Source organism: Flavobacterium ustbae (genome assembly GCF_003946915.1).
Lineage (GTDB): Bacteria > Bacteroidota > Bacteroidia > Flavobacteriales > Flavobacteriaceae > Flavobacterium > Flavobacterium ustbae.
Genome location: NZ_RPOC01000002.1, coordinates 1 through 57,671, shown reverse-complemented (window position 1 = coordinate 57,671; position 57,671 = coordinate 1). Strand labels below are relative to the sequence as shown.

The 57,671-nt window shown below is 33.0% G+C and carries 52 protein-coding genes (1 of these 52 running past the window's edge); 36 read left to right on the top strand and 16 right to left on the bottom strand.

Annotated features, from left to right (window positions below; translation table 11 throughout):
• Nucleotides 1-1,173, bottom strand: partial view of a glutamine synthetase III family protein gene (locus EG814_RS04130; protein WP_125719215.1) — the 5' portion only. It extends 1,017 nt beyond the left edge of the window; only the first 1,173 of its 2,190 coding nucleotides appear in the window; its start codon is at nt 1,171-1,173; its stop codon lies beyond the left edge, outside the window.
• Nucleotides 1,174-1,600: 427 nt separating this feature from the next.
• Here EG814_RS04130 and EG814_RS04125 point away from each other — a divergent pair, with 427 nt between their 5' ends.
• Both EG814_RS04125 and EG814_RS04120 read left to right on the top strand, forming a co-directional pair.
• The gene (locus EG814_RS04125; RefSeq protein ID WP_111424307.1) at nt 1,601-2,617 is read left to right on the top strand and encodes a glutamine synthetase beta-grasp domain-containing protein; all 1,017 of its coding nucleotides are present in this window, start codon (nt 1,601-1,603) and stop codon (nt 2,615-2,617) included.
• A 366-nt stretch (nt 2,618-2,983) separates the two neighbouring features.
• On the top strand, nt 2,984-3,958 hold the full coding sequence (locus EG814_RS04120; protein ID WP_125719213.1) for a TerC family protein: 975 nt from the start codon (nt 2,984-2,986) through the stop codon (nt 3,956-3,958).
• A 74-nt stretch (nt 3,959-4,032) separates the two neighbouring features.
• On the opposite strand, the gene EG814_RS04115 is transcribed toward EG814_RS04120, so the two are convergent.
• From EG814_RS04115 to EG814_RS04105, 3 genes are all read right to left on the bottom strand, one after another.
• Nucleotides 4,033-4,557: a hypothetical protein gene (locus EG814_RS04115; protein ID WP_125719211.1), complete on the bottom strand. Its 525-nt coding sequence runs from the start codon at nt 4,555-4,557 to the stop codon at nt 4,033-4,035.
• A gap of 91 nt (nt 4,558-4,648) precedes the next feature.
• The gene (locus EG814_RS04110) at nt 4,649-5,518 is read right to left on the bottom strand and encodes an alpha/beta hydrolase (RefSeq protein WP_125719209.1); all 870 of its coding nucleotides are present in this window, start codon (nt 5,516-5,518) and stop codon (nt 4,649-4,651) included.
• 371 nt (nt 5,519-5,889) lie between these two features.
• Nucleotides 5,890-6,762, bottom strand: coding sequence for an AraC family transcriptional regulator (locus EG814_RS04105; RefSeq protein ID WP_125719207.1), 873 nt, complete (start codon nt 6,760-6,762; stop codon nt 5,890-5,892).
• Nucleotides 6,763-7,212: 450 nt separating this feature from the next.
• On the opposite strand from EG814_RS04105, the gene EG814_RS04100 reads away from it, so the two are divergent.
• The 4 genes from EG814_RS04100 (at nt 7,213) to EG814_RS04085 (ending at nt 10,269) form a co-directional block, all read left to right on the top strand.
• Nucleotides 7,213-7,578: a T9SS type A sorting domain-containing protein gene (locus EG814_RS04100; protein WP_125719205.1), complete on the top strand. Its 366-nt coding sequence runs from the start codon at nt 7,213-7,215 to the stop codon at nt 7,576-7,578.
• Between the two features lie 460 nt (nt 7,579-8,038).
• On the top strand, nt 8,039-8,443 hold the full coding sequence (locus tag EG814_RS04095) for a secretion protein (protein WP_125719203.1): 405 nt from the start codon (nt 8,039-8,041) through the stop codon (nt 8,441-8,443).
• A gap of 675 nt (nt 8,444-9,118) precedes the next feature.
• Nucleotides 9,119-9,520 carry a T9SS type A sorting domain-containing protein gene (locus EG814_RS04090; protein WP_125719201.1) on the top strand — a complete coding sequence of 134 codons (402 nt, stop codon included), beginning with the start codon at nt 9,119-9,121 and terminating at the stop codon, nt 9,518-9,520.
• A gap of 362 nt (nt 9,521-9,882) precedes the next feature.
• Nucleotides 9,883-10,269, top strand: a complete 387-nt coding sequence (locus tag EG814_RS04085; RefSeq protein ID WP_125719199.1) for a secretion protein — start codon at nt 9,883-9,885, stop codon at nt 10,267-10,269.
• Nucleotides 10,270-10,319: 50 nt separating this feature from the next.
• Here the strand turns inward: EG814_RS04085 and EG814_RS04080 are convergent, their stop codons facing one another.
• Together EG814_RS04080 and EG814_RS04075 are read right to left on the bottom strand one after the other, a co-directional pair.
• Nucleotides 10,320-10,868 carry a Hint domain-containing protein gene (locus tag EG814_RS04080; protein WP_125719197.1) on the bottom strand — a complete coding sequence of 183 codons (549 nt, stop codon included), beginning with the start codon at nt 10,866-10,868 and terminating at the stop codon, nt 10,320-10,322.
• 101 nt (nt 10,869-10,969) lie between these two features.
• Complete coding sequence (locus tag EG814_RS04075; RefSeq protein ID WP_125719195.1) at nt 10,970-11,425, bottom strand: hypothetical protein; 456 nt, start codon at nt 11,423-11,425, stop codon at nt 10,970-10,972.
• A 364-nt stretch (nt 11,426-11,789) separates the two neighbouring features.
• On the opposite strand from EG814_RS04075, the gene EG814_RS04070 reads away from it, so the two are divergent.
• Complete coding sequence (locus EG814_RS04070) at nt 11,790-13,247, top strand: hypothetical protein (protein WP_125719193.1); 1,458 nt, start codon at nt 11,790-11,792, stop codon at nt 13,245-13,247.
• 131 nt (nt 13,248-13,378) lie between these two features.
• Here EG814_RS04070 and EG814_RS04065 read toward each other — a convergent pair whose 3' ends face one another.
• The gene (locus tag EG814_RS04065) at nt 13,379-16,819 is read right to left on the bottom strand and encodes a methylmalonyl-CoA mutase family protein (protein ID WP_125719192.1); all 3,441 of its coding nucleotides are present in this window, start codon (nt 16,817-16,819) and stop codon (nt 13,379-13,381) included.
• 290 nt (nt 16,820-17,109) lie between these two features.
• Between EG814_RS04065 and EG814_RS04060 the strand changes: the two genes are divergently transcribed.
• From EG814_RS04060 to purU, 4 genes are all read left to right on the top strand, one after another.
• A complete protein-coding gene (locus EG814_RS04060) occupies nt 17,110-18,678 on the top strand; it encodes a L,D-transpeptidase family protein (RefSeq protein ID WP_125719190.1) in 1,569 nt (522 codons plus the stop codon).
• Between the two features lie 278 nt (nt 18,679-18,956).
• Nucleotides 18,957-19,298: a hypothetical protein gene (locus tag EG814_RS04055; protein WP_125719188.1), complete on the top strand. Its 342-nt coding sequence runs from the start codon at nt 18,957-18,959 to the stop codon at nt 19,296-19,298.
• Between the two features lie 302 nt (nt 19,299-19,600).
• Nucleotides 19,601-20,320, top strand: coding sequence for a DUF4197 domain-containing protein (locus tag EG814_RS04050; protein ID WP_125719186.1), 720 nt, complete (start codon nt 19,601-19,603; stop codon nt 20,318-20,320).
• 95 nt (nt 20,321-20,415) lie between these two features.
• Nucleotides 20,416-21,270 (top strand): formyltetrahydrofolate deformylase, encoded by an 855-nt coding sequence (gene purU, locus EG814_RS04045; RefSeq protein ID WP_125719184.1) that lies wholly within the window; start codon nt 20,416-20,418, stop codon nt 21,268-21,270.
• A gap of 175 nt (nt 21,271-21,445) precedes the next feature.
• Here the strand turns inward: purU and EG814_RS04040 are convergent, their stop codons facing one another.
• From EG814_RS04040 to pyrF, 3 genes are all read right to left on the bottom strand, one after another.
• Nucleotides 21,446-22,939 carry a catalase gene (locus EG814_RS04040; protein WP_125719181.1) on the bottom strand — a complete coding sequence of 498 codons (1,494 nt, stop codon included), beginning with the start codon at nt 22,937-22,939 and terminating at the stop codon, nt 21,446-21,448.
• A gap of 904 nt (nt 22,940-23,843) precedes the next feature.
• Nucleotides 23,844-24,644, bottom strand: coding sequence for an ABC transporter substrate-binding protein (locus tag EG814_RS04035; RefSeq protein ID WP_125719179.1), 801 nt, complete (start codon nt 24,642-24,644; stop codon nt 23,844-23,846).
• A gap of 164 nt (nt 24,645-24,808) precedes the next feature.
• Nucleotides 24,809-25,636, bottom strand: a complete 828-nt coding sequence (gene pyrF, locus EG814_RS04030; RefSeq protein ID WP_125719177.1) for an orotidine-5'-phosphate decarboxylase — start codon at nt 25,634-25,636, stop codon at nt 24,809-24,811.
• Between the two features lie 296 nt (nt 25,637-25,932).
• Here pyrF and EG814_RS04025 point away from each other — a divergent pair, with 296 nt between their 5' ends.
• From EG814_RS04025 to EG814_RS03980, 10 genes are all read left to right on the top strand, one after another.
• Nucleotides 25,933-26,118, top strand: coding sequence for a CsbD family protein (locus tag EG814_RS04025; RefSeq protein WP_125719175.1), 186 nt, complete (start codon nt 25,933-25,935; stop codon nt 26,116-26,118).
• A gap of 157 nt (nt 26,119-26,275) precedes the next feature.
• Nucleotides 26,276-26,827: a helix-turn-helix domain-containing protein gene (locus EG814_RS04020; RefSeq protein WP_125719173.1), complete on the top strand. Its 552-nt coding sequence runs from the start codon at nt 26,276-26,278 to the stop codon at nt 26,825-26,827.
• Nucleotides 26,828-26,848: 21 nt separating this feature from the next.
• The gene (locus EG814_RS04015) at nt 26,849-27,298 is read left to right on the top strand and encodes a response regulator (RefSeq protein ID WP_125719171.1); all 450 of its coding nucleotides are present in this window, start codon (nt 26,849-26,851) and stop codon (nt 27,296-27,298) included.
• 10 nt (nt 27,299-27,308) lie between these two features.
• The gene (locus tag EG814_RS04010; protein ID WP_125719169.1) at nt 27,309-29,093 is read left to right on the top strand and encodes a sensor histidine kinase; all 1,785 of its coding nucleotides are present in this window, start codon (nt 27,309-27,311) and stop codon (nt 29,091-29,093) included.
• A 268-nt stretch (nt 29,094-29,361) separates the two neighbouring features.
• A complete protein-coding gene (locus EG814_RS04005) occupies nt 29,362-29,928 on the top strand; it encodes a DUF4142 domain-containing protein (RefSeq protein ID WP_125719167.1) in 567 nt (188 codons plus the stop codon).
• 41 nt (nt 29,929-29,969) lie between these two features.
• The gene (locus EG814_RS04000) at nt 29,970-30,617 is read left to right on the top strand and encodes a porin family protein (RefSeq protein WP_125719164.1); all 648 of its coding nucleotides are present in this window, start codon (nt 29,970-29,972) and stop codon (nt 30,615-30,617) included.
• A gap of 30 nt (nt 30,618-30,647) precedes the next feature.
• A complete protein-coding gene (locus EG814_RS03995) occupies nt 30,648-30,800 on the top strand; it encodes a lmo0937 family membrane protein (protein WP_125719162.1) in 153 nt (50 codons plus the stop codon).
• Between the two features lie 59 nt (nt 30,801-30,859).
• The gene (locus tag EG814_RS03990; protein ID WP_125719160.1) at nt 30,860-31,144 is read left to right on the top strand and encodes a YtxH domain-containing protein; all 285 of its coding nucleotides are present in this window, start codon (nt 30,860-30,862) and stop codon (nt 31,142-31,144) included.
• A gap of 48 nt (nt 31,145-31,192) precedes the next feature.
• The gene (locus tag EG814_RS03985) at nt 31,193-31,552 is read left to right on the top strand and encodes a hypothetical protein (RefSeq protein WP_125719158.1); all 360 of its coding nucleotides are present in this window, start codon (nt 31,193-31,195) and stop codon (nt 31,550-31,552) included.
• 31 nt (nt 31,553-31,583) lie between these two features.
• On the top strand, nt 31,584-31,961 hold the full coding sequence (locus EG814_RS03980) for a hypothetical protein (RefSeq protein WP_125719156.1): 378 nt from the start codon (nt 31,584-31,586) through the stop codon (nt 31,959-31,961).
• 346 nt (nt 31,962-32,307) lie between these two features.
• Here EG814_RS03980 and EG814_RS03975 read toward each other — a convergent pair whose 3' ends face one another.
• Together EG814_RS03975 and prfA are read right to left on the bottom strand one after the other, a co-directional pair.
• A complete protein-coding gene (locus EG814_RS03975; protein WP_125719154.1) occupies nt 32,308-33,639 on the bottom strand; it encodes a DUF5723 family protein in 1,332 nt (443 codons plus the stop codon).
• Between the two features lie 323 nt (nt 33,640-33,962).
• The gene (prfA, locus tag EG814_RS03970; protein WP_125719152.1) at nt 33,963-35,039 is read right to left on the bottom strand and encodes a peptide chain release factor 1; all 1,077 of its coding nucleotides are present in this window, start codon (nt 35,037-35,039) and stop codon (nt 33,963-33,965) included.
• 329 nt (nt 35,040-35,368) lie between these two features.
• Here prfA and EG814_RS03965 point away from each other — a divergent pair, with 329 nt between their 5' ends.
• The 4 genes from EG814_RS03965 to EG814_RS03950 all read left to right on the top strand — a co-directional run bounded on the left by EG814_RS03965 (nt 35,369) and on the right by EG814_RS03950 (nt 39,008).
• Nucleotides 35,369-35,908 carry a hypothetical protein gene (locus EG814_RS03965; protein ID WP_125719150.1) on the top strand — a complete coding sequence of 180 codons (540 nt, stop codon included), beginning with the start codon at nt 35,369-35,371 and terminating at the stop codon, nt 35,906-35,908.
• Between the two features lie 121 nt (nt 35,909-36,029).
• Nucleotides 36,030-36,590 carry a hypothetical protein gene (locus EG814_RS03960; RefSeq protein ID WP_235830903.1) on the top strand — a complete coding sequence of 187 codons (561 nt, stop codon included), beginning with the start codon at nt 36,030-36,032 and terminating at the stop codon, nt 36,588-36,590.
• 313 nt (nt 36,591-36,903) lie between these two features.
• Entirely contained in the window at nt 36,904-37,491 is a 588-nt protein-coding gene (locus tag EG814_RS03955; protein WP_125719148.1) for a hypothetical protein, read from the top strand.
• Nucleotides 37,492-38,027: 536 nt separating this feature from the next.
• On the top strand, nt 38,028-39,008 hold the full coding sequence (locus EG814_RS03950) for a toxin-antitoxin system YwqK family antitoxin (RefSeq protein WP_164515272.1): 981 nt from the start codon (nt 38,028-38,030) through the stop codon (nt 39,006-39,008).
• 77 nt (nt 39,009-39,085) lie between these two features.
• Here the strand turns inward: EG814_RS03950 and EG814_RS03945 are convergent, their stop codons facing one another.
• Both EG814_RS03945 and EG814_RS03940 read right to left on the bottom strand, forming a co-directional pair.
• Nucleotides 39,086-39,877 carry a DUF5995 family protein gene (locus EG814_RS03945; protein ID WP_125719144.1) on the bottom strand — a complete coding sequence of 264 codons (792 nt, stop codon included), beginning with the start codon at nt 39,875-39,877 and terminating at the stop codon, nt 39,086-39,088.
• A gap of 141 nt (nt 39,878-40,018) precedes the next feature.
• The gene (locus EG814_RS03940) at nt 40,019-40,396 is read right to left on the bottom strand and encodes a GreA/GreB family elongation factor (protein WP_125719140.1); all 378 of its coding nucleotides are present in this window, start codon (nt 40,394-40,396) and stop codon (nt 40,019-40,021) included.
• A gap of 467 nt (nt 40,397-40,863) precedes the next feature.
• Between EG814_RS03940 and EG814_RS03935 the strand changes: the two genes are divergently transcribed.
• The 6 genes from EG814_RS03935 (at nt 40,864) to EG814_RS03910 (ending at nt 46,408) form a co-directional block, all read left to right on the top strand.
• Entirely contained in the window at nt 40,864-41,421 is a 558-nt protein-coding gene (locus tag EG814_RS03935) for a dihydrofolate reductase family protein (protein WP_164515271.1), read from the top strand.
• A 63-nt stretch (nt 41,422-41,484) separates the two neighbouring features.
• Entirely contained in the window at nt 41,485-41,979 is a 495-nt protein-coding gene (locus EG814_RS03930) for an SRPBCC family protein (protein WP_125719136.1), read from the top strand.
• A gap of 4 nt (nt 41,980-41,983) precedes the next feature.
• A complete protein-coding gene (locus EG814_RS03925) occupies nt 41,984-42,457 on the top strand; it encodes a hypothetical protein (protein WP_125719134.1) in 474 nt (157 codons plus the stop codon).
• 192 nt (nt 42,458-42,649) lie between these two features.
• On the top strand, nt 42,650-44,959 hold the full coding sequence (locus EG814_RS03920) for a DNA topoisomerase 3 (RefSeq protein WP_125719132.1): 2,310 nt from the start codon (nt 42,650-42,652) through the stop codon (nt 44,957-44,959).
• A gap of 313 nt (nt 44,960-45,272) precedes the next feature.
• A complete protein-coding gene (locus tag EG814_RS03915; protein WP_125719130.1) occupies nt 45,273-45,749 on the top strand; it encodes a DUF6265 family protein in 477 nt (158 codons plus the stop codon).
• Nucleotides 45,750-45,907: 158 nt separating this feature from the next.
• The gene (locus tag EG814_RS03910) at nt 45,908-46,408 is read left to right on the top strand and encodes a DUF6265 family protein (RefSeq protein WP_125719128.1); all 501 of its coding nucleotides are present in this window, start codon (nt 45,908-45,910) and stop codon (nt 46,406-46,408) included.
• A gap of 395 nt (nt 46,409-46,803) precedes the next feature.
• Here EG814_RS03910 and EG814_RS03905 read toward each other — a convergent pair whose 3' ends face one another.
• The gene (locus EG814_RS03905) at nt 46,804-47,964 is read right to left on the bottom strand and encodes an MFS transporter (RefSeq protein ID WP_125719126.1); all 1,161 of its coding nucleotides are present in this window, start codon (nt 47,962-47,964) and stop codon (nt 46,804-46,806) included.
• Nucleotides 47,965-48,183: 219 nt separating this feature from the next.
• On the opposite strand from EG814_RS03905, the gene EG814_RS03900 reads away from it, so the two are divergent.
• The 4 genes from EG814_RS03900 to EG814_RS03885 all read left to right on the top strand — a co-directional run bounded on the left by EG814_RS03900 (nt 48,184) and on the right by EG814_RS03885 (nt 54,021).
• Nucleotides 48,184-50,505 carry a TonB-dependent receptor gene (locus tag EG814_RS03900; protein WP_125719124.1) on the top strand — a complete coding sequence of 774 codons (2,322 nt, stop codon included), beginning with the start codon at nt 48,184-48,186 and terminating at the stop codon, nt 50,503-50,505.
• A gap of 81 nt (nt 50,506-50,586) precedes the next feature.
• Complete coding sequence (locus EG814_RS03895; RefSeq protein WP_125719122.1) at nt 50,587-51,738, top strand: PepSY-associated TM helix domain-containing protein; 1,152 nt, start codon at nt 50,587-50,589, stop codon at nt 51,736-51,738.
• Nucleotides 51,739-51,838: 100 nt separating this feature from the next.
• Nucleotides 51,839-52,561: a DUF4198 domain-containing protein gene (locus EG814_RS03890; RefSeq protein ID WP_125719120.1), complete on the top strand. Its 723-nt coding sequence runs from the start codon at nt 51,839-51,841 to the stop codon at nt 52,559-52,561.
• 146 nt (nt 52,562-52,707) lie between these two features.
• Complete coding sequence (locus tag EG814_RS03885) at nt 52,708-54,021, top strand: APC family permease (protein WP_125719118.1); 1,314 nt, start codon at nt 52,708-52,710, stop codon at nt 54,019-54,021.
• Nucleotides 54,022-54,220: 199 nt separating this feature from the next.
• Here EG814_RS03885 and EG814_RS03880 read toward each other — a convergent pair whose 3' ends face one another.
• Nucleotides 54,221-56,854: a valine--tRNA ligase gene (locus tag EG814_RS03880; protein WP_125719116.1), complete on the bottom strand. Its 2,634-nt coding sequence runs from the start codon at nt 56,852-56,854 to the stop codon at nt 54,221-54,223.
• Between the two features lie 288 nt (nt 56,855-57,142).
• On the opposite strand from EG814_RS03880, the gene EG814_RS03875 reads away from it, so the two are divergent.
• The gene (locus EG814_RS03875; protein ID WP_125719114.1) at nt 57,143-57,523 is read left to right on the top strand and encodes a DUF1573 domain-containing protein; all 381 of its coding nucleotides are present in this window, start codon (nt 57,143-57,145) and stop codon (nt 57,521-57,523) included.
• Nucleotides 57,524-57,671: the final 148 nt, after the last annotated feature.

The following is a 57,671-nucleotide window of genomic DNA, read 5'->3' as shown; positions in this document are numbered from 1 at the left end:
TGCGATAGAAGCTCTTAATAAAGTTTCGTTATCGTTTACCGCTTTAATCGTATTAATAAAGAAAGTCAAAAACTGTAAATTGCTCATTGGCGTTTTGCTCGGACTCAATAAATTAACTCCTGTATCAGTCGCCAATGACCAGTTATTGTGTTTTCCAGATCCGTTTACGCCTTTAAATGGTTTTTCGTGAAATAACACTTTAAAATCATGGCGTTCTGCCACTCTTTGCATCACATCCATCAATAAAGAGTTATGATCAACGGCCAAATTCGTCTCTTCAAAAATCGGAGCCAATTCAAACTGATTTGGTGCCACCTCATTATGACGCGTTTTAACTGGAATACCCAACAACATACATTCCTGTTCCAAATCTCTCATATAAGTAAGAGCGCGCGTTGGGATCGATCCAAAATAATGATCGTCTAACTGCTGTCCTTTTGCAGAAGTATGTCCTAATAAAGTTCTTCCCGTCATCATTAAGTCAGGGCGAGAATTTGCTAAAGCTTTATCTATCAAGAAATATTCCTGCTCCCATCCTAAAGTAGCTGTTACCTTTTTTACGTTTTTGTCAAAATATTTACAAACTTCTGTAGCCGCTTCATCAATTGCAGATAATGCTCTTAATAAAGGTATTTTATTATCTAAAGCTTCTCCTGTGTAAGCGATAAATACGGTCGGAATACATAAAGTTGTACCATATATAAAAGCTGGAGAAGTTGGATCCCAAGCCGTATATCCTCTTGCTTCAAAAGTATTTCTGATTCCGCCATTTGGAAAACTCGATGCGTCTGGTTCTTGCTGTACCAATTGTGCTCCACCAAATTTCTCTACAGGATCGCTTCCGTCATACGAAGTTTCAAAAAAGGCATCATGTTTTTCTGCTGTTGTTCCCGTCAAAGGCTGAAACCAGTGTGTATAATGTGTAACTCCTTTGGCAAGAGCCCATTCTTTCATTCCCATGGCGATATAATCTGCCAGTTTTCTTTCAATCTTCGTTCCATGCTGAATAGCATCTCTTACTCCTCTAAAAGCATCTGAAGTTAAATACTGTTTCATTGCCTTTTCATTAAACACATTTGATCCGAAAAGATTAGACTTTCGGTCAATTTCTTCAAAATGCACTGGCTTTCTGTTAGAAGCTTGTTGTAAAGCTTGAAAACGTAATGTTGACATGGTATGTAAAGTTTAAATTCGTACTAATTTTCATTAAAAAATAAGAGGCAAATATAAACAATAATTAAGCCTGTTGTAAATATAAATTTTAGATTTTTAGTCAACGTTTTTTCAATAGAAGATGCCTTTTTTAAAGAATAATGAATTCAAAACAAAGAAATATAACAAAAATGTGCGGTAATATTGATTAAATAAACATTTTTTCATAATTCCTTAACTCAGAAACTCAAAAAAGTGCCGTAATTATTACGAATTTATTTTTTTAAGGTTACTAAAATTGCTTTTTTTGAAATATACCCCTATCAAAATTGCGCTTATCCAAAAAATTATACTTCGATAAACAAAATAGCCCCCTAATTTTTAGGACTAAAAAAATAAATCTATATTTGACCCAACGAAAAAAACAAAAAAATTAATTTATATTATTATGGCTAAAATTAAGTTAGAGTACATTTGGTTAGACGGATATGAACCAACTCAAAATCTTAGAAGTAAAACTAAAGTTGAAGAGCACGAAAACTTCAAAGGAACATTAGAAGAACTTGGAAATTGGTCATTTGATGGTTCATCAACAAGACAAGCTGAAGGTGGATCTTCTGACTGTTTATTAGTTCCTGTTGCAATTTATCCAGATCCAACTCGTATCAACGGATGGTTAGTAATGTGCGAAGTTATGTATGCTGACGGAACACCACACCCTTCTAACGGTAGAGCTACAATTGATGATGATAATGATGATTTTTGGTTTGGTTTCGAACAAGAGTATTTCATTATGGATACTAAAACTCAACTTCCACTTGGTTTCCCAGTTGGAGGATACCCTGCTCCACAAGGGATGTACTACTGTTCAGTAGGTGGAAAAAACACACACGGTAGAAAATTAGTTGAAGAGCATGCTGATTTATGTATCGCTGCTGGAATTAACTTTGAAGGAATCAACCAAGAGGTTGCTTGCGGACAATGGGAATTCCAATTATTCGCTAAAGGAGCTAAAAAAGCTGGAGACGAAATCTGGGTTGCTCGTTACCTATTAGACCGTTTAACTGAGAAATATGGTTACTATATCGAATATCACCCAAAACCTCTAGGAGATACTGACTGGAATGGTTCTGGAATGCACGCTAACTTCTCTAACACAGTTCTTAGAACATGTGGTTCTCAAGAAACTTACGAGAAAATCTGTGAGGCTTTCCGTCCTGTTACTAAAGAGCACATCGCGGTTTACGGAGCTTACAACGATCAGCGTTTAACTGGTAAACACGAAACTGCTTCTATCAACGATTTCTCTTATGGAGTTTCAGACAGAGGATGTTCTATCAGAATTCCTTTAATGACTGTTCAAAAAGGTTGGAAAGGTTGGTTAGAAGACAGAAGACCAGCTTCAAACGGAGACCCTTACAAAATTGCTGCTAGAATTATCAAAACTGTTAACTCAGCAATCTAATTCAAAGCTTAAGTATATTCTAAAGTGCCGGTATTTATTTACTGGCACTTTTTTTATGAGCTAAATCCTGATATTCTTAATGATTCCGAAATTTCAAGACAGGAATCTCGTAAAGATTAGAATTACACCTATAACTTATTTAAGTTCTTATTGCACTAATTCATAATTCATAATTCATAATTCATAATTCATAATTCATAATTTTATTACCATTAAGCATCAAATTCTAGAGACAATAATTTTAGTTATTGAGTTAAACCAGCAAACTAGAAAATAGTAGCTTTAAAACAACTTTTTCTCGTTGAATTAATTTTTGAAGTTTAACATCAAAAGCTATCTTTGTATATCATTTAAACAAAAAACATTATGATCGTCTGGACTCTCTTTTTACTTGCTGTCGTTTTTATTCTTGCTTTAGACTTAGGCGTCTTTAACAAAACACCACATATTATTAGTACTAAAGAAGCCAGCAAATGGACCCTTGTTTGGGTAACTTTATCATTCCTTTTTTCGGGAGTAATCTACTGGCTATACACTACAGATTATATCGCAAACCCCGACAATCTAAAACCAACGGTAGCTTCTATGAAGTTTATTACGGGTTATTTGATCGAGCTTTCGCTAAGTGTAGATAATATTTTTGTCATTGCTATTATTTTTGCTTCGTTCAAAATTCCGCAAAAATACCAGCACCGCGTACTATTCTGGGGAATTCTTGGAGCCATTGTTTTCCGCGGACTAATGATTTTCTTCGGTGTAATGCTAATCAATAAATTTAGCTGGACTACTTATGTATTTGGAATATTCCTGATTTTTACCGCGTTAAAAATGCTATTCTCTGGCGAAGAAGAAGATTTTCACCCAAAAGACTCTTTTATTTACAAAGCTCTAGGTAAAGTTATGCCGATTACAGCAGAAATGGATGGAGAAAAATTCTTTATTTCTACCAAAACTGCCAAAAAAGCAGCAACACCTTTATTTGTGGCGCTAATTGTGATTGAGGTTATGGATGTTCTTTTTGCTGTCGATAGCGTTCCTGCGATTTTAGCCATTACATCAGATCCGTTTTTAGTTTTCAGTTCAAATATTTTTGCTATTCTAGGATTGCGTTCTATGTATTTCTTCTTAGCAAATATGCTGGCAAAATTCAGTTATTTAGAATACAGTTTGGTAGCCATTTTAGCTTTTGTCGGATTAAAAATGCTACTTCACGATTTCTTCCACGTACCAGAATGGGCTTCTTTAGGATTTATCGCTTTATCTCTTTTAGTTGGAATTTTGGTTTCTCTTAAATTTGGAAAGGAAAAAATATTGACAGATTCTGATCTACATGAAGAATAATATTTAAAAAAATATATTGCATAAAAAAAGGAAATCGTGAAGATTTCCTTTTTTTTATATTGATTTATTAAACTTTATAAATTAATTGTTTTAACCTTACTGTCATCAATGTTATATTTTGCAATAACTGTATTGTAGTCCAAATAATTCTTAGCATTAACTGATTTATTACTAATTAGAGGATCGTTACCAGGAACAACTACAATACGAAACTTTTGATTAGTTCTTAAATTAGCTGGTACAGTATTTAATTCAAATCCATCTAGATAAAGTTCAAAATCCACTCGGCTAAAATTAAATTTATAAGTAAAAAATAAAGTTCCATCATCATAATAATGTGATTCTGGAATTGGACTCCAAACGGTACCTCCATTTGCCGTCCCTGTTGCTCTATAAGCCAAAGCTACATCGCCTGGAAAAAGCGTAAATCCAAAATTTATAACCTCTCCCTCTCCATTCGAAGCAAAGTTAACATTATTAACATCAATAACTTGAGCAACTAATTCTTCTCCCGGAGGTCCCGGAGGCCCTTCTGGTCCTTCACAACTCGAAAATGCAATTAAACCGATAACTGCAAATAAGGTAAGTATCTTTTTCATAATTATTTTTTTTTAAAGATTATATATATAAAGGTATTCCAAAAATTAAACCAAAAAAAGCGATTTGGCTTATTTTCAAATAAAAATATCTTTATTTTTTTGCAGTAAGCTGATTCTTAGCCAATATTTTACTAAAAAACAGTGCGTGATACGGAAGCGAATTTTCCCAATAATCCCAAGTATGCGCTCCTGGTCTTTCTGTGTAATCATGATCTACTTTAGAATAAACCAATCTTCTGTGCAATTCTCTGTTGGGTTCAATTAAAAAATCATCTACTCCGCAATCTATAATTAGTGGCAATTTATTCGCCTTAATTTTATCAATCATTCCCATTACCGCATTTTGTTCGTACAATTCGGTATTACCGCTTTTGTCTCCAAAAACAGGCTGCATTAATTTTACAACTTGAGCCGAAGAATCTCTGTTTAACATCGTTCCCATATCTACTGCACCACTCATACTTCCGGCAGCGCAAAATAAATCTGGATGTCTTGTCGATAAATACAAAGCGCCATGTCCACCCATAGAAAGACCTGTAATCACTCTTCCACTCCTATTTGCAATTGTCTTATATGTTTTATCTACTTTTTGCACCACTTCTTGCGTAATAAAAGTTTCAAACTGACTTTCTTTGTTTACGGGACTATCCAAATAAAAACTAAACGTCTCCCCTTCTGGCATTACAATAATCATATTGTATTGGTCTGCTAGATTATGAACCAATTTTTTGTTTGGAGTACTTTTAAGCCAATCACTAAAATGTCCGTAAGCGCCATGCAATAGATACATTACAGGAAAAGCCGATTTGCTTTTTGCATAAGAATTTGGTAAAACCACTGCAGCTTTATAGGTTTTCCCCATAGCGGTGCTGGCAACTTGTAAGGTGTCTACTTTTGCGGCGTATGTCATGGTAGTCAAACAAAGCATGATTGCAGACAATAGCATTTTAATTTTTTTCATTTTTTGATATTTTTTTCTGATTAGGGTTCTGTAAATATAACTTTTTTTCAGAATAAAATATATGAAAAATCCGACTTCCAGTTTTACTAAAAAAATAGCCACGAATTGCTTCGCCTATTCGCTATCGCTCGAGTCACGAATTTTAATTTGAAGAAATATTTTGCGTAATTTGACTATATGAATTACACTAATTCTTATTTAAATCTGCTCGATCTGCTAAATCTGCGAGAGCATTTAAAAATTATTCGCCCAGATTTTGGAGATTCTGCTGATAGAAAATCCAATTATATCATAAAAAAGATAGCCACGAATTCACGAATTTTTAATATTAATTCGTGAATTCGTGGCTAAAAAAAAACTCAGCTAAAAAACTAGCTAATTATAATCTTATGTTCGTGTCGGTATTGCGATGCGCTCTTACCTGTATATTGTTTGAACGATTTACTAAAGTGGCTGAAATTATTAAAACCGCTTTCAAAACAAACCTCATTTATACTCATTGGCTGTTCTGCCAAAAGCTTTGAAGCATGCACCAGACGATATTCGTTTACAAATTCGGTAAATGTTTTGTTCGAAATCTTTTTAAAATAACGGCAGAAAGAAGGCGTTGTCATACTTACCATACTCGAAACCTCATCTATAGAAATAGATTCCTGAAAATGATCTTTCACAAAATTGAAAACCACATTCATACGATCGTTATCCTGAGTCTGCAATTCCATCGAAAATCCGTCTGCATTTAATATGGTATATTCTTCAGCCGATTCCAATTCGTCTAAAACACTCAAAAGCGTTATAAGTCTTTGAAACGGCGGTTCGTTTTCCATCATTTCAATTTTCTTTCCGATACGTTTTTTTGTTTCACCACCAAAAGCAATTCCGCCTTTAGCCTGTTTCAAAATATTCTGCACCTTTTTCATTTCTGGCGCAACGAAAAAGTCGCTTCCCAAAAATTCAGGTTTTATATGAATTACAGTTTCGGTTGTATTTCCTGTCTGCTCATTTGTAAAACCGCAATGTGGCAAATTAGCTCCTATTAAAAGTAAACTACCATTGGTATAATAAGAAACATGGCTTCCTATTTGTCTTTTTCCTGCCCCGCCATTTATATAAACCAACTCAATTTCTGGATGATAGTGCCATAAATGAGCTTTGCTATTGGTCTTTTCGGCGTGTTTAGTATAGGTAAAAGAACTTCCGTATGAGTTAGTTATCACTTCAAGAGCTGGGGCAATAGTCTTCATGATAATTTCTTTAGAAAATAATAGCAAATTTAACAAAAACGCCTAAAATAATTTAAATTTTAACCTATAACGGTTTCGTAAATGCGAATTTTACATTAAAATAACGTTCTTAACATTGAAAAATCCATACAGAAATCCACTTTTTTTTAGGGTCTTATTTTTTTTCTTGACTTTTTTTCTATTTATCCTATTTAAAACCTGATTTTATACAAATATGTTAAAAATTGTAAGAAAAATAGAAATTTTATGAAGTATGCGGTTTTTGAAAAAATTTGAAGAAAAACAATCAAATTAACAAAAAGACAACATTAAAGTCAAATTTTAACATATAACGGTTTCGTAAATGAGAATATAGCATATAAATTGGAAAATATAGATGTTAAAATACCACACATGCTGCTATAACTTTGCATCAGAAAAATGAACGAAAAAAATTTAATACTATAGAATATGAAAAAGATTATGAAATTAAGTTTAGTATGTGCAGTACTTCTAACAGGAATGAGTACTTATGCAATTGATGGAAATGAAGCATTAAATCTTCATGTATTGAAAGGAAATGGCAAGGTAATTGCTTTTGGAATTAACCAATTACAAAAAGCTGTCATCAGTATATATGATACAAATGGTACTTTAATTTATACTGAAAACGCTTCTGGTAAAACTGGAATCTTAAGAACTTTCAGTTTAGAAGAATTTCCACAAGGAAAATACATTTTAGAAGTTGCTGATAGCTTCAAAAAAGTAAAATATGATATTACAGTAAATGCAGATAGTTCTACTTTGTCTTCAAAAGGAACAACTTCATTAAACTAAGAAAATATTAAGGTTAAGTGCAATTCTTCACGGCACTTAAAACTTTATACTCTAATAAGTATAAAAAGTGAGGTTAGATAGTTAGTAAGTTAAAAACTTTCAAAAGTTTTAAAAACAGCTCTTTGTGGTTACTGAGCTGTTTTTTTTTGCCCTAATGTTTCGCAGAGATGCACAGAGATTTCGCAGAGATTCGCTAAGATTTTATTTAAAAAAACTTTGTGAATCTCTGCGTTTTTTCTTTGTGTATCTCCGTGGTACAAAAACTCTATATTTTACCAAAACGTTAAATTAAAATTACCGTTTTAACCAAAACGCTGAAAATAATTCAAATTTTAACCTATAACGGTTTCGTAAATGAGAATATAGCATAGAAATAAGAAAATACAGTTGTGCTTTTTTACTTACAACGGAAGTAATTTAGCATCAGAGAATTAGAACTATTAATTTAAAACTAAATACCATGAGAAAGATTGTTAGATTGAGTTTAGTAGCAGCATTGCTTTTCGCAGGAATAAGCACATATGCAATTGATGGAAAAGCAGATTTTAATCTGCATGTAATTAAAGCTAATGGTAAATTGATCACTTTTGGTCTTAACCAAACACAAAAAGCCAACTTAGCAATTTATGACAAAGACGAAACTCTAATTTACTCTGAGAGCGCCTCTGGTAAAGATGGAATTTTAAGAACTTTTAGTCTAGAAGAATTTCCAGAAGGAACTTATTTCTTAGAAGTAGAAGACAATACAAAAAAAGCAAAATACGAAATTACAATAAAAGACGATTCTTCAGTTTTATCAAAAAACGCTGTGTCTTCTGTGTATAAAGCAGGTTTTGCTAAAAATTCAAGCGTGGCTGCACGCTAAAAAGTTATGCTTTCGTAAAGTATAAAAGTGAGGTTAGATAGTTAGTAAGTTTAAAAACTTTCAAAAGTTTTAAAAACAGCTCTTTGTGGTTATTGAGCTGTTTTTTTTTGCTTTTTTATGAAGGATTTGTTTCACACAGAGACACAAAGGTTTCGCATAGATTCGCAAAGATTTAATTTTAAAATTATGCATATATAAAGGCAAAGTTCGCAAAGCTTTATACATATAGCTTTGCGAACTTTTTTATTTTATAAAATTTACTCAAAAAACTTTGCGTTCTCTGCGATAAAACCCTTTCTAACTTTGCGGTTAAAACACACAATCCAAAAAAAAAATCCTTTACCACAGAGATACACAAAGATTTCGCAGAGATTCGCAAAGATTAATAAAAAAACTTTGCGAATCTCTGCATTTCTTTGAGAAACTCTGTGTAATATATATCATAGCATTTGTAAAGTAATTCTTAATCCATAGTAAAGTTAAAATTAAGAGAAACATTAAAAAATAATAACCGAATTAACAATAACAATAAATATAATTTAAAATTTAACCTATATCGGTTTCGTAAATGAGAATATAGCATAGAAATAAGAAAATACAGTTGCTTTTTTCGCTGCATTATATAACTAATTTAGCATCAGATAATTAGAACAATTAAATTTAAAACTAAGTACCATGAAAAAGATTGCAAAATTGAGTTTAGTAGCAGCGTTGCTTTTCACAGGAATAAGCACTTACGCAATTGATGGAAATGGAGAATTTACTCTTCATGTATTAAAAGCTAATGGAAAACTGATCACTTTCGCACTTAATAAAGTACCGAAAGCCAATTTAGCTATTTATGACAATGACGGAACTTTGATTTATTCTGAAAGCGCATCTGGTAAAGATGGAATTTTGAGAACTTTCAGTCTAGAAGAATTTCCAGAAGGAACTTATTTCTTAGAAGTAGAAGACAATGTAAAAAAAGCAAAATACGAGATTACAATAATTGATAATGCATCTTTGTCTAGAAATGCAGTATCTTCAGTTTACAAATCTGGTTTTGCTAAAAATTCAAGCGTTGCCGCACGCTAAGATTTTAGATCTAAAAAGGCACAATCAAGGTTAGAAAATTTTGAAATTACATTAAACAAAACAGCTCTCTGTCTTTATCGAGCTGTTTTTTTTTATTTGTATTTGTAATGAAAAATATATTAGGTTTTAATTTTAGAAAAGTATTCTTATAAATTAAATTAAGTGCATTTAAAACACTTAAAAAAACTCAAATTTCCAAAAACCGCAAGCTCAGTAATTACGTACATAGTTCAAACAAAATACAGAAATAATTACAATTCAACAACTTAAGCATTTAAAAATGCTAATTTATTGCCAAAAATTAAATTTGTATTTGTAGTTTTACGCGTTCCACATTTAGTAATTAACAATTTAAAAAAAACATGACAAAATTTACCCAAGCTGGTTTAGTTGCTGCCTTTTTTTTAGCGACTGTGTTTACCTATGCCTTAGACGGAAAAGGTGATTACATTTTAAATATCAAAACAGGAAACGGAAAAGTAGTTAGCTTTACTTTGGATACTGTAGAAAATGCATCTTTCTCTATCTACGACGAGAATCACAACTTACTTTATGCGGGAGAATCTGCAGCAGACAAGTTAGAGGTTTCAAAAACAATTAGTTTAGAAAGTTTTCCTGCAGGAACTTATGTTCTTGAAGTGAAAGCAAACGACAAAGTTGAGAAACACGAAATTAAAGTTGCTGCTAAAAAATTGAAGACTGTAAAGTTAGACCAAACTGTTAACCAGAGTCCATCTTTCCGTCGTTAATTTTTTGCCCCTAATTTTTGAAAAGCAGCTCGTACCAGGAGCTGCTTTTTTTATATCTCATTATTTATTTCTTTTAAATTATCTGGAAGAGAATCAAAATACATTTGAAAAATGAAATCACCAACTATAACTCCCTGCGCCAATAATAAATGATCATCAGGGCTTGTAAATTTAAGATCATTAACAGCTATGCCATTGATTATTCCATAATACTGCCCTAAAGAAACTAGCTTAACCTCAACAGAATTGCCATCTTTATCTACAAGATGTTGTCCGGGTATTAATTGTATACCTCTAGCGTATTTACCATTTTCAAGCAAAAAAGGCTGGTCCATAGTGCAGATCATTTCTTTATTATCTCCAAATACTAAATAAAGCGCATTATTAAACCCTTGAGTACCTCCACTAAAAGTAACTTTTCCCTCTGATGAAGATAATTGAAGTTTGCCTGATTCTAATTTTGCAGAAAATGCCAAAACGGAGTCTCCTTTATACAAATCACTGATAGCTTTTTCTCCAGAAGGAGTCGCGATTGCCGTATGACCCGCCATACATTTAAGAGATAAATCTTTTAATAATTGGTTAGAATCTAATTCCATAATTTTATGTTTTTAATTGCTAACCAAAAGTAAGCCATTAGAAACGCTCTATATAAAGTATAAATACCTGTTTTTAAACAGCTAGTAATCTTTTAAGACTATCAATTCTCAGATGTTATTTCTCTTCTCAAGCTTTCTCCTATTTTAACCAAATCCCAAAAAAGATCAGTTTCTGATGTGATCATTATTTTTTTAGATGTTACGAAAACCGAAGAATGGGCAAAAGCATAAATATAATCCAACACATCTATGAGTCTAAAATTCTGCCTATATTCTGGTCTAACCTCGTGACTGTATGCAAAACAAACATTCCCAAATTCTTTTTCCAAAAAAAGTAATCCTAACTGATTTTCGAACAGTTTTCTTATTTCATGATTTAATGTCGTTGTTTCTGAAATTTGTTTCTTCAAAAAAATATCGAGAGTAAAAGAAGATTCATTACTTTTTTGCCTTATTTTTTGAATGTAAAACTCCAGATGAGCATTATCAGAATACACAACTGTACTTTTGTTGCTCTGTAAAGCTTCTATTTTATTAAGATATTGTTCTATAATCATCTTGATATTCTTTAGCTGTATAAAGTTAAAAAGTAAAGTTTAATAGAACTTGATTAGATATTTAAACCTCTCAGAAATGAGAGGTTTTCTATTTTTTTAAGATAATATTTCCACAATCTTGTCACTTCGACGGAGGAGAAATCTCCGCGAGAAATTCTACAAAGATTGACGACATTCTGTACGGAGCTACTTGTGGAGATTTCTCCTTACGTCGAAATGACAAACTTTATGAAATTTATTGCTGGCGCGAGCGTCGCGCTCGTGCATAAAATGAAAGTTTTTTAATACACAAAAAATAGTTGTCTTTTTAAAAAACAAACTATATTTGAAAATTCATATTCACCTAAAAATTATAATATAAAAAATGGAGTTAAGGCAATTTAGCAATCTAATTTTTAAACTTTCAGGTCTATTTATAATCTATGGTTTGCTCTTCAAATATACAATAGAAGCTGTGTTTGACATCAATAAAAATAGCATAACTTCTGGTCTTTCTGGCGGATATTCTTTAAATTGGAATGTTGCCTTTATTTGCATTTTATGCTTTGTAATTTTAATTAAAAACTCAAATTTTTTGACTTCCCTTTTTTATCTAAAAAATTACATTGTTGAACTAAATGAGATAAATCAGTATCGAATTTTAAAAATTATTTTTATAACATTTATTTTTTTTCAATTTCTTATTTATTTCCTCACTCCAAGAGACATAAGCTTTTGGAGCGCAATATTCTCCAATAGACCAATTATACTTCTTGTTTTAATTTTATTTCACAGGAACATCATAAAATTTATTATTAGACAAATTAATTCTTATTCTGAAATACACTCGAATTATATTTTTGTTTTTTCAATGATTTCAATTCTTTTATATTTTTATTTTTTCTGGGATTATGGGTTTGTTTCAATAAATCCTTTTGAATTTACTTTCCGTATTATCATCTTACTTTTTACTTTGAGCTCTCCATTAGTTTTTAGATTGTTAGTAGAAAAAGATATATCAATTAATAGTAATCATTTTGTATTCATCTTATTTTTATGGACTTTATTTCTTTATAATTTACAAGAATTTTTATTTAAATTCCCTCATTATGAAAAAGATAACATGTATCTCATTAAAGATTTATCACTTCATGTGATACTTCCTGTATTCCTTTTAACTCTTAATTCATTCTTTGCGAAAATTAAAAACATTTCAATCTTACAATTTGCATTTACTATAATTGGAACTTTATCTATTTTCTGTTTCATTTTAAAATATTTGCATGGATATCAATATGCAACTAACTTGTATTTAATATGTGGCATTATATCAATTTTCTTATCTACAAGAACTCGTATACTAGATAAAAAACTGGAAAAATTACAGTTTAAAAATAAATTAAAGCCAATAGAACCATCTTTACAAAATAGTTCTTCATTTCTATTTATAGCACTAATATTTCTTACTGTTTCAAGGCATTTTATTATACTTTTTGATTATGACACAAATTTTACTGCTAATGATTTAGCATCTTGTAGCATTGCGATAATCCAATTAGTTATTATTCTAATAATCGTATCAAAAAAGAATTTAAAATTAGATAATGCCGATAGTTTTATAAATACATCGCTGACATTCTTTTTAATATTAATATTCTGCAATAATCCCTTGTGGTTTCTTAGTCGTTTACTTTTTTATAGAAATGCAGCCTTTTTTAATATTACCAATAATGATATTGTTTATTTTATAGTTTTGTTATTGGCAATACTATTTTCATCTTATTTAACCAAATTGATAAAAATTGTTTTACCAAAAAGTTACATTACAAATTTTTCTAACTAGTATTTCAAATTGCTAGCTAAGCTAATAGAAAATAAAGCTAAGAAAACACAAACAAAAAACCTCCCATTTACATGAGAGGTTTTTTCATATTGATTAAACGTCCGCTAATTTCGGACAGTTGAAATGTACTTCTACATATTCCTTCTATACTGCCCGCCAACTTCAAACAACGCCGAAGTAATCTGCCCTAACGAACAAACCTTTGTAGCTTCCATTAAATAATCGAATAAGTTTTCGTTTTTAATGGCGGCTTCTTGTAATTGGTTTAAATGCTCGTTTACTTTTGCTTCGTGGAAATTATGCAGGTTATCCAGCATCGTAATCTGGTATTGTTTTTCTTCTTCTGTAGCACGAATTACCTCAGCCGGAATTACCGTTGGCGAACCTTTTGAACTCAAGAAAGTATTTACGCCCACAATAGGGAAATCACCGTTGTGTTTTAAGGTTTCGTAATACAAACTTTCTTCCTGAATTTTAGAACGTTGGTACATCGTTTCCATTGCACCGAGAACTCCGCCTCTTTCTGTGATTCTGTCGAATTCTTGTAATACAGCTTCTTCAACCAAATCAGTTAATTCTTCGATGATGAACGAACCTTGAATTGGATTTTCATTTTTGGCTAAACCTAATTCTTTATTAATAATTAGCTGAATTGCCATTGCTCTTCTAACTGATTCTTCTGTTGGAGTTGTTATCGCTTCGTCGTAAGCATTCGTGTGCAATGAATTACAGTTGTCGTAAATCGCATACAAAGCTTGCAAAGTGGTTCTAATATCGTTAAAATCAATTTCCTGCGCGTGTAACGAACGTCCAGAAGTCTGAATATGGTATTTCAGCATTTGAGCTCTTTCGTTGGCTCCGTATTTCAATTTCATGGCTTTTGCCCAGATTTTACGTGCCACACGACCAATAACCGAATATTCAGGATCTACTCCGTTTGAGAAGAAAAACGATAAGTTTGGTCCAAAATCGTTGATGTTCATTCCGCGGCTCAAATAATATTCCACGTATGTGAAACCATTTGAAAGCGTAAATGCCAATTGCGTAATTGGGTTCGCTCCCGCCTCGGCAATATGATATCCAGAAATCGAAACCGAATAGAAATTACGAACATTCTTCGTAATAAAATATTCCTGAACGTCTCCCATTAATCGAAGTGCAAATTCGGTTGAGAAAATACAAGTATTCTGTGCCTGATCTTCTTTTAAAATATCGGCTTGAACCGTTCCGCGAACTTGAGATAACGTTTTTACTTTTATTTCGTTATAAACGTCCAAAGGTAAAACCTGATCTCCCGTTACACCCAAAAGCATTAATCCTAAACCATTGTTTCCAGCAGGAAGATCGCCTTGATATTTCGGTCTTTCGATTCCTTTGGCTGCATATAATTTGGCAATTTTAGCTTCAACTTCTTTTTCTAAACCATTTTCTTTGATGTAAATCTCACATTGCTGATCGATTGCGGCATTCATAAAGAAACCTAAAAGCATTGGTGCAGGTCCATTTATCGTCATACTTACAGACGTTAAAGCATGAACCAAATCGAAACCTGAATATAATTTTTTAGCATCGTCCAAACAGCAGATTGATACTCCAGCATTTCCAATTTTTCCGTAAATGTCTGGACGCAAATCTGGATCGTTTCCGTATAAAGTTACACTGTCAAAAGCAGTAGAAAGACGTTTGGCTGGCATTCCTGCACTTACATAATGAAAACGTTTATTGGTTCTTTCTGGTCCGCCCTCTCCCGCAAACATTCTCGACGGATCTTCGCCTTCACGTTTAAACGGATATAATCCCGAAGCAAACGGAAATTCTCCAGGAACATTTTCTTGTAAATTCCAACGCAGAATATCTCCCCAACCTTCATATTTTGGTAAGGCAATTTTTGGAATTTGCAAATGCGATAAACTTTCAGAATGTGTCGCAATCTTAATTTCTTTATCGCGAACTTTAAAACTGTAAACCGGATTTTTATATTTGTTGACTTTTTCGTCCCAATTCAGGATAATTTCCCAATTGTACGGATCTAAATCCATTTTTACTTTATCAAACTGATTGAGTAAAAGGTTTAAAAAGATTCTGTTTTCGTCGTGTTCCTGAAATCCTCCAGAGAGAACAGTCGAATCGTCGATTCCTGCTTTTGTAATCTGTGGCACTTTACCAGAAACCGATTCTATGGTTTTGAAAATTCCGTATAATTTCTGCGCTACTTTTTGCTGAGCAATTGATGTTTCGTCATAATTTCTATTATTCTCAGCAATTTCAGAAAGATAACGTGTTCTTCCGGGCGGAATCACAAATATCTTTTCGCTCATTTCTTTCGTGATTTCAAATGTCGATTTCAAATCAGAATCGGTTTTTTCTGCCACTTTATCCATGATCGCTTTATAAAGCGTGTTCATTCCCGGATCGTTAAACTGAGAAGCAATTGTTCCAAAAACGGGCATTTCATCAGGATTTTTATCCCAAAGATTATGATTTCTCTGATATTGCTTTTTAACATCGCGTAAAGCATCAAGCGCGCCACGTTTGTCAAATTTATTTAGCGCTACTAGATCGGCAAAATCCAGCATATCGATTTTCTCCAATTGCGTTGCAGCTCCAAATTCTGGCGTCATTACATAAAGTGAAACATCTGAATGATCCATAATTTCGGTATCAGATTGTCCGATTCCAGAAGTTTCCAGAATAATCAAATCGTATTTTGCGGCTTTTAAAACCTGAATCGCTTCGGCTACATATTTAGATAAAGCCAAATTTGACTGACGCGTAGCCAACGAACGCATATAAACTCTCGGATTATTAATGGCATTCATACGAATTCTGTCTCCTAAAAGCGCTCCTCCCGTTTTTCTTTTCGAAGGATCAACAGAAACCAATCCGATTGTTTTTTCTGGAAAATCTATCAAGAAACGACGAACCAATTCATCAACCAAAGAGGATTTTCCTGCTCCACCCGTTCCTGTAATTCCTAAAACTGGAATTTTAGACGTAGTGTTATTTTCGTGAATTTTATCAAAAACTGGTTTTGCAATTTCAGGGAAATTTTCGGCCGCAGAAATTAAACGCGCAATGGCAGTTGGCACTTTATTTTCGATATGATCGATTTCTCCGTTCAATCGATCTCCAATCGGGAAATCGGCACGTTGTACCAAATCATTAATCATTCCTTGCAAGCCTAAAGAACGACCATCGTCTGGAGAATAAATTCTCGTAATACCATATTCATGCAATTCTTCGATTTCGCTAGGAAGAATTACTCCGCCTCCGCCTCCGAAGATTTTAATGTGCCCTGCTCCTTTTTCGCGAAGCAAATCATACATATATTTAAAGTATTCATTATGCCCGCCTTGGTAAGAAGTCATTGCAATAGCATTGGCATCTTCCTGAATGGCGGTATTCACTACCTCCTCAACACTTCTGTCGTGACCTAAGTGAATTACTTCTACACCCGTAGATTGGATGATACGGCGCATAATATTGATGGCAGCATCATGTCCGTCAAAAAGCGAAGCAGCAGTAACAATTCTTACTTTATTTTTAGGAATATATGGTATTTGTTGTTCCATTTTATGAATATGATAATTTTAAGCGACCAATGTACAAAATATTTTAATATTCGTTTAAGACTATAGCTTTATGTTAACAAAAATAAATCGATTTCGTAGGCTTCGGGGCTAACAATTCTGCTAACTAACTGATATACTTAAAGAAAGCTTAAAGACATGGCAATTTCGCAACATTTAAATAAAATATGAAAACGTCTTCTGAGTACTTGTAATGTAATTTAGCATTGTAGAAAAGCCCCAAATTTTTACCAAAAACTTACGTAAAAAGTAATAACGTAAAAATTAAAAAAATGAGAACATTTTATTCATTCACCGTAATTTTAAGTTTGAGTTTTTTTGTATTTTCTTTTAACAAAATTGAAAACAAGAATTATACACATAAAGCTTCAAATAATTTAACCGTTTACCACAATAATTCAGATGATGTAAACGAAGTTTCAAATGATTTCTTTAAAAGATATAAGGATTTGAAAAAATACAAATCTGATGTAATGTCGTTGTACAAAAACAGAGATTTAGGAACAATCTGGTTTGACGAGGACGAAATCAGCGAATTTGGTTCTGCTTTGTATGAAAAAGCAAAAAAAACAAATGATTTAATAATTCCGTATCAAAAAGAAATTGACCAATTATTTAGTTCATCATCAGATCAAAGTACACTTTCTCAAACAGATGCAGATATGCTTTTGAGTTCTTTGTATGTGGTTTATACTAAAAAAAATAATGCTGATAAGAAAAGATTAGCTTATGATGTAATGCTGAAAGATTTTTTAAATTACAGCACATTAGAAGAAACAGCAACAGCTGATGCAGCTGATGCAAAAGTAGAATACGATCAATATTACAAATTGCAAGACGTTCTAAAAAAATATAAAAAATTAGAAAGATCTAGCAAATGGAAACCAATTGTTCCAGCAGAATCTCCATACAAAGAGTTACGTCCAGATGCAGTTTCTAGTACGATTGCACAAGTTAGAACGCGTTTGTATTTATTAGGAGATTTGAAAACCGATTCTAAAAGCGACGTTTACGATCGTGAATTGATGGATGCCGTAATGAAATATAAAGTTCGTAATGGTTTTAAACCCAATTACATTTTAGCAGAAGAGCATATTAATGAAATGAATATTCCACTAGAAGACAGGGTTGCCACTTTAAAACTGAACATGGAAAGATGTCGTGAAATTGGTGCCAAAATTGCTGCTAGCGATGAGTATGTTTTAGTAAATGTACCTTCATACGAAATGATTTATGTAAAAAATGGAAAAGTTCAATTGACATCGCCAGTATTTGTTGGAGCGCCTTTAACCAAAACAACCATTTTTAATGGAGAAATTGACAGAATCGTTTTTAGTCCGTATTGGACAGTACCACAAAGTATTGTACAAAATGAATTGAAATCTAAAATTGCTGCAGATCCAAATTATCTTGCTGAGAAAAACATGGAAATGGTAAACGGTCAAGTAAGACAAAAACCAGGACCTGACAATTCTTTAGGATTAGTAAAATTTATGTTTCCAAATTCTGATGACATTTACATGCACGATACGCCTTCTAAAACTTTATTCGATTTTGAAAAAAGAACATTCAGCCACGGATGTATCAATGTGAAAATGGCTAAAGAATTAGCTGTTGCAATGTTGGCAGATTATCCGGAGTGGACACAATCAAAAATTGATAAAGCAATGGCTGGTAAAGTAGAAAACAGTTTTAAGCTGACTAAAAAAGTACCAATTTACATTACTTATTTTACTTCGTTAGTAAATGAAAATGGAGAAATTGGCTTCTTTCAAGATGTTTATGAAAGAGATGCAGAATTAAATAATTTATCTACATCGCAAGCTGTTTCTTCAAATTAATAGCAAACTTTTACTTATAAACTATAAACGTTATTAAATGCAGAATTGCATTTAATAACGTTTTTTTTATTTTACTGCGAACCTTATCTATCCTATAAATAATTAAGTTTTATAAAAAAAGACCAAACTCGTAATCTATTTATTACAAATACAGAGAATTAATTCAAAAATAACATAACTTATTAGTTTTTAGACTTTTAGAGGTCAAAAAAGAAAGCAAACCGACGGACATTTGCATCATAATAGTACCACTGATTTTTTAATTAAAATTAATTCTCATGAAAACAGAAAATATCGAAGGATTAACACTTTTTGAAATAAACTTATTAATTCAGCAAGGCGGAAAATTTGTAATGTTTCCAAATCTAATGACAAAAATAAAAAGTTACACTATTTATTTTGTTCGTCCTGAAGAAAAAACATTTAAGTACGCGTTAAAACATTTCTTAAAAAACATTAAGGTCGGCTGGCGTTCAATTCCGTTAAGACCATTTTATGTTTCAAAATCTTTATTCTATTTAGCGATTGGAGGTAAAGATTATACTCACAATATATTGGCTGATTTAAAGCAGATTAATCCAATTTACAATCCCAATTTATATTGCTTGCAATACGTATAGCCGCCTTTTTTGTCCCTAAAAATCTTAGTTATATTAGTTTGTAAAAAGTAAGCAGAAACTAAGAGCGTAATCAGGAAATCCTACATCTTGAAGTAAAAACGCTTTTAAATTATCTGTTCGTCTTGATACAAAATCGAAAATCGTCTTATAAAAAATTATAAGGCGATTTTTTTTATAAATAATTCACAACAAACAATAAAGCGTTATTGTTAATTATAAAACAAATTTATATCGCTGCCTTAATAAATTTGTGGCGTTATTTTTGAATAAGTAGTATTTTTGAAACTTAAATAAAACCCATAATGAAAAAGATTTTACTATTAGCCGTTACATTTTCGCTTACATCTTGCGCAGAGGTACAACAGACTTTAAATCAATACCCACAAATATCTTCTCAGATTCCAGGTATTGGAGGTGTTGATATCGCTTCTGGACTAAAAGAAGCGCTTAATAAAGGAATTACAGAGCAAGTAAGTAAATTAACTGCTGTAGATGGCTTTTATAAAAATCAAGCTGTAAAAATTTTGATGCCTGAAGAATTGCAACAAGTTGATGCAGCGTTGCGTAAAGTGGGCTTAAGCTCTCTTGCAGATGAAGGAATTAAAATGCTGAATCGCGCTGCTGAAGATGCTGTAAAAGAAGCTACTCCTATCTTTGTTTCGGCTGTAAAAAATATGACTTTTACAGATGCTAAAAACATTCTTTTAGGAAACGACAATGCCGCTACCAATTATTTGCAAAACAGTACCACAACTGCTTTGTACGGAAAATTTAACCCCGTGATAAAAAACTCTTTTGCCAAAGTAGGTGCCGATGCTGTTTGGTCAAAGATTATAACAAAATATAACACTATTCCATTAGTAAAAAAAGTAAACCCAGATTTGACTGACTATACAACTAATCAGGCTTTGTCTGGAGTTTTTAAAATGATTGCTGTTGAAGAAAAAGATATCCGAAATGATATTTCTGCTAGAACAACGCCTTTATTGCAAAAGGTATTTGCTCTACAGGATAAGAAGTAATTTTTAAGCTGCTAAGTTTCTAAGAGCCTAAGTTTCTAAGAAAAACTTTGAGTCTTAGTGCCTTTGTGGCAAACAAAACTAAAAAACCAACCAAAATGCAAAAAATAACCATCCTAATTCACTGTAAAGACCAAAAAGGAATCATCGCATCAGTGACAACATTTATTGCTAAAGTTGAAGGAAATATTACTTACATTGACCAACACGTTGATGTTGAACAAAATGTTTTTTTCATGAGATTGGAATGCGAGTTTGCAAATTCTCAAATTACTATTGAAAGCTTTAAAGAAGATTTTGATAAAACTCTTGCTTCCAAATTCAATATGTCCTGGGACGCTTACAATCAAGAACAGAAACCTAAAATGGCTTTATTTGTTTCTAAATACGACCATTGTTTATTTGACATTTTAGGACGATACAGTGCTGACGAATTAGGAGTCGAAATCCCTGTTATCATTAGCAACCATAATGATTTGCGATCTATTGCCGAGCGATTTGATATTCCGTTTCATTATGTGCCTTTTACAAAAGACAATAAAGAAGAAGGCGAAGCTAGACAAATTGAACTTTTGAAAAGATATCAAATCAATTTTATTGTTTTGGCGCGTTATATGCAGATTGTTACTCCCAAATTAATTTCGCTTTACGAAAATAAAATCATCAATATTCATCATTCGTTTTTACCTGCTTTTCCGGGAGCAAAACCATATCATTCTGCTTTTAAGCGTGGTGTAAAAATTATCGGCGCAACGAGTCATTATGTAACAGAAGAATTAGACGAAGGTCCGATTATTGAACAAGATATCGCAAGGGTTTCTCATATTCACTCTGTAGAAGATTTTATCATGAAAGGCCGTGATCTAGAACGAATAGTTTTAGCAAGAGCAATTAAACTCCACGCCGAAAGAAAAACTATGGTGTATAGTAATAAGACGGTGGTTTTTTCTTAAACTAAGTAACAAAGGTTCAAAGTGACAGAGAGACAAAGGTTATTGACTGACTTTAAATCTCTTTTTAAAATATAAAACCCGATAAGTTTTTACAAACTTATCGGGTTTACTTTTATAATTCAGTCTAAACTTTGAACCTTTGTTACTCTGTCACTTTGAATCTTTTAAAAAAAATTTATCGAGCAACAATCGCCAGTCTTGGATCATCAAAAGCGTTGACTTCATCCATTGTCATTCCTAGAGCGTTTGCTACACCTTCTCCGTATGCTGGATCGGCTTTATAGCAGTTTCTGATGTGGCGAACCTGAATAAATTTCTGTGCTCCACCAACTTGTCCAGCTGTATTTTTAAACAACAATTGTTTTTTCTCAGGAGTTAATAAATTGAATAATAAACCTGGCTGAGTGAAATAATCGCTATCGTCTTCTCTAAAATTATGTGCATAAGCATCTCCATAAATTGCTAATGGCGGTTCTTTTAATTCTGGCGTATCTTGCCATTCTCCAAAACTATTTGGCTCGTAATGTTTACGGCCTCCATTATTTCCGTCAACACGCATACCTCCATCTCTATGGAATGTATTGTAAGGACATCTTGAAGCATTTACTGGAATTTGATAATTGTTTACGCCTAAACGGTAACGGTGTGCGTCACCATAAGAAAACAAACGTCCTTGCAGCATTTTATCTGGAGAGAAACCAATTCCAGGCGGCACGTGCGCTGGGTTAAAAGCAGCTTGCTCTACTTCTGCAAAATAATTTTCTGGATTTTTATTCAATTCGAATTCTCCAACTGGAATTAGTGGAAAATCTCCTTTTAACCAAACCTTAGTTAAGTCAAATGGATGGAAACGATATGTTTTTGCCTGCTCTTCAGACATGATCTGTACAAACATTTTCCATTTTGGAAAGTTTCCTTCTTCAATAGCATCAAATAAATCTCTTTGATGGCTTTCTCTGTCTCGTCCTACTAATAAAGCCGCTTCTTCGTCAGACAAGTTCTCAATTCCTTGTTGCGAAACTAAATGGAATTTTACCCAATGTCTTTCATTTTGCGCATTAATAAAACTAAAGGTATGGCTTCCAAATCCATGCATTTCTCTATACGATCTCGGAATACCTCTATCACTCATTACGATTGTAACTTGGTGCAAAGCTTCTGGTAATAAAGTCCAAAAATCCCAATTGTTATCAGCACTTCTTAAATTGGTTTTTGGATCACGTTTTACAGCATGGTTCAAGTCAGGAAATTTCATTGGGTCACGGAAAAAGAAAACTGGCGTATTATTACCTACCAAGTCCCAATTTCCTTCGTTTGTGTAAAATTTCATGGCAAAACCACGTATGTCTCTTTCGGCATCAGCAGCACCTCTTTCTCCTGCAACGGTCGAAAATCGCACAAACATTTCTGTCTTTTTACCAATTTCAGAAAATAAGTCTGCTTTTGAATATTTGGTAATGTCGTGTGTAACAGTAAAAGTTCCGTAAGCACCAGAACCTTTGGCGTGCATTCTTCTTTCCGGAATTACTTCTCGGTCAAAATGCGCCATCTTTTCTAAAAACCAAAAATCTTGTAATAAGACGGGACCGCGAGGGCCTGCTGTTTGAATGTTTTGATTGTCTGGAACGGGAGTTCCTGTTGCGGTTGTTAATTTTTTGTTTGATTCCATTTTGCTGATTTTTAATGTTTTATCAAATATACAAACTTATTCTTAGCATATTCATAAACAAAATTGATTGTTATTATATTTTAATAATCAAAAATTATTTTATAGTGCACAAAGCTCAAAACAGCGATTAGACAAATCTTAACTTATGACCAACAAAGTAATAACAAAACCTTAACAGCATAAGATTGATATATGTCGGACATTTGTAATGTAATAAACTGGTTATTTATTATTTTGGTTTTGGTTAGTTAAATGATGCCGGCGTCTTCGAGATGCCGGCATTCTTTTTTTATATAAATCCTTTCAGAATATATTTAAATTCCAAATGAAAAATTCCAAATTCCAATGTTGGATTTTGGAATTTTAAAATATTGGAATTTTTTCCCAATATACATTAACTTATTTCCAACAAAGTAATAACAACACCTTAACAGCATAATGTTGATTTATGTCGGACATTTGTACTGTAATAAACTGGTTATTTATTATTTTGGTTTTGGTTAGTTAAATAATGCCGACGTCTTCGAGATGCCGGCATTCTTTATTTATATAAATCCTTTCAGGATATATTTAAATTCCAAATGAAAAATTCCAAATTCCAATGTTGGATTTTGGAATTTTAAAATATTGGAATTTTTTCCCAATATACATTAACTTATTTCCAACAAAGTAATAACAACACCTTAACAGCATAATGTTGATTTATGTCGGACATTTGTATTGTAATAAACTGGTTATTTATTATTTTGGTTTTGGTTAGTTAAATAATGCCGACGTCTTCGAGATGCCGGCATTCTTTTTTATCTGAAATTCCAATAATTTTAAATCAAATTCCAATAAATAAATTCCAAATTCCAATTTTTACTGTGCGGAAAATTGGAATTTGGAATTTATTTATTGGAATTTATTTTTTCAAACGTTCGTGGAGTAATTTAAAATATGTAAAAGCCTTTAAAAGTCTGCTTCCATGCCAAGAGAACATTTCTCCGTCTACGAAAATGGTTTTAGCATGATGTGTAAATCTGCCTATTTCAAAAGCATCTTCTTCTGTGAAAGGGTAAGGTTCAGACGAAAGAAAAACAATATCAGGATCGCCTTCAAGACGCATTTTCTTTAACTCGATTTCAGGATAACGGCCTTTGTCTTCGTAAATATTTTTAAAATGATTCAGTTTTAGCAATTCATTTATATAGGTATCGTTTCCTGCAACCATATAAGGATTTTTCCAAATAAAATAAGCGGCTTTCTTTTGCTTTATATTTTCGATATAATTTTTGAAATCGCTCAAGGCGAAAGCCAATTTGCTATTCCATTTTTGCGCTTCAGTTCTGCAATTGAATAATTGCCCAAAATCTGAAATCATTTGGAAATTATCTTCTATTGTCACAATGTTTGTTACCCAAACTGGACAAATTTCGCTTAACTGATTTACGATTTCTTCTGTATTTTCTTCTTTATTGCAAATAATAATATCTGGTTCAAGAAGCTTTATTTTCTCAAAATGAATCTTCTTTGTCCCGCCAACAATCTTTTTGGTTGATTTAAAGTGAAACGGATGAACACAGAACTTCGTTATTCCGATAATTTTTGCTTCGAGACCTAAATCATATAATAATTCTGTCTGCGAAGGAACTAACGAAATAATGCGTTTTGGAGCATTTTCAAAGGAATGAATAGTTCCTAATTGATCTGCGAATTGTTTCATTTATTTTGTTTCATGTTTCATGTTTCAAGTTTTTGGGATCAATTTAACCGCAAAGTTCGCAAAGATTTTTCGCAGGGGTACGCAAAGAAAAATACTTTGCGTTCGTAGCGTAAACCTTTGCGAACTTTGCGGTTAAATTACGTTCAAAGTAAGAACTTGAAACGTTAAACCTGAAACTTCAAACTAATAATCTCTTCCATTTCTTGCTGCACTTTCAAAGCTTCTTCTCTAGCCTTTTCAGCAAAATCAGTTCCTTTAGAAGCATAGATAATGGCTCTTGCCGAATTTACCAAAAGCCCAACCTTATCGTTCATTCCGTATTTGCAAACTTCAGATAAACTTCCGCCTTGAGCGCCAATTCCAGGAACGAGTAAGAAACTGTCTGGAACAATTTTTCTAATTTCTGTAAAATATTCTGCTTTTGTTGCTCCGACTACGTACATTAAGTTTTCACTGTTTTTCCACGTTTTAGATGTCTCTAAAACTTGTTTGTACAATTCTTGTCCGTTTGTGTTTAAAGTCTGAAAATCGAAAGCGCCTTCATTTGAAGTCAATGCCAACATTATTGTATGTTTATTTTCGAAAGCCAAAAAAGGCTCTACAGAATCTTTTCCCATATAAGGAGCAACTGTAACACTATCAAAATTCAAATCTTCAAAAAAAGCTTTGGCATACATGCTAGAAGTATTTCCGATATCACCACGTTTGGCATCTGCAATCGTAAAAATATTAGGATAATTTTCGTTGATATAATTGATTGTTTTCTGCAAAGACATCCATCCTTTTATACCGTAAGCTTCAAAAAAAGCTGTATTTGGCTTGTAACCAACTGTTAGATCGTGTGTAGCATCAATAATAGCTTTATTAAATTCAAAAATCGGGTCTTCGGTTTCTAATAAATGCTGCGGAATTTTTGCCAAATCAGGATCTAAGCCAACGCATAAAAATGATTTTTTTTGAAGAATTTGTTCGTGTAGTTGTTGTGTTGTCATATTGTGTTTTGCTTGTGCGGCAAAATTACAAATAATATTATTTAGTTTCACGTTTGCGGTTAGCTGCTTAGTGCTTAGCTGTTAGTCCTTAGCTTTTTTTATTCTCTAATCCTTAGAATTTGATATTTAGCATTAAAAGCTAGTTATAATATTAAAAGCTCAACTAAATACTAACAGCTAAGCACTAATCACTACCGAAAAAATGAAAATTATGAAACAGTCTTAAAAATAAATGTAACAAAAACCTTGGCGAGAATGCGCAATTTTACAATACAAATAAATTAAAAAGAGATATCATGAATTCGACAGAAATAAAAGGAAACTGGAATGAGTTAAAAGGGAAATTAAAGCAAAAATATGCTGAATTGACAGATGATGATTTGATGTTTGCTGAAGGAAAAGAAGACGAAATGTATGGAAAGCTTCAGCAAAAATTAGGAAAAACTAAAGAAGAGTTTCATCAAATCCTGTCAGATTTGTAAATCCTTGCAACTCAATCAGGGAAATACCGTCTAGTAAAACTATTAGACGGTATTTTTTTGAAAAAATTATTTTAAAATCACATTTACTTGTAATTCTATATCATTTAAAAGCTAAAACACCAAATAAAATAAGTATCTTTAACCAAATTTCTATATAATGAAACTATTTATAAAGTTCGACATTAACACCATTTGCTCTCTTTATTTAAAACAAAACCTGGAACAAAACAATATAAATTTTTCTACTCTAGGATTTGGCGAAATTGAGATTGAAGACAATCTTGATGCCGAAGCACTGGAGAAGTTAAAAACAAATTTGGCTCCTTGTGGTTTTGAAGTAGTTGAAAATCAAAAAAGTGTATTAGTCCAAAAAATAAAAGACGCGATTATCGAGCTTGTATTTATGGATGATAGTAATAATTACAAAAGTTCTGTATTTTTGGCTGAGAAGCTCAACCACAGTTACGGATATTTATCTAATGTTTTCTCTGAAGTAACGTATTCTTCTATAGAAAATTTTATTATTTTGCAGAAAATTGAAAGAGCAAAACAGCTGATTATTATCAACGAAATGAGTTTGACCGAAATTGCTTTTTTACTAAATTACTCGAGTGTAGCACATTTGAGTACGCAGTTTAAAAACACAACCGGAATTACGCCGTCTGCTTTTCAGAGAATTATTAAGAAACGAAGAGAGAATTTAAAATAAAACCTAAATACCGCGATCAAAATGCAAAAAAACGCATTACACATTTTATTGGCTGATGATGATGAAGATGACCGTCTTTTCTTTAAAGATGCTTTTGAAGAAATAAAAATACAAACAAATGTAAATTTTGTTCATGACGGAATGCAATTAATGGATCATCTAATGAACCCAGACAATAAACTTCCAGATATTTTGTTTCTAGATTTGAACATGCCTAAAAAAACAGGGAAAGAATGTCTTATTGAAATCAAAAAAACGGATCATTTAAAAGATATAATTATTGCTATTTACTCTACATCTTCTTCTGAAGAGGATATTGAAGATACTTTTATTCAAGGTGCAAATATTTACATCAAAAAGCCTAGCGATTTCAATACATTGAAAAAAATAATAAATGAAGTCGTGACTGTCAACTGGCATTATCATACCTCTGGACTTAACCGTGATAATTTCTTGCTGCGACTAAAATAAGAGCATACCAATGAAATGGATACCAAATTTTAATTCTTCAAACTCTTTGAGAGTTATTTTTGTAATCGCAGTTTTCATTCTGTTATTTCTCTCATCAATTGCTTACAAACACAACCAGGACTTGAATGAATCGAGCAAACTGGTTATGCATACTTACGAAATCAACATTCAGCTCGAACGATTAATGTCGGCTATAAAAGATGCAGAAACGGGCCAGCGAGGATATATTATTACTCGTAATGCCCGTTTTTTAACTCCCTACATCTACTCGAGAGATAAGGTAAATACATCTTTTATTAACTTAAAAAAGTTAACCGCCGATAATCCGCAGCAACAGAAAAACCTTCATAGACTTTTCAAACTCATTACACAGCGTTTCGTTTCTTTTGAAAACTGTTTAAAATACAGCGATCCAAAAACTTACGACAAGAGAAAACTCGACAACCATATGTTTGGCGGAAGAATCTTGATGGAAAATATCCGTTTTAAGGTTGATGAAATGAACGACATCGAAAAAGAATTCTTGAAGAAAAGACTCAAAATTTATGATTCTGAAATCTCTCTGAGTCCGCTGTTTTCTATTTCTTTATTTCTAGTCGCTTTGAGTTTTATCTTATTGGCTTACCGCCAAATTAGCCGTGATTTTGAGCGCTTAAAAGTATTCAACAAAAAACTCTTAATTTCAAGCGGTTTAATTTCTGAATCTGAAAATATTGGAAAATTTAGCACATGGCAATGGGATTTAGATTCTGATAAAATAGATTTTTCAGACAATCAATTCCAATTATTAGGTCTTGAACCAAGATCTTTTGCTCCAAATAAGGCAACACTTATTAAATATGTTCATCCAGATGATAAAGAAGCTGTAGCCAAAGCAATAGACGGAATTTTAGACAAAAAACATCTTCCGTTTGTGTATTATAAAATTATACGTCCCGATTTTGAAGTGCGTTACTTTAAAACAACAGGAAAATTAGTAACGGACCAACAGGGAAGCAAAATTTTACTTGGAATTAATTTTGACATAACAGACGAACATCTTCTTAATATCGAACTTCAGGAACGAAATAAAGAACTGGAAAAAAGCAATAAAGAACTTGCCTCTTTTAACCACGTAGCAAGTCATGATTTGCAGGAACCACTTAGAAAAATACAGACTTTTATTTCTAGAGTTTCGGATGCTGACAAAGAGGTAATGTCTGAAAGTGGTAAAAATTATATCACTAAAATAGAAAGTTCTGCAAAAAGAATGCGCGTTCTAATAGACGATCTTCTTTTGTTTTCTAGAACGAATACTACCAAGAAAGAATTTATTAAAGTAAATCTAAATGAACTTCTGAATAATGCAGAATCTGAACTGGCAGAAATAATTGAAGAAAAGAAAGCTATTATTTCGGCTCCAAAACTTCCTAAACTTTCTGTAATTCCTTATCAGATTGAGCAGCTTTTTATCAATTTAATCGGAAACTCATTAAAATACAGTCAGCCTGGTCTTAGACCTGAAATTTCTATTTCTAGCGAAAAAGTCAGTGCTTCGGATTATCCTGAAATTTTGGAACAGTCGGTAAAGAAATTTCATAAAATTACTTTTTCAGATAACGGTATGGGATTTGACCCGCAGTTTAAAGAAACTATTTTTATTCTTTTTCAGCGTCTTCATTCCAAAACAGATTATCCTGGAACTGGAATTGGTTTAGCGATCTGTAAAAAGATTGTTGAGAATCATAAAGGTCATATTACAGCCGACAGTATTTTAGGTAAAGGATCTGTATTTACCGTCTTTCTTCCCGATTAAAAAAATTAATTCCAAACCTATATTAGGATTGGAATTATTATAAGAATAAAAACCTTTCCAAATTATACCCATAAAAAAAGAAATTATAGTAAAACTGTAATTTCTTTTTTTTGCTTCAACCAAAAAAACCTCTAAAGCATTGATTTTAAAAGGACAAAACCGAAATATAAGCGTATTATGGGAATTATATAACGTTTCATTTTTATGCTGTAAAGGAAAATCTTTCATTCGTTAGCATCTTTGTAATGTAATACTTTATGAAGTAATAATGAAAGTAATTCATGCCACGAAGACTGTTTGTTTTAAAGTCTTTTTTTCATTCTTTTTAGTTGTTTGCATCACATCATGCAGAAAAGTTAATCCGATTGAAAAAACTTTGAAAAATCAGGCTTTTGCAAAAAATGAAAGAGAAGAAACAGAAGTCTTTTTTTTTATTTCGTCGGCGAATATTAGCAAATCTATTATTTCAAAAAGTCAAATTGCACAACAAAAAAGTTCAGATATAATTGTTCAGGAATTAAGCAAAAGAATTGAAGTTCAAGAAAATCAATTGTTAGAAGAACTTAACAAAATGGCCACATCTAAGCTCATTGTCATTACCGAAATTAATGCCACTCATAAACGAGACCTGTACAACCTTATTGATGCAAGTGGCAGTGAATTTAATACAATCTATTTGGATGCCATGACAGAAGCGATAAATGACCAGATTGAACTGCTCCAGACTATTTCTAGAGAAACAAACGACAAGAAAATTTTAGAATTCGTTCTTAGATTTTTGCCAGAACAATATAAACTCTTACGAGAGACTGAAAGAATAAAGAAACAAAATTAATAAAAGCCTATTTATCTAATCTATTAACTAAATTAATTATTATGAAATTACAAGCCAATTTTTTATGCGCCTTAACACTTTTTTTATCAGCATCATTTGGAGTGCTGCACGCTCAGGACAATAATGTAAATACCGAATTCGGGGTAAAAGGGGGATACAACATGTCTAACCTAATCGACAGCGGTGATGATGTAAACGACAACAATATTTTATCTGGTTTTAATGCCGGTTTTTATGCCACACTTCCTGTTTCAGATTTTGTAGCCATTCAGCCAGAGCTTTTGTTTACAACAAAGGGAGCTAAACTAGAATATAATGCGGGTCCTTTTGAAGGTGATGCTAAATTCAGACTTAATTATATTGAACTTCCATTACTTGTTAGAGTAAATATCACAAAGAACTTTAATGTTCATGCTGGGGGTTATGCTTCTTACTTAGTAAGTTCAAAAGTAACTGGAGATGGATCATTTGAAATCAATGAAGAAATTGACAGAGACGATTTAAACAAGTTTGATGCAGGTATTGCTGCAGGTGTTGGAGTTGATTTTGATCCAATCAGTATCGGAGTTCGTTACAATTATGGTTTAACAACCGTTGGTAAAGAAAGAACTGTACTAGGAGAAACTTATACTTTTCCTGACGTTAGAAACAGCAACTTGACTTTATACATGTCGTATAAGTTAAACTAAAAAAATATTAACCACTAAAATAAAAAAACCATGTCAAATTTATTATACACCGTCGCAGTGATTCTCGTGATACTTTGGGCCCTTGGGTTCTTTGTTTACAGTTTCGGAAGCATTATCCATATTCTATTGGTAATCGCCATCATTGCAGTTTTACTTCGACTAATTAAAGGTCGAGAAATTTAAAAATTACAATTATTAAATCAACAAATTATTAATATTAATCCATTTAAAAATTATTTATTATGAAAACTAGTAGCACAATTTTAGGAATTTTAGGAGCCGCAGCGGCGGGAGCATTCATAGGTGTTTTATTTGCACCAGACAAAGGATCAAACACAAGAAAAAAAATTAAAGATAAATCAAAAGATTACGGGGATAACTTGAAAACGAAATTTGATGGTGTCGTAAATAAAATCACTTCAAACGGTAAAGATATTATCGAAGAAGGAAAATCTAAACTTAACCAAGTGAAAGATGATTTTAATACAATCAAAGATGACGTTAAAACAGTAAAATCAAACTATTAATACGTTTATATTAATTAGTGAAATTTTCAAACCATAAAACCCTATATCATGGAACCAAATGCAACAACAAACGAGGACTTAAATCTTTATGAAAAAGCTGAAAACTATGCTAAAACAAGTTTAGAATTATTAAAACTAAAAACAGTATGTTCAGTGGCTGATGGTGCAGCATCATTGGCATCTAAGATAGCGATCGGAATTGTTGTTGCATTTTTTACTTTGTTCTTGAATATTGGGATTAGCTTATGGATTGGAAAAGAACTTGGAGAGTATTACTACGGCTTTTTTATCATGGCGCTATTTTATCTTATTGTAGTGGTTGTTGTGGTAAAATCACATCATAAATTGATTAAAACTCCGATTGGAAATACTATCATTTCGAGTATTCTAAAAGAAACTAAAAAATAAGATTTAATTTATTAATACCAATAAAAAGACTATGGAGGCTATTTACAATATTGATCAATTAAATCGAAAAATTGAGGAATTAGAAATTCGCCAGGATGCAGAATGGTGCCAAATAAAAGACCATATTGATGACATTAAGGAAAATCTAAAACCGATAAACCTAATTCGAAATACGGTTGAAGAAATTAACGAAACTGTTGGTTTTAAAAGCCATTTGGCGCAATCGGTAATTAGTATCGGAATTGGCTATATCGCCAAAAGATTTATCGTCGGAAAAGGGGACTCAATGTTCAAGGGCATCTTAGGCTCAGTCATTCAGCTTATCGTAACGAATCTGGTTTCGAAACCTCATAGTGAATCTTCTGAAGAAAACGAAGAATCATCACAATATGAACCATCTAGAGAGTAATTTGTTAACTTAATTTATATATTATGGAAAAGTTTAGCGAAATAATGATAAAAAATGGTGTATACGTTTACTCTAATCTATATAAATGTTTTGAATATACGAGAGTATTTCTAGGTGTCTAATTTTCATCATACGTTTTTGGGGAAACGATTGATGAAAATTCACCTAATCACTATATATTTTTTTAAGCTTCTAAGATACTGAGGCGCTAAGGTTCTAAGTTTTTTTATTGATTCTTCGAATCTTACTCTTACTATCTTAAAAAAAGAGCATCTACAAAGTAGATGCTCTTTTTTTTAAATAAGCTTGACAGCTTAGAAGCTTAGCGCCTCAGTACCTTAGATGCTTATCTATAATCCTGATAAATCGGCAACTTCAGACCTGCGTAAATATTGCAAGCTTTTGATGTATTGGAAAACAAATTAGAGAAAAGAGTTCCAGAACCGATAAATAACGGACCTGCTCTAAAGCCTGCTCCCACTGTTGTTCCGCTGTATTGCATGTGCGTTACAGGAACATAGAAACTAAATTGTCTTGTTTCGTATCTTGGTGTAAAAGTTACCGAATTCGCAATTGCAGTTCCGTTTATTTTTTTGGCATCTACCAAACTGAAATCACCGCTTAGATTTAAGTAAAATCTCTGATTGATGTTCCAATCAAAATTGGTATGCAAAGCCGTCGGAAGATTGGCTTTTAACCCTTTTCTAGAAGATACTTTAGTATAATTTGCATCAAAAAACTCAAAAATATCTTCGGCATCTTCAATATCTTCTTGTGTCACCCTTCCATTTACATTATAAGTATTCTCGACAATATTGTTGTAGTTTATTTTCCCAATATCTGTTACCGATGCTGCTGCCTTAAACTTATAGCGGTTTCCTTGGCAAGTATGGCAGTTGGTACGATACTCGTAAGTAAAGCCTAGATCCAGTCCTACTCCAGCCGAAGTTGCGTCAAACGTTGGATCATCGCCATTTTCATAATCATAACTTGCAGCTGTTCTTATTGTTCCTGTTGAATAATATTCGCTTAGCGTAGGGTCAGCGTCATTTTTGTTGAAAGCCACGCTTAAATCATTTCCGTTAATATAGCCGTTAACTCCAGCCATTAGATATTTTAGAGTAAGACCACCTTTAACAAAATGATCGTCGCGATCGAACAAAACCGTTGCATAACTCGCTCCAATTTCAGCCCAAGAATTTGTAACCGCATTCGGATTTCCGCCTGAAATTAAAAAACTTTCCGAAACATCGATATCTTTGTTCACCTCATCAATAAGCTGTCCATTTATACCAATCATGTTGGTAACACTTCGTACACGTGTAAAAAGCGCCACACTGTGTAAAGGAGTAATATTGAACATTACAGAAGGCCCCATAATATCGATATTAAAATTTCCTCTATTGTTCGATTTAAAATTTTTGCTAGCTTCGGTATCCAAATCGTAACCTCCGTCTAGAACATTAGCAAAATTAATTCCGTACAAATCATTCTGTCCTGTTCCACTTGCAGAAGCAAACGTTACATCGGCTCTGTATTTAGAATCCACGATATTGGAAGGATTAAATAATGCAGATTGAATTCCGGCATAGTTATCATCTCTAAATCCGAAATACGATTGCGATCGCGCATAAAAAAAGCTTCCAAAGAAGCAAAATAAAAGTAAAGTTCTCTTCATAACTAAAAATTGATTGGTTGGTTTATTTTAGAGTTTCTGAAGCGCTAATATACTATCCCAAAACTTTGTGAATGCATTTTTTAAGTTATTTTTTTAAGTTTTCTTTAACATTTTAAAATTCTTAAGAAAAAACTTTCCTTACAGAATAGTAAGTTCCTAAGATTCTTATAGCAAAGTTTTGGAACTATTTTTTCTCAAGGCACCAAGATAAAATCCCAAGATTTTGAAAATAAAAAAGCCGAACAAATGTTCGGCTTTATATCACAATCTAAGAAAACTTAGAACCTTAGTATCTTAGTACCTCAGCACCTAAGAAGTTTACGTTAGTAAACTTCCGAAGCTTCCTTCAATTTCTCCATATTATTAACCAACTGAAGCTCAGCAACGATTTTCTGAATATCACCATTCATGATATTTCCTAAATCGTAAAGTGTAAGACCAACTCTATGATCGGTTACACGACCTTGCGCATAGTTGTACGTACGAATTTTAGCCGAACGGTCTCCAGAACTAACCTGAGAACTACGTTTTTTAGCATCTTCTTCCTGCTTTTTGGCCAATTCCATTTCGTATAAACGAGAACGTAATACCATTAAAGCTTTATCTTTATTCTTGTGCTGCGATTTCTCGTCCTGACATTGCGCCACCAATCCTGTTGGAATGTGCGTTAAACGTACAGCCGATTTCGTTGTATTTACCGACTGCCCTCCAGGACCAGACGAACAGAAGAAATCGACACGAACATCGTTCATATCAACCTGAACATCAAACTCCTCCGCTTCTGGCAACACCATAACCGTAGCAGCCGACGTATGCACACGACCTTGAGTTTCTGTTTGAGGAACACGCTGCACACGGTGAACACCCGCTTCAAACTTCAAAGTTCCGTAAACATCCTCTCCAGTAACTTCAAAAATAACCTCTTTGAAACCACCCGAAGTACCCTCGTTCATATCTACAACAGAGGTTCTCCACCCCATGCTTTCGCAATATTTAGTATACATTCTGAATAAGTCACCTGCAAAAATACTCGCTTCATCTCCACCCGTTCCGGCACGAATCTCCACCATCACGTTTTTAGCATCTTCAGGATCTTTAGGAATCAGCATAAATTTGATTTCATCCTCCAATTCTGGCAAACGATCTTTAGCTTCATCCAACTGCATTTTAGCCATTTCCACCATTTCAGCATCACTACCGTCAGCAATAATTTCGTTAGCCTCATCGATATTTGCCAAAACAATAATGTATTCTTCTCTCTTTTCAACCAAAGCCTTAATACTTTTATATTCTTGGTTGAGCTGCTTATAACGCTTCTGATCTGAAATAACATCCGGCTGAATAATCAAATCCGAAATCTCATCAAAACGCTGCTTTACATATTGAAGTCTATCTAACATTTTCTTTTCCTTTATTTGGACTGCAAAATTACAAAATATTTATCGAAAATTCTAGAATTGATTTTTTGTGTTTTTGGAGGGGGAAATTTAGTGGAATTTGGGTTGTTTTTAGGAGCTTTTTCCTGTCCCGATAGCTATCGGGACTATATCTTTTTAGGCACAAGTCTTGGTTTTAATTAAGAAATTTTCGTTTGCCTAAAAAGGATGCCGCTTCTATCAGGGCTAGGGTTTTGGTTTTCATAAGATGGTTTACGGTTTTCCGTAATGTAATTAGACTTTAAGTAATTAGTTTTGAAAAACATACTAAAACAACAATCACAACTTTACACATGAAAAAACTATTTGCTCTATTCTTATTACTTTTTGCAATAACACAAAATCATTCTCAACCTAATAATTCTGTAGCACGCCAATTTATTGAGAACGCAGAAATCTTGCAATTAAATAAGGATTGGAATATAAAAGCCGAATTTACGACTGGATTAAAAGAAGTGTTGGTCTTCTTTCCTGTTGAGGCAATTGATTTAAAATCAAACACAAAAATTAAAGCATTGCAAGTGGAAATGGCATTAGCCGAAAATTATTTTAAATCCTCTTGGATTGATTTGAATGAAGTTAATGAATTTATATTATTTATCGAACAATATGTTATTCCAAATCTTAAAGATAAAACTGAAAAGAACCAATCAACCACTTATATATTTAATTCTAAAGAAATAACATTTAGTTTTCATATTCAAAAAACCTCTCGAAGAATATCAATATATCTTAAAGATAATGGTCTTACAGATTATAGACATTATTTCTGGACAGAAACACAAGTGAGCAAAATTCCTGAATTGCTTATGATGCTGAAGGCAATTAAATAAATCATTTCGTTTTCAGAATAATCAGGTGTTTTTACGCGATAATATTTTTAAATTAAAAACGATGTTTGTTAGTAATTTAATTATCAATCAGTATCCAATATTTAACATTAAAATTCAGCAAATGGGAAAAATAAAATTACTAAATCTTTTAAAAATATTGCCTCTAATATTCTTTACCTTTCTATTTGTTGAATGCAAAAAGCCCGATAATTATGACACTCAAGAATACTCACTTGGTAATTTTGAAGAAGATGGCTATCCTGATGGAACTTATTGTGCAGAAATTGATTACTATTATTCAGAAACTGGTACAAGTTCAACATATACCTTACTTGTTGAAATTGAAAACAATGAATTAACTGTAATTCATTGGCCAAATGAAGGTTGGCTCGATGATTCACATTTTACTCCACCAGATATTTCAAATGGTGAAGCTTCATTTACTAGCGATGAAGGCGTTGACTATACAATTAGAATTATTGGAAATGAAGAAAACTGTTCGACAAGTTCATCTGCAACAACTGAAGATGAACTAATTCAGCAAAAAGAAAATGAAGAAGAGGAATACAGAAAAAGAGAGGACGAAGAAGCTGAATATCAAAAAAAACAATTGGAGGAAGAGGAGGAGAAAAGAAAACAAGAGGAAGAGGAAAGTAAGCAAGAAGAAGAAAATATTGAATAGAAAAACCTATACTTTAAAACAATTAATTTATGCGTTATAAAGGTTTTTTTTTAATACTCTTTGTTATCCCGATTATCTTATCAACTAATAAAATTTTTGCTGGGCGTTGTAGCGGTTCAAGTAGCTGCCATGCTTGTACAACTTGCAGCTCATGTAAATATTGTAATAGCGGAGGAAGTTGTCGGGTATGCAGTGGAGGTGGCGGTCTTGGAAAGTTAATATTATATGGTGGTGGAGCTCTTATAATATATTCATTATTTGATAAAAAATCTCAAAAATAAATTTTAAATCCTAAACTCTAGATTCAAAAATTATGAAAATTGAAAAAATCATTGGAATATGCACTTCCATCATTCTCTTATTTATTTTATTCCACTTATCTCTATCTTTCACAGATTTTGATCTTGACACAAATGTTGCAACAATATATATTGAAATAATTAATGCATTGATAATTATCATACTTACAATCCAAGTTTACCATTACAACAAAAAAAAAGATGAATTGGATTTCAAAACAAAAACTCCATTAATATCAATTAGCCAAGAAGAATACAGTTCTGAATATATAATTCAAAATATAGGAGGAGGCCCAGCTCTAAATGTTAGAATTTTAAGTGATTTAGATACAGAAAACAAATTTTGGAAAAAAAACCTTATTGGATATGATTTATTCGGGAATAATTCTTTCAAATTAGACTATGAAAACAAAGAACAATATTTAATTACTTACAATGACATATATGGTGATTTGTATTATTCATATATGAAAAATAACCATCTTCAATTTGGTAGCTTAACATCCTCTAATGAAAAGAAAGTATCGAATAAAATTCAAAAAATGTTGACATATGAGAAACAAGTAGAAGATTTTTCAAGTAGACATACACCTTCTGTCTAACTTACAAAATTAACGCCAGCTTTCCGCTGCGCGAACGTCTCCGACTTCGCGCCCGTTCCAATATTCTACAAAATAAATTAAATACAAGAATGGATTATCTTTGTGGGTACGAAGTCGGGAGACTTCGCACAGCGACGAAATTGTGGGTACGAAGTCGGGAGACTTCGCACAGCGACGAAACCCGAGCTCCCGTTAGCGCGGATTTGCAATCCGTACCCACAACAGTATAACACAATATAAAATCATCACATACAAAAGCTACAAATAAACAGTGTAGCTTTTTTTATATCCAAAACTCAAACCCCCAGCTCCACGAAGTGTTCTCACAACCGCTGCGCGAATGTCTCCGACTTCGCGCAATTTATTTGTTCTTGAAAAATTCTACACTTCAAAAAAGTCTCTGACTTTTACATTTCACATCTAATTTATATGTGTTCATTTTTAAAAATTACCTAAAAAAACGTGAATTCAAAATTAGAAGAATATCATATATTCGTAACGACATTATGTTTATTTCAAAACCTCAATACAATCTTATGCCAAAAAGACTTTTACTATTCATTTCAATTTTAATCTACGGTTGCAATGCCGATATAAATGATAAAGACAAAAGAAATGAGAATTGGGTATATTGGGTTGATTCCGAAACGGGTAAAACTTCTTGGATTCCGCTTTCAGACGAAACTACAGTTAAAGACGGCAACTACACTTCTTTTTATTCTACAGGATCAATTTACGAAAAAGGAAAACTGAAGAATGGCAAAAATATAGATACAATTTATTGGTATGATCAAAACGAGAAACTGATACATCTTACTTTCGTTAAATCAAACGTTTTTACTCAATACTACATATATAACGGACCTTACATTTCCTATTTTCAAAATGGAAATGTTTTTGAAAAAGGAATAATAGAAAATCACAAATTCAAAGATGATTGGACAAGATATTATCTCAACGGTCAAATTGAATGGTCAACAAATCTCAAAAACGGCACAGGCACAAAGCTTTGGTACTTTGAAGATGGGCAAATATCTCATTCAACCGATTATGTCAATGGCAAAATAGATGGTTTAAACAAGAGTTGGCATAGTAATGGCCAAATTAAAGAAATCTCCAATTGGAAAAACGGAGTACAAAATGGTTTATACGAATCTTTTTTTGTAGATGGCAAACCAGAATCTAAAACAAATTGGATTAACGACAAAATCGATGGTAAAAGCGAATGGTGGTACGCAAATGGACAGCAAAAAAATATAATATTTTATAAATCTGATCTTATGGACGGAAATATTAAACAATGGTATTCTAATGGAAAATTGCAAGGAGAAGCAAATTATATTTTAGGAAAAAGAAACGGAAAATCAACCCGGTATCATGAAAATGGAAATATTCTAGCAGAAGGTTTTTTCAAAAATCACGAAGAAAATGGTGAATTTACATGGTATGATAAGAATGGAAAAATTACAAACAAATTAGTTTATAGTAATGGAATTGTTATTGATACTCTTCAATAATCCCTTTTCTTGCTTAAATATAAATCCGCGCGACGCTCGCGCCAGCAGAAGTAAACAATTTAAGGTTAACGATAAATTCACGCCGCCACACACTCCATATTCTTCTCTTCCATTATCTGCATATCCATTATTTTTTGAGCAATAGTCCCTCGTTCAAATACGCGAATGATTTTAAAAACGGCGCTAACAAAATATCCAGGGTTCGAAACAAATCGAGCAATTTCGGTAATTCTTTGATCTCTTAACTGCGTGCAGGCTTCTCTTTCGTTTTCTGGAACAGCTACAAATTCGTTGGCAAATTTCCACGCCCCGTTTCTTGCCGTTTCCATGCTAAAATCGATAAAGAAATTGTCAATTTTTCCCGTAGCCTTTAGAATCCATGTGAGCGTTGGCCAAATCTTGATCAGGCACTTTTCTACACCAGCGACCAAGTTGCTAAGAATGAAATTGATCTGGTCAAAATCATGTTTTAGTTCTCCTATGTCTTCTATGGTACTGACTTCGGCCGAAGCAATTCCGAGGTCAAGATTAATGTGCGCGTTAATTCCGAGTAGTAAATGCTGCAGGACAATTGGCCAGAAATTTTCGGCTTGTTCGAAGGCAAATCCCCAGCACTCAGATGGTTTTTCTTTGGCTTGATATAGATAATACGCTTTCAAATACCGATTAGCAAAAATAACGTCTAGTTTTTCCATTCTTTCGCCATTTTGAAAAGCTCCTGCATGAATACCTTCTTTTACTTTTACCGTTACTTCACGATACAGAATGGCGAACAAACCAAGATTGCTTTGTTCCAGCTTTGATCTTTCTATTATTTCGTCCAATAACAGAATGACTTCGTCTATAGTTCCTGCCTGCTTCATACTCATTTACAATTGCTTACACTTTTATTTAGAAGAACGAATATACTTATTTTAATCGTTGAATGTGTTTTTAGAAGTAATAAAAAACATCCCGCATAGCATACGCTTTTTGGGATGTTTTTTTCATTAAAAATCACATGTTAAATATTAAGCCTCTGCTTCTACTTTTAGAATTTCCAATTTCAGATTTCCTTTTTTTGCAGGCCATTCTACTACATCGCCAACTTTGTAGCCTATTATTGCAATTCCTTCGTCTGATAGAACCGAAATCTTGTTTTTGCTTACTTTTACTTTATCAGGACCAACTAGAAGAATCGTTTTTTCTTCATTTTTGACATGATCTTTATATGTAATTCTTCGATTTACTGAAACTACATCTTCCGGAAGATTTTTTCTCAAAACTTGAGTAGCGTGTTTTAATTCGTTTAATAATAATTCTTCTTCTTGAAGAGTTACTTTTTTTCTTCTTACGTGGTCTTTTATTAAATCGTATGTTCCTGTTGTTAAAATGATATTTTGTGACATTATTTTCCTGTTTGTTTCATTTTATACAGATATGACATAAAAACTCTTCACTAAATATGGAGCAGTTCTATCTCATTCAGTGTATCATATTCTGAATAAAATAAAAGTTGATAAACGAACTTATTAGGCAACTGAAAATCCCTGTCCAGAGTTATGACAGGGCAAACGGAATAAAGTCTTTGGAACTTTTTAGGAAAATATCATCATGCAAATACCGTAACGCACTTATTAAGCACATTAAACAGCTGTTTACTAAATAGGAATTTGCAGTTATCATGATATAATTATAATCGGCTGCAAGATATAACTTTTTTCCTATAAAATAAAATCTCCATTTTTTCTATTCCTGATAAGAAATTGGCATTATAAATCAAGATGGTTTCTCTTAGATATTATAAAAATGAGTAAATTTATTATATTGATTAAGTGTAAAATGTATTCTTTTTTTAATGATAAAACCAAAAATCATGAGAAAAATAAAACTGCAAATAAACATTACAATCGACGGATTTGTTGGTGGCGAAAATGGCGAACTAGATTGGATGCTTACAGAATCTGATCAAAAACAAATTGATTATTTGAATGGTATTACAGAAAATGTAGATACTATTTTATTGGGAAGAAAAATGGCTCTTGAATCAATTCCGCATTGGCAGAAAGTAGCCGAGAGTGCCAGCAAAAATCAAGAAACTGACTTTGCACAATTTTTTACTGAAACTCAAAAAATAGTTTTCAGCAAAAACCTGCAGCATATTGATGGAAAAAATGTAGTTCTAGAAAATGGCAATTTAAAAGACGCTATTCAAAAAATAAAGGACAAACCGGGCGCTGATGTAATTGTTTATGGTGGGGCTAACTTTGTTTCTTCTCTTCTAAAAGAAAATCTTCTAGATGAGTTGAATTTGTTTGTACATCCAGTTTCAATTGGTAAAGGCCTTTCTATATTTAATGAAAAAACGAAACTCAAATTAATCAGATCAGAATTTTACACTAACGGAATTGTGCTAAACAAATATGAAATTTAAAACGTAAATTTGGATTTCTTTCGCCAAAGCAATAAAACTTTAAAGACTATCAATATACTTCTTATGGAAAACTTCGACTGGACATCTTTCACCAAAAAAATAGCGATCAAAGCTACTCTTTCAGACATTTATAACGCTTGGACAAAAGCTGCAGAATTAGAAAAATGGTTTTTAGAAAAAGTTTTATTTTTTGATGCCACACAGCAGCCGCTAGACAAAAACAAAAATGCTGTAAAAGACACTACTTACGAATGGTTTTGGCATTTATACAAAGATGCCATGAAAGGAAAAATAGTTTCTGCCAATGGACTAGATCAATTACAATTTACTTTTGAAGGAAGTTGCTTAGTAGATGTAAAACTAAGCGAAACGGAAGGTTATACCGTGGTAGAACTGCGTCATTATAATATTCCAACAGATGATTATTCGAAACAATACATTAGATTAGGCTGTTCCAACGGCTGGCATTTTTATCTGACTAATCTGAAATCGGTTTACGAAGGCGGATTGGATTTGAGAAATAAGGATAGTAATTTGAATCCGATGATTAATAATTAAAAGAATGATATCACAAATTGGGATTGAGGAATTTCGAGAAAAACTAAAAATAAACACTAAAAGTGGAAATCCTAAAATTAGCGGAACTCCTTTTCATGTATTCAATATAGCTGGAGAAAAAGACAAATTGTTTTTCGGAACAATAAATCAAAATGATTTCAAAATAACCCGAAATGCAACAATACATCCTATTCCTTTTATTTTAAACGGAAAAATTAAATCTTTGAATAAAAATCAGACTGAAATTTTTTACGAAATAATCCCAATTAAATTTGGCTATTATTGGATTCGCTATCTTCCTATTGCAGCATTCTTCTTATTTAACATTATATTTATTATTGAGAACGCACCAAGTGTAGTCTTCATAATATTCAATTTATTTATAGCAGTCACAGGTACAATTGTTAATTTACTGATGAATTATAAAAAGAAGAAATTTGAAGAAAAGTTTATTGAGGTTTTTAAAATTATAGATTAATTGGTAATTTTAATTAGAGATAATCTCAAGTGTTTTTACAGATTGTAATTACGTTGAAGAATTAAAAAAATTAGTAAAAATTAGTGCATTTCGCGGCAAACCCAAAAAAACCTTTGTTCCTTTGTTCCTAAGAACCTTTGCCCCTTTCTCCAAAAATCCCTAATTTCGCTTACTTAATCAAGAAAGGAAAGAATGAAGGTCTGTATTGCCGAAAAACCAAGTGTAGCACGTGAAATAGCAGCCGTTTTGGGTGCCAACAATAAACACGATGGTTATTACGAAGGCAACGGTTATGCTGTAACCTACACTTTTGGGCATTTATGCACCTTAAAAGAACCCAACGATTACAAACCGCACTGGAAAATCTGGGATTTGAATAATCTGCCAATGCTTCCAGAAAAGTTTGAAACCAAAGTCGTTCCCAATTCGGGAATTCAGAAACAGTTTAAAATCATAAAAAGTCTTTTTGACAAAGCCGAAGTGGTCATCAACTGCGGGGATGCTGGACAAGAAGGAGAACTGATTCAGCGCTGGGTAATGAACGAAGCACATTATAAAGGCGAAATTCAGCGTTTATGGATTTCGTCACTTACAACAGAAGCCATCAAAGAAGGTTTTGAAAACTTAAAACCATCGGCCAATTACGATAATTTATTTTACGCTGGATTTTCTAGAGCCATTGGAGATTGGCTTTTAGGAATGAATGCTACGCGCTTGTATACCGTAAAACATGGTGGCTATAAACAAGTTTTGTCTATCGGACGCGTGCAAACGCCAACACTGGCGATGGTTGTAGAACGTTTTAGAGAAATAGAAAATTTTAAACCTCAGCCTTACTGGGAATTGCAGACTTTGTACAGAGAAACGCTTTTTAGTTATGAAGAAGGACGTTTCCTGAAAAAAGAAGACGGAGAAATTCTAGCCGAAAAAGTCAAAGAAAGCGATTTTGAAATTGTTTCTGTCGATAAAAAGAACGGAAACGAATACGCTCCAAAACTTTTCGATTTAACGGGTTTACAGGTTTATTGCAATCAGAAATTTGGATTTTCGGCAGAAGAAACGCTGAAGATTGCACAGACTTTATACGAACAAAAAGTAATCACCTATCCCAGAGTAGATACGACTTTTCTTCCTGGAGATATTTATCCCAAAGTGTCTGGAATTCTACAGAAATTAACCAATTATGCTGAATTGACCGAACCGCTTTTAGGAAAGAAAATAAAAAAATCGCCAAAGGTTTTCAACGATAAAAAAGTAACCGATCACCACGCGATTATTCCAACTGGGGTTCAAAATAATCTGCCTTTCAATCAGCAGCAGGTTTATGATATTATTACAAGACGTTTTATTGCTGTGTTTTACGATGATTGTTTAGTTGCCAATACAACCGTAATCGGAAAAGCAGCCGATGTTACTTTTAAAGCAACGGGAAAAGAAATCTTGAAAAAAGGTTTCCGCGTCGTTTTTGAAGACCCGAACGCAAAAGAAAAAGAGCCTGATTTATTGCCGAGTTTTGTCGTGGGAGAAAAAGGTCCGCACGAACCTTCGTTTCTGCAAAAAGAAACCAAACCGCCGAATCAGTTTACCGAGGCGACTTTACTGCGTGCGATGGAAACGGCTGGAAAACAAGTTGACGACGAAGATCTGCGTGAATTGATGAAAGAAAACGGAATTGGTCGTCCGTCAACGCGTGCCAATATTATTGAAACGCTTTTTAAACGTCAATATATTGTTCGAAATAAAAAACAGGTTTTACCAACATTAACTGGAATCCAGCTCATTGATACGATTCAGAACGAATTGGTGAAATCGGCCGAGCTTACCGGAACTTGGGAGAAACAGCTAAAAGATATCGAGAAAGGAACTTTTACCGCTGCAGCTTTTATCCGAAACATGAAACGTATGGTTGAAGCATTGGTTTATGAAGTGCGAATGGAAACCAAACATGCTAATATTTCGCACGCCGCAACAGTACAAAAACCTATTGTAAAAACAGAAAAAGAAAAAAAGAAAGCTTCTGGAATCTCATCAGAAACGTGTCCGAAATGCCAAAAAGGGAATATTCTAAAAGGCAAATCAGCTTTTGGATGTTCTGAATATAAATCGGGTTGCGATTTTGTGCTTCCGTTTGTTTTTTATGATAAAAAAATCACAGAAAGCCAATATTTAAGGTTGGTTCAGAAAGGTTCGACTGTAAATATAAAAGGCTTCAAAACCGATTCGGGAACTGTTGAAGGTTTGATTCGATTTGAGGAAAACTACAAACTGAAACTTGAACCAAAGAAAACGGATAAAAAAACAGCAACAAAAGAAAGTTCAGATGCATTGGTTTGTCCGAAATGTAAAAAAGGTACAATTCTAAAAGGTAAAACGGCTTACGGCTGTGCTGAATATAAATCGGGTTGCGATTTTAAAGTGACTTTCGATGATGTTAGAGCAAAATTAGGCGATCAAAAACCAACAAAGGAATTGGTTTACGAGATTTTAACTGCTAGCATTTAAAGTTTTCTAGCCACAGATTAAAAGGATTATTAGGATTATTTCTTTTGGAGCGCAAATTTTGTTTCACGCAGATTTTGCAGATTGAGCAGATTTATTTTTGATTCTAAAATTTAAAAAATCTGCTTAAATCTTTTTAAATCTGCGTGAAACAAAATCAAAGTAACGATCAAAAAAATTCGCGCAAATTAGTGAAATTCGTGGCTAAAAAAAATCTTTTTAATCCAGATAATCTGTGGTAAAAAAATTCGTGAATTCGTGGCTGAAAAAAAAATTCATACTTTAGTACCACTATTAAACCCAAAATCTCATAAATATGTTTCAGAAAATTACTCTTATAGCCTTTATTATAGCTTTTGTTTCTTGCCAGAAAAAAGAAACGATCGAGAAAGATAAAATCAAAAAAGCCGACTGGTTAATCGGAAACTGGGAAAATACTTCTCCTGAAGGTATTTTATCTGAGAACTGGCAGAAATTAAACGACAGTACTTTTAGCGCTTCATCTTATTTTATTAAAGGAAAAGATACTTTACATTTTGAAACTATTGTTTTGGCTCAATTGGGTGAAACATTGACTTATAAAGCAACTGTAAAAGGCCAAAACGAAGATAAACCGGTTTTCTTCCCTTCAACTTCTGAAACCGATCAGCAATTGGTTTTCGAAAATGCAAAACATGATTATCCTCAAAAGATTGTTTATTCAAAAGGCGCCAATAATACTTTGACAGCTGAAATTTCTGGGAATCTAAATGGCAAACCAAGTTCGGAAAAGTTTGTTTTTACTAAGAAATAAGATTTTTGTTTTGCCACGAAGGCACTAAGGCACGAAGTTTTTTTTATATTTTTTGTCTTCCTGATCGAAGTCAAAGGATGTACAAAGGTTGTCCTCCCTTTAAAAAGCATTTTTTTTAAGACTATATTATTAGAAACTTTAACTTAAAATAAATCATCATGAAGCTATATTTTTCTTTATTCTTAGTACTTGGTTTGACAGTTATAACTTCTTGTAAAAAAGAAATCAAAATAGAAACTCCCCTAAAAACAAAATCTAATATCGAAAAAGCTTCGTGGTTTATTGGCGAATGGGGCAATAAATCTGAAGAAGGCGAACTTACAGAACGCTGGAAAAAAGTAAATGATTCGGTTTATTTTGGCGAATCTTACTTTGTTGTTGGAGGAAAAGACACTGTTTTTGGAGAACATGTAAATCTTGAAGATAAAAATGGCAAATTATCTTTTACGGTTACTGTTCCAGGACAAAATGACGAACTTCCAGTAACTTTTGAAATGACTACGTCTACCGACAATCAAATTGTTTTTGAAAACCCGAAACACGATTATCCTTCTAAAATTGTATACAATAAAGTTGGAAATGATTCTCTTGTCGCAGAAATTTTCGGAATGAAAAAAGGTAAAACGGCTTCTGAAAAGTTTCTAATGAAGAAAAGATAAATTAGCACGGCAATAAATGTGTCGTTCCTACGGAACTTTTGCTCGGTATTATTTCCATATCCCCACGGATTAATCCCGAAGCTTCGGGACGTGGCTACAAAATAATTCATTCCTACGGAATTTTCGAATTGGTTTCGTTTCATAAACCCCACGGATTAATCCCGAAGCTTCGGGACGTAGCTACAAAATGGTTCATTCCTACGGAATTCTAAACTTTGCGACTCCGCGACTTTGCGAGATTAAAAAAATTAAAAACTTCCTGCCTTAGCGTCTTCGCTGCAAAACTGAAACTTAGAATCTTAGCAAACTTAAATTAAACAAAAAAACTTTATGTCTTAGCGCCTTCGTGGCAAAAAACCTTAGCACCTCAGCACCTTACAAGCTTAAAAAAAAAATCACTCATTCTCCCCGATCTTATTCACCATAAAAATCATCAGAATTCCTAAAATGGCCATAACTAAAAATGCCCATTTCATACTTAAATATTCGGAGATAAAACCAACCATTGGCGGAACCAATAAAAATCCTAAATAGCCAATTGTAGATATAGAAGTCAAAGCCGAACCACTACTCAATTTTGAAGATCTCCCTGCAATACTAAATACTAGCGGAACCACACAAGAAACCCCAAATCCGATTAAAACATAACCAAAAATAGTGGGGTAAGCATACGGCAGAACAAAACAAACGCCGAAACCAGCTGTTATTAATATTCCGCTGTAAAGCAAGATTTTTTTAGTTCCAAATTTCATTACACCGTAGTCTCCAAATATACGTCCTAAAGTTACTGCCGAAGCAAAAAATACAAACGCCGCACTGGTCAATTTTGGTGAAGCTTTTAGAATATTTTCGAAATAAATTCCGCTCCAGTCGTACATGGTGTTTTCGCAAGCCATTGAAACAAAACAAATCAGAGCAAATTTTATCAGATTCTTTTCTGGCATAGAAAAGAATTTCTTTTTTACAGGAACTGGCTCATTATGAATACTCATCGGATAAAAACAAGCCGTCAGCGCTAGCATAAAAACACTTACACCCAATAAATGATGAGATGGCGCAATCTTTTGCGTAACCATGACATAACCTAAACCTGCGCCTGAAAAAACTGCAATACTCCAAACTGCATGAAAACGTGTTATAATCGATTTTGGATAGAGTTTCTGCACTTCGAGAGACTGTGCATTTATAGATAAGTTGAAGATATTTCGAGAAGCTCCAAAGAATAAAAGTATGATTACCAACTGCCACACAAATGCCGCCAAACCTGGCAATGACAGCGCAACATTAAACATAACGGCTCCCAAGAGCATAATATAACGGCTGCTGTATTTGTTTAACAATTTTCCTGTAAAAGGCATCGTTAGCATTAAACCTATCGGAAAAGCGAATAAAACTGCTCCAAATTCGGCTTCAGACAAATGCAATTGTGCTTGTATATGTGGAATTCTCGAAACCCAAGAAGAATAACCAAAACCCGAAAGAAAGAAAAAAACAGTATTGGCAATACGATATCCTCTAGGTGTATTTTGGATTTTTTTAAAGAATGGTAAAATCATGAAGTTGTTTTTTCAGACTGCAAAATTAAACCTTTTTAAAGTTTATGGCACTACAATTATAAATAAGAATTTCTAGTAATCTCTCCAGAATCAACATTTAACAATTTCGTTTATAAATGATAAAAATAAAAATTGTTAAGATTAATTTAATTTTTACATTTGCACTGTTTTTATTTATTCTAAATAAGAACAGTTTTATAAACCAATAAAAAAGTACCAATGAATTACCTCAATTTGAAAACTATGCGTTTTCTACTTACAATCAGTTTTTTATTTTCGTTCTTATCTGCCTTTGCACAAAATCACGGAAAAATTAAAGGAACCATTACCACTTCTGACAGCGAACCTGCGGCTGGTGTAAACATTATTCTTAAAAATTCTAAATACGGCACCGTTTCTAATGATGACGGCAGCTTTGATTTCAATAAAGTTAAAGCGAATACTTATACGCTTCAAGTCTCTCTAGCTGGTTACGAAACTGCAGAAACTGAAGTTGTAGTGACAGAAAACGAAACCACCGAAGTAAATTTACAGCTGAAAGTTTCGAATAAAGAATTAAAAGAAGTTATTATTAGCAGTCCAAAAAGTATTGTTTCTAAAAAAACAGATTATGTTGCGAGAATGCCTCTTAAAAATCTTGAAAATCCACAAGTTTACAGCATAATTCATAAAGAGTTATTACAAGAACAGGTTTCGGTAGATATTAGAAGCGCAGTTCAAAATTCTCCTGGTGTAGTTTCAATCAGTTATCCATCTGGAGGTGTCGGTGTAATTTTTAGGGGTTTCTCTACCGGAATTAATGCAAGAAACGGAATGGAAACAGTATCTGGGCGTTCTTCTGTTGATCTTGGAAACGTAGAACGCATTGAAGTGCTAAAAGGGCCATCTGGAACTTTATTTGGTTCTACCGTATCTTCATTTGGAGGGGTAGTAAATTTAGTAACTAAAAAACCTCATGAAATTACTGCTGCCGAAATCTCGTACACAACTGGAAGTTTTGGCTTAAACCGTCTTACTGCTGATGTCAATACGCCGTTAAACAAAGACAAAAGCGTTTTGTTTAGAATAAATATGGCGGTAAACAGAGAAAAAAGTTTTCTTGATTATGGTTTTAATAATGCTTTGCTTTTTGCGCCAAGTCTTACTTATAAAGCTTCAGAAAAATTGACTTTCAACATCGATGCCGAACTTTATAATGTAAACAATACAAGACGAACTTACAATACTTACGGAGCAACTTCTGGAATTACAAATCCGAATGATTTGAAAATTGATTACAGAAAATCGATGTTTCATGATGACAATGATGCTAAAACAAAAGCGACCAAAGTTTTTGCACAGGCAGAATATGAAATCTCAGAAAACTGGAAATCTACAACTGTATTTTCGTTTGTTGGAGAAGATGTAGAACGCAGTTACCAGAGTTACGCCGTTTGGAGTTCTCCAACTCAAGTCGCTAGGCGCGTTGGACTTTGGGGACCTATTTACAACAACTACACTAACATTCAGGAAAATTTAAATGGTAAATTTGCTACAGGAAGCATTAAACATAAATTTCTTGCTGGTATAAATTACAGACTTTATAGTGGTGCATTTTCTGGAGGAAGTACATTTACTCTTGATAATATTGATGTTACAGCGCCATTCTCTCCTATTAGAAGAAAAGCAGTCGATGCTGGTCTTGTTCTTACCACTTCTCCGCTTGCAGATCAAAAAACTTTTAGCGTATATGCGTGTGATGTAATCAACTTTACAGATCGTCTTTCTGCAATGCTAAGTCTACGTTTGGATAATTTTGATCGCGAAAAAATAGGTGCCGTTGAAGGTTACAACCAAACTGCTTTAGCTCCAAAATTAGGATTGGTTTATGAACTGGTAAAAGACCAAGTTTCTGTATTTGGAAACTACATGAATGGGTTTCAAAATATGCAGCCAGTAACGCAGCCAGATGCTTCTATATTAGTTTTAGATCCTATTTATGCTGTACAATATGAAGGAGGAATTAAAGCCGAAGCATTCAATAAAAAATTGAGTGGTTCTGTAAGCTACTACAATATTACGATTGATAATGCAACAAGACTTAACGCATCTGGTTTTACAGAACAAGATGGCAAACAAGTAAGTAAAGGTTTCGATTTTGAATTGACGGCAACTCCTATCAATGGTTTAAGCATTGTAGCAGGTTATGGATACAATGATAACAGAATTGTAAAAGCTTCTGATGCTACAATTGAAGGAAACAAAGCAACTGGTTCTCCTGAAAATGTAGTGAACTTCTGGACTTCATATACTTTCCAAAACAAACTAAAAGGTTTAGGGTTAGGTTTTGGTGCCAACTATGTAGACGATAATTTCTTTACAGCAGATAATACTTTTTATATGCCGTCTTATACTACATACAATGCGTCTGTATATTACGATCATTCGTCATGGAGAGTTGGCTTAAAATTCAATAATATAACCAACGAAAAGTACTGGGATTTCTGGGGTACATCTCAAGCGCCTACAAACATTCTAGCTAATTTAACGATCAAGTTTTAAGACTAAACTAAAATTAAAATAATAAAAAGCATCTCTGTTTAAAATCATGAGGTGCTTTTTTGATGACAAGACTTTTTATAAATGACTTTTAAAAAACTAATACTCAAAATACATTTGTGGTTAGGACTATCTTCAGGGATAATCGTAATTATACTTGGAATTACAGGCTGTCTGTATGCATTTGAAGAAGAATTACGTCCCATAATTCATGACTACTATTATGTAGATCAAGTCAAAGACAAAAAACTTCCTATTAGCCAGCTCATAAATATTGCCGTAGAAGCAAACGCAAAAGATAATCCTAACCAAAAACTTTCTGGAGCCAGAATTATTAATGATGAAAAACGGACTGTAATCATTTGGTTTTTTGAAGAACTAGACAAAGATGCCATCTGGTACTGGAATCGCTATCAAAGTACATATGCTTACATAAACCCATATACTGGAGCTGTAGAAAAACTCGAAGAATACAACTCTGAGTTTTTTGTTTTTGTTCGAATGCTCCATCAGACACTTTGTTTAAACAGTACAATTGGCGACCCAATAACAGGAACGGCGACCATTATATTTATTATTTCACTAATTACAGGTTTAATTCTCTGGTGGCCAAAAAATAAAAGTGCTGCCAAACAGCGTTTTTGGTTTCAGTGGAAAAACACCACAAAATGGAAACGCAAAAATTATGATCTGCATAATATTCTAGGATATTATATGTTGATTTTCGCTTTAATAATTGCTTTGACAGGATTGGTTTGGGCTTTTGAATGTTACGATAAAGGAGTTCAATGGCTGTTTAATGGTGGAAAAACAATTGTAAAAGAAAAACTAGTTTCTGACACCACACAATATTCTAAAAATACAGCCACAGACAAAATATATGCTGCAACAAGAAAAGCCAATCCGAAAGCAAAAAGCTATTATTTGTTCCTTCCAAAAGCAGATGATTCCTTAGCCACTTTTCAAACTTTTGTGCGATACAAAAACCGTTTTGATGATATCTCAATGGACTTTGACCGCTCTACTGCCAAACCGCTTAGAGTTACAACTTATAATGATAAAAGTGGTGGCGAAAAATTTAGATTTATAAATTACGATCTGCACGTTGGCAGTATTCTCGGATTCCCTGGAAAAGTGCTGGCTTTTTTTGCCAGTCTAGTTTCAGCAAGTTTGCCTATAACAGGTTTCTTAATTTGGTGGGGAAGAAAAAATAAAAAGAAAACGAATTCTAGATAGTCTATTTTAAAAGTAAGCTTTTTTAAGATTTTATTTTTAATTGTTCTAAATAACACTTATGTTTGTAAAAAATATCATCTAATAATTTAAACTTGATCGTATGAAATCAAATACTTTTAAAATCATAGCTTTTTTCTTTGTAATGCTGGCATCAGCTCCAATGTTTGCACACGCTCTTTGGATCGAAACTAAAGCAACTGGAACAAAAGGTAAAGCTCAGGAAATTTCTATTTACTTTGGAGAATTCTCTGATAATGACATTACAAAAGCTGACAAATGGTTTTCTGATTTGAAAAATTTCAGCTTGGTTGTGGTAAGTCCGTCAAAAAAAGAAACTAAACTGACTACAAAAGCATTAGACAACAAATATCAGGCGTTTTTTACTCCAACAGAAGATGGTGTTTACACAATTGTAATGCAGCACACAGTTGGAGATGTTTACGGAACAATGAAATTAGACTATAATTCTAGCGCAACTGTTGTGGTTGGAAATAAAAATGCAGGAAATAGCATTACGGCAAATTCAAACAAAATTGCTGTATTCTCAGAAAATGCAGATGTTGCAAAAAAAGATGCTAAAGTAACTGGAGTTGCTTCTTATGATGGCGCTATTGCTAAAGAAGCAAAAATCAAAGTTATTGCACCAAACGGATGGGAAAAAGAATTATGGACAAACGATAAAGGAGAATTCTCTTTTACTCCAATCTGGTCTGGAAATTATATGGTTGAATATGCACACACAGACAAAGCTTCTGGTGAACACAACGGAAAAAAATACGATGAAATCTGGAAAATGGCTACTTATCAAATTGCAGTAAAATAATTTTAGAAAAACTCATTCTTAGATTTAATTTCAATTTAAAAAACCTTGCTTTTTGGCAAGGTTTTTTTTTGCTTTAAATAGGAAATAAAATACGCATAAAAACCACTATTTTTGTTTGAAATTATATCCCTAAAAACGAACTCGAAATGTCAGATTCCAAGAAAAACCAATTGCAAAAAAGTTTAGGCCTAAGTTTTAATATTGCCGTTTTAATTGGAGGAACAATTGGTGTCGGAATTTTAAGAACACCTGGAACAATTGCTGAAATGCTAAATAACTACTGGCTTATTTTGGCTTCTTGGCTTTTTGGAGGTTTATATGTTTTACTGGGAGCTAATTCCTATTCTGAATTGGCGACAATGCTGCCAAAAGCTGGCGGATCTTACAATTATATTAAAAGAGCTTTGGGCGAATATGCTGGATTTCTTTCTGGCTGGTACGATTATATCGTAAATGCTATTCCACCTGCTTTTTATTGTATCGTAATTAGCGAATACACGATTATACTCTTTCCGCAATTGGCCCATTATTCTACCCTTTTATCTATTTCCTTATTGGTTGCATTTGTATTACTGCATTTAAGCGGTGTAAAAAATGGAAGTGTCATTCAACAAATTACAAGTCTTTTAAAAGTAATTTGCTTTGTGGCCTTGGTTGTGGCTTGTTTTATGTATTCTGGAGTTGAAGTTCCTAGAATAAAAACAGATAATTCCATCTTTCAAATCGGACTAGTTTTTGGATTTTTTAAATCGTTACAGCTTATTATAGGAACGTACAACGGATGGAATGCGGTTTGCTTTTTTGCCGAAGAAAATGATGATCCGAGCAAAAATATTCCGAAATCATTGTACAGCGGAGTTTTGCTTGTTGTGGCGATTTATATTTTGGTAAATGCAGCTTTTTTTCATGTTCTGCCAATCGAAACTTTAGCAAAATCTAATCTTGCAGCAGCAGACGTGGCGAAAATTCTTTTTGGAGAAAACGGAGCAAAAATCGTAACGGTAATTTCAATTTTTTCTTTAATCAGTATTTTGAATGCTTTTATGATGATCCCGCCGAGAATTCTTTACGGATTAAGCCGTGATGGATTTTTTATTAAACAAGGAACAACAGTAAACAAAGGCGGAACACCAATTGTCGCGCTTTTAGTTTCTTCGTTTTTCAGCTTATTTTTAATCTGCATCGGCTCTTTTGAAGTCTTGTTTTCTTTCGCCGCTTTTATCTCTATAATTGTTTGGGGATTGGCTTATTATTCACTTTTAAAATTAAGAACCAAAGAACCTAATTTACCAAGACCTTACCGTTCTTTTTGGTATCCGTGGACAACCATACTTGCTATTATATTCTCCATTGCATTACTTGGAGGATTCGTTTACAGCGATCCTATTAGTTTTATTATTATTGTTGGAATTGCTGTAGTTTCTTATCCTTTGTTTTTGGTTTTGAAGAAAAAAAGATAGCCACGAATTCACGAATTTTATTTTTTACAATCTTTGTAAAATAATTAATTTATGAATTCGTGACATAGTTAATTTATGCGAAAACCCGACAGGTTTTTAAAGCCTGTCGGGTTTAACATTTTAAAATGCCATTTTTTTTCGCCATAAATTGAACTAGCGAATGTTAAAAAAATTCGTGAATTCGTGGCTATTAAGCGTATTATTTCAAACCAGCCAAACTCTGCTCGATTGTAGCAATTTTTGCTAAAGCATCGGCATGTTTTTGTTTTTCTAAATTAAGAACTTTCTCTGGAGCTCCGTTTACGAATTTCTCGTTAGAAAGTTTTGCTTCTACCGATTTCAAGAAACCTTTTGTATAGTTTAATTCTTCTGTCAGTTTTGCAATTTCAGCTTCAACGTCAATATTTCCTGTAATCGGAATGAAATATTCATTTGATTTTACACGGAAAGACAATGCGCCGTCTACTTTTTCAGAAACATATTCGAAAGCAGAAACGTTTCCTAATTTCGTGATAATTGAATCAAAATACGTTGAAACATTTTCGCTGTTGATTCCTTTTAATTCGATTGCATCTTTAAACGGAATATTTTTGTCTTTTCTGATTGTTCTAATTCCAGAAATTACCTCAATTGAGTTTTCAAAATCAGAAATCAATTTAGCATCAAATGGTTTTACTTCTGGCCAAGTCGAAACAATTAAAGCTTCTTCTGGCGTTCTGTCAGCGATTAACTGCCAGATTTCCTCTGTCAAGAAAGGCATAAACGGATGAAGCAATTTCAAATTGTTTTCTAACATTTCGATCGCTTTCGCGAAAGTTACGCTGTCAATTGGCTGTTGGTATGCTGGTTTAATCATTTCTAAGAACCAAGAACAGAAATCATCCCAAACCAATTTGTAGATCGCCATTAATGAATCTGAAATTCTGTATTTTTCGAAATTATCTTCAATATCAACTAAAGTCTGCTGTAATTTCGCTTCGTACCATTCGATTGCTACTTTTGAAGATTCTGGCTGCGGAATTGAATCTGAAACCTCCCAACCTTTAATCAATTTGAAAGCATTCCAAATTTTGTTTGAAAACGCTTTTCCTTGACTGCATAATTCTTCATCAAACATAATATCGTTTCCTGCAGAAGCACTTAAAAGCAATCCTACACGAACTCCGTCTGCACTAAACTTATCAATCAAGTCTAAAGGATCAGGAGAATTTCCTAATGATTTAGACATTTTACGGCGTTGTTTATCACGTACCAAACCAGTTAAATATACATTGGTGAATGGTTTTTCACCCGCATATTCGTAACCTGCAATAATCATTCTCGCTACCCAGAAAAACAAAATATCCGGACCTGTTACTAAGTCATTTGTTGGATAATAATATTTAAAATCTGGACTTTCAGGATCCATAATACCACCAAAAACAGACATTGGCCACAACCAAGATGAGAACCAAGTATCTAGGGCATCAACATCTTGCTTAAGGTTAGAAGTTGTAAGTTCTGGGTTATTCGTTCTTTCTTTGGCTAAAACTAAAGCATCTTCGATGTTTTCTGCAACAACGAAATCTTCTTTTCCATCTCCATAATAATATGCTGGAATTTGCTGTCCCCACCATAATTGACGAGAAATATTCCAATCGCGAATGTTGTTTAACCAATGCGCGTATGTATTTTCGAAACGTTTTGGATGTAATTTGATATCTCCCGTTTCTAAAACTGATTTTATCGCTGGTTTTACCAATTCTTCCATTTTTAAGAACCATTGGTCAGATAATCTTGGTTCGATTACCGCTTTTGTTCTTTCAGAAGTTCCTACTTTATTTAAGTAGATTTCTGTTTTTGCTAAAGCGCCAATTTCTTCCAGTTCTTTTGCAATTTCGGTACGAACCACAAAACGGTCTTTTCCTTGATAGTGTAATCCGAAGCTGTTTAAAGTTGCGTCTTCATTAAAAATATCAACGATTTCAAGATTATGTTTTTCACCCAAAGTTTTATCGTTCATATCGTGCGCAGGCGTAACTTTCAAACATCCTGTTCCGAATTCTACATCTACATATTCGTCTTCGATAATTGGAATTACTCTGCCACAAATTGGAACGATCGCTTTTTTACCTTTTAAATGTGTAAAACGCTCATCATTCGGATTGATACAGATAGCAGTATCTCCAAAGATAGTCTCAGGACGTGTCGTTGCAATAGTCAAGAAATCTTCTGAACCTTCAATTTTATATTTTAAGAAAAATAACTTTCCTTGCTGTTCTTCGTAAATAACTTCTTCGTCAGATAAAGTAGTTTTCGCTTCAGGATCCCAGTTTACCATTCGGTAACCGCGGTAAATTAATCCTTTATTGTATAAATCAACAAAAGAACGAATTACAGAAGCAGACATATCTGGATCCATAGTAAACTTAGTGCGTTCCCAATCGCAAGAAGCACCTAATTTTTTAAGCTGCTCTAAGATTGTTCCGCCGTATTTATCGGTCCATTCCCAAGCATGTTTTAGGAATTCTTCGCGAGTTAAATCGTTTTTATTGATTCCTTCTGCTTTTAATTTCGCCACAACTTTTGCTTCAGTTGCAATAGAAGCGTGATCAGTTCCTGGAACCCAACAAGCGTTGAATCCTTTTAAGCGTGCTCTACGAATTAAAACATCTTGAATCGTATTATTCAGCATATGTCCCATGTGAAGGACTCCAGTGACGTTTGGCGGCGGGATTACAATGGTGTACGGCGTTCTATGATCTGGTTCTGAATGAAAATAATTGTTTTTCATCCAGTAATCATACCATTTACTCTCAATCGTCTTAGCGTCAAATTGTGCTGGAATTGTCATTTATATAATTTGTTTAATCGTTTATTTGTTTAACCGTTTAATCGGCTTTATCGTTGGCTTTAATTGACTTATCTATTTGTTTTTCTGCTTTAAAAAAAATCATTTACATATTAATCCATGCGATTAAACAAATAAACGATTAAACAGTTAAACAAAAATTTGGTTCAATTTTTGTAATTATAACTGACAGCAAAAGTAAATAATTAAGTAGACTATAAAAAGAGAAATAATAATTTGTGTGTTAATTAAAAGAATGTATATTTACTTACAATTAAAAAAAGATTTCATATGAAAAATGCAGCCTCTTTTATTGCAGTCTTATTGTTTAGCGCAATAAGTTATGCACAAAATGGCCCAAAAATTGAATTTGCAGCCCCTGATAATACAATTGATTATGGAAAAATTTCTAAAGGTGACAACGGACTTCGTTCTTTTGAATTTACAAACACTGGAGATGCTCCTCTATTAATTACAGGTGCAGAATCTACAGTAAGTTCAATCATTGTTACAAAACCTGCGGCAGCAATTATGCCGGGCAAAAAAGGAAAAATCGATGTAAAATATAATATGGTTGCAGGACCTATTCGTAAAACTATTACTGTCGAAACAAATGCAGTAAACTATCCCGACGGAAGAGTCGCTCTTAAAATTAAGGGAGAAGTTCTCTAAAAGTCAAACTTTCTAAAATAACAAAAGCCGTTTCTAGATGCACTGCCCCCAAAAAGTTAGACACTATTTGGGGGCATTTTTTATGGAAAGAAAAGTAAAGTATGACTATGCATTTAAGTTAGAATGCGTAGAATTGGTTTTAAAGAAG

Excerpts from the sequence above, each read along its gene's own strand:
- EG814_RS04125 (WP_111424307.1), top strand. The coding sequence starts at position 1,601 with ATGGCTAAAATTAAGTTAGAGTACATTTGGTTAGACGGATATGAACCA.
- EG814_RS04120 (WP_125719213.1), top strand. The coding sequence starts at position 2,984 with ATGATCGTCTGGACTCTCTTTTTACTTGCTGTCGTTTTTATTCTTGCT.
- EG814_RS04115 (WP_125719211.1), bottom strand. The coding sequence starts at position 4,557 with ATGAAAAAGATACTTACCTTATTTGCAGTTATCGGTTTAATTGCATTT.
- EG814_RS04110 (WP_125719209.1), bottom strand. The coding sequence starts at position 5,518 with ATGAAAAAAATTAAAATGCTATTGTCTGCAATCATGCTTTGTTTGACT.
- EG814_RS04105 (WP_125719207.1), bottom strand. The coding sequence starts at position 6,762 with ATGAAGACTATTGCCCCAGCTCTTGAAGTGATAACTAACTCATACGGA.
- EG814_RS04100 (WP_125719205.1), top strand. The coding sequence starts at position 7,213 with ATGAAAAAGATTATGAAATTAAGTTTAGTATGTGCAGTACTTCTAACA.
- EG814_RS04095 (WP_125719203.1), top strand. The coding sequence starts at position 8,039 with ATGAGAAAGATTGTTAGATTGAGTTTAGTAGCAGCATTGCTTTTCGCA.
- EG814_RS04090 (WP_125719201.1), top strand. The coding sequence starts at position 9,119 with ATGAAAAAGATTGCAAAATTGAGTTTAGTAGCAGCGTTGCTTTTCACA.
- EG814_RS04085 (WP_125719199.1), top strand. The coding sequence starts at position 9,883 with ATGACAAAATTTACCCAAGCTGGTTTAGTTGCTGCCTTTTTTTTAGCG.
- EG814_RS04080 (WP_125719197.1), bottom strand. The coding sequence starts at position 10,868 with ATGGAATTAGATTCTAACCAATTATTAAAAGATTTATCTCTTAAATGT.
- EG814_RS04075 (WP_125719195.1), bottom strand. The coding sequence starts at position 11,425 with ATGATTATAGAACAATATCTTAATAAAATAGAAGCTTTACAGAGCAAC.
- EG814_RS04070 (WP_125719193.1), top strand. The coding sequence starts at position 11,790 with ATGGAGTTAAGGCAATTTAGCAATCTAATTTTTAAACTTTCAGGTCTA.
- EG814_RS04065 (WP_125719192.1), bottom strand. The coding sequence starts at position 16,819 with ATGGAACAACAAATACCATATATTCCTAAAAATAAAGTAAGAATTGTT.
- EG814_RS04060 (WP_125719190.1), top strand. The coding sequence starts at position 17,110 with ATGAGAACATTTTATTCATTCACCGTAATTTTAAGTTTGAGTTTTTTT.
- EG814_RS04055 (WP_125719188.1), top strand. The coding sequence starts at position 18,957 with ATGAAAACAGAAAATATCGAAGGATTAACACTTTTTGAAATAAACTTA.
- EG814_RS04050 (WP_125719186.1), top strand. The coding sequence starts at position 19,601 with ATGAAAAAGATTTTACTATTAGCCGTTACATTTTCGCTTACATCTTGC.
- purU (WP_125719184.1), top strand. The coding sequence starts at position 20,416 with ATGCAAAAAATAACCATCCTAATTCACTGTAAAGACCAAAAAGGAATC.
- EG814_RS04040 (WP_125719181.1), bottom strand. The coding sequence starts at position 22,939 with ATGGAATCAAACAAAAAATTAACAACCGCAACAGGAACTCCCGTTCCA.
- EG814_RS04035 (WP_125719179.1), bottom strand. The coding sequence starts at position 24,644 with ATGAAACAATTCGCAGATCAATTAGGAACTATTCATTCCTTTGAAAAT.
- pyrF (WP_125719177.1), bottom strand. The coding sequence starts at position 25,636 with ATGACAACACAACAACTACACGAACAAATTCTTCAAAAAAAATCATTT.
- EG814_RS04025 (WP_125719175.1), top strand. The coding sequence starts at position 25,933 with ATGAATTCGACAGAAATAAAAGGAAACTGGAATGAGTTAAAAGGGAAA.
- EG814_RS04020 (WP_125719173.1), top strand. The coding sequence starts at position 26,276 with ATGAAACTATTTATAAAGTTCGACATTAACACCATTTGCTCTCTTTAT.
- EG814_RS04015 (WP_125719171.1), top strand. The coding sequence starts at position 26,849 with ATGCAAAAAAACGCATTACACATTTTATTGGCTGATGATGATGAAGAT.
- EG814_RS04010 (WP_125719169.1), top strand. The coding sequence starts at position 27,309 with ATGAAATGGATACCAAATTTTAATTCTTCAAACTCTTTGAGAGTTATT.
- EG814_RS04005 (WP_125719167.1), top strand. The coding sequence starts at position 29,362 with ATGAAAGTAATTCATGCCACGAAGACTGTTTGTTTTAAAGTCTTTTTT.
- EG814_RS04000 (WP_125719164.1), top strand. The coding sequence starts at position 29,970 with ATGAAATTACAAGCCAATTTTTTATGCGCCTTAACACTTTTTTTATCA.
- EG814_RS03995 (WP_125719162.1), top strand. The coding sequence starts at position 30,648 with ATGTCAAATTTATTATACACCGTCGCAGTGATTCTCGTGATACTTTGG.
- EG814_RS03990 (WP_125719160.1), top strand. The coding sequence starts at position 30,860 with ATGAAAACTAGTAGCACAATTTTAGGAATTTTAGGAGCCGCAGCGGCG.
- EG814_RS03985 (WP_125719158.1), top strand. The coding sequence starts at position 31,193 with ATGGAACCAAATGCAACAACAAACGAGGACTTAAATCTTTATGAAAAA.
- EG814_RS03980 (WP_125719156.1), top strand. The coding sequence starts at position 31,584 with ATGGAGGCTATTTACAATATTGATCAATTAAATCGAAAAATTGAGGAA.
- EG814_RS03975 (WP_125719154.1), bottom strand. The coding sequence starts at position 33,639 with ATGAAGAGAACTTTACTTTTATTTTGCTTCTTTGGAAGCTTTTTTTAT.
- prfA (WP_125719152.1), bottom strand. The coding sequence starts at position 35,039 with ATGTTAGATAGACTTCAATATGTAAAGCAGCGTTTTGATGAGATTTCG.
- EG814_RS03965 (WP_125719150.1), top strand. The coding sequence starts at position 35,369 with ATGAAAAAACTATTTGCTCTATTCTTATTACTTTTTGCAATAACACAA.
- EG814_RS03960 (WP_235830903.1), top strand. The coding sequence starts at position 36,030 with ATGGGAAAAATAAAATTACTAAATCTTTTAAAAATATTGCCTCTAATA.
- EG814_RS03955 (WP_125719148.1), top strand. The coding sequence starts at position 36,904 with ATGAAAATTGAAAAAATCATTGGAATATGCACTTCCATCATTCTCTTA.
- EG814_RS03950 (WP_164515272.1), top strand. The coding sequence starts at position 38,028 with ATGCCAAAAAGACTTTTACTATTCATTTCAATTTTAATCTACGGTTGC.
- EG814_RS03945 (WP_125719144.1), bottom strand. The coding sequence starts at position 39,877 with ATGAGTATGAAGCAGGCAGGAACTATAGACGAAGTCATTCTGTTATTG.
- EG814_RS03940 (WP_125719140.1), bottom strand. The coding sequence starts at position 40,396 with ATGTCACAAAATATCATTTTAACAACAGGAACATACGATTTAATAAAA.
- EG814_RS03935 (WP_164515271.1), top strand. The coding sequence starts at position 40,864 with ATGAGAAAAATAAAACTGCAAATAAACATTACAATCGACGGATTTGTT.
- EG814_RS03930 (WP_125719136.1), top strand. The coding sequence starts at position 41,485 with ATGGAAAACTTCGACTGGACATCTTTCACCAAAAAAATAGCGATCAAA.
- EG814_RS03925 (WP_125719134.1), top strand. The coding sequence starts at position 41,984 with ATGATATCACAAATTGGGATTGAGGAATTTCGAGAAAAACTAAAAATA.
- EG814_RS03920 (WP_125719132.1), top strand. The coding sequence starts at position 42,650 with ATGAAGGTCTGTATTGCCGAAAAACCAAGTGTAGCACGTGAAATAGCA.
- EG814_RS03915 (WP_125719130.1), top strand. The coding sequence starts at position 45,273 with ATGTTTCAGAAAATTACTCTTATAGCCTTTATTATAGCTTTTGTTTCT.
- EG814_RS03910 (WP_125719128.1), top strand. The coding sequence starts at position 45,908 with ATGAAGCTATATTTTTCTTTATTCTTAGTACTTGGTTTGACAGTTATA.
- EG814_RS03905 (WP_125719126.1), bottom strand. The coding sequence starts at position 47,964 with ATGATTTTACCATTCTTTAAAAAAATCCAAAATACACCTAGAGGATAT.
- EG814_RS03900 (WP_125719124.1), top strand. The coding sequence starts at position 48,184 with ATGAATTACCTCAATTTGAAAACTATGCGTTTTCTACTTACAATCAGT.
- EG814_RS03895 (WP_125719122.1), top strand. The coding sequence starts at position 50,587 with ATGACTTTTAAAAAACTAATACTCAAAATACATTTGTGGTTAGGACTA.
- EG814_RS03890 (WP_125719120.1), top strand. The coding sequence starts at position 51,839 with ATGAAATCAAATACTTTTAAAATCATAGCTTTTTTCTTTGTAATGCTG.
- EG814_RS03885 (WP_125719118.1), top strand. The coding sequence starts at position 52,708 with ATGTCAGATTCCAAGAAAAACCAATTGCAAAAAAGTTTAGGCCTAAGT.
- EG814_RS03880 (WP_125719116.1), bottom strand. The coding sequence starts at position 56,854 with ATGACAATTCCAGCACAATTTGACGCTAAGACGATTGAGAGTAAATGG.
- EG814_RS03875 (WP_125719114.1), top strand. The coding sequence starts at position 57,143 with ATGAAAAATGCAGCCTCTTTTATTGCAGTCTTATTGTTTAGCGCAATA.